At 43.7% G+C, this 45,816-nt stretch carries 37 protein-coding genes and 1 pseudogene (1 of these 38 running past the window's edge); 23 read left to right on the forward strand and 15 right to left on the reverse strand.

All coding sequences use genetic code 11. The features are described 5' to 3' along the window. A protein-coding gene (locus tag CKO50_RS09580) for a DNA polymerase II (RefSeq protein WP_095728006.1) crosses the window boundary here: on the reverse strand, nucleotides 1–1,736 show its 5' portion. 601 nt of this gene lie to the left of the window's left edge; the window shows 1,736 of its 2,337 coding nt (coding positions 1–1,736); its start codon is at nucleotides 1,734–1,736; the stop codon falls past the left edge of the window. 167 nt (nucleotides 1,737–1,903) lie between these two features. Here CKO50_RS09580 and dinG point away from each other — a divergent pair, with 167 nt between their 5' ends. From dinG to CKO50_RS09615, 7 genes and pseudogenes are all read left to right on the forward strand, one after another. Next, on the forward strand, nucleotides 1,904–3,973 hold the full coding sequence (gene dinG, locus CKO50_RS09585; protein WP_095727970.1) for an ATP-dependent DNA helicase DinG: 2,070 nt from the start codon (nucleotides 1,904–1,906) through the stop codon (nucleotides 3,971–3,973). 2 nt (nucleotides 3,974–3,975) lie between these two features. Beyond that, on the forward strand, nucleotides 3,976–4,755 hold the full coding sequence (locus CKO50_RS09590) for a TSUP family transporter (RefSeq protein ID WP_095727971.1): 780 nt from the start codon (nucleotides 3,976–3,978) through the stop codon (nucleotides 4,753–4,755). Further along, nucleotides 4,752–5,353, forward strand: a pseudogene (locus tag CKO50_RS09595) (primosomal replication protein). The gene CKO50_RS09590 and the pseudogene CKO50_RS09595 overlap by 4 nt, the downstream one beginning before the upstream one ends. Next, nucleotides 5,353–6,258 (forward strand): histone deacetylase, encoded by a 906-nt coding sequence (locus tag CKO50_RS09600; RefSeq protein WP_095727972.1) that lies wholly within the window; start codon nucleotides 5,353–5,355, stop codon nucleotides 6,256–6,258. The pseudogene CKO50_RS09595 and the gene CKO50_RS09600 overlap by 1 nt, the downstream one beginning before the upstream one ends. A gap of 27 nt (nucleotides 6,259–6,285) precedes the next feature. Continuing rightward, on the forward strand, nucleotides 6,286–6,558 hold the full coding sequence (locus CKO50_RS09605; RefSeq protein WP_010606573.1) for a late competence development ComFB family protein: 273 nt from the start codon (nucleotides 6,286–6,288) through the stop codon (nucleotides 6,556–6,558). Next, nucleotides 6,555–6,716 (forward strand): DUF2496 domain-containing protein, encoded by a 162-nt coding sequence (locus CKO50_RS09610; protein ID WP_095727973.1) that lies wholly within the window; start codon nucleotides 6,555–6,557, stop codon nucleotides 6,714–6,716. The genes CKO50_RS09605 and CKO50_RS09610 overlap by 4 nt, the downstream gene beginning before the upstream one ends. 100 nt (nucleotides 6,717–6,816) lie before the next feature. Further along, nucleotides 6,817–7,611 carry an NPP1 family protein gene (locus CKO50_RS09615; RefSeq protein WP_095727974.1) on the forward strand — a complete coding sequence of 265 codons (795 nt, stop codon included), beginning with the start codon at nucleotides 6,817–6,819 and terminating at the stop codon, nucleotides 7,609–7,611. A gap of 62 nt (nucleotides 7,612–7,673) precedes the next feature. Here CKO50_RS09615 and CKO50_RS09620 read toward each other — a convergent pair whose 3' ends face one another. Then, nucleotides 7,674–8,138, reverse strand: a complete 465-nt coding sequence (locus tag CKO50_RS09620) for a hypothetical protein (protein WP_095727975.1) — start codon at nucleotides 8,136–8,138, stop codon at nucleotides 7,674–7,676. A 285-nt stretch (nucleotides 8,139–8,423) separates the two neighbouring features. Here CKO50_RS09620 and CKO50_RS09625 point away from each other — a divergent pair, with 285 nt between their 5' ends. From CKO50_RS09625 to CKO50_RS09640, 4 genes are all read left to right on the forward strand, one after another. Continuing rightward, nucleotides 8,424–11,534, forward strand: coding sequence for an efflux RND transporter permease subunit (locus tag CKO50_RS09625; protein ID WP_095727976.1), 3,111 nt, complete (start codon nucleotides 8,424–8,426; stop codon nucleotides 11,532–11,534). A 14-nt stretch (nucleotides 11,535–11,548) separates the two neighbouring features. Continuing rightward, nucleotides 11,549–12,622, forward strand: coding sequence for an efflux RND transporter periplasmic adaptor subunit (locus CKO50_RS09630; RefSeq protein WP_095727977.1), 1,074 nt, complete (start codon nucleotides 11,549–11,551; stop codon nucleotides 12,620–12,622). A 134-nt stretch (nucleotides 12,623–12,756) separates the two neighbouring features. Further along, entirely contained in the window at nucleotides 12,757–13,512 is a 756-nt protein-coding gene (locus CKO50_RS09635) for a Nif3-like dinuclear metal center hexameric protein (protein WP_095727978.1), read from the forward strand. Nucleotides 13,513–13,543: 31 nt separating this feature from the next. Continuing rightward, nucleotides 13,544–14,347 (forward strand): methyltransferase domain-containing protein, encoded by an 804-nt coding sequence (locus CKO50_RS09640; protein ID WP_095727979.1) that lies wholly within the window; start codon nucleotides 13,544–13,546, stop codon nucleotides 14,345–14,347. A gap of 12 nt (nucleotides 14,348–14,359) precedes the next feature. Here CKO50_RS09640 and map read toward each other — a convergent pair whose 3' ends face one another. The 4 genes from map to CKO50_RS09660 form a co-directional block, all read right to left on the reverse strand. Beyond that, complete coding sequence (map, locus tag CKO50_RS09645) at nucleotides 14,360–15,130, reverse strand: type I methionyl aminopeptidase (RefSeq protein WP_095727980.1); 771 nt, start codon at nucleotides 15,128–15,130, stop codon at nucleotides 14,360–14,362. A 1-nt stretch (nucleotide 15,131) separates the two neighbouring features. Then, nucleotides 15,132–15,332 carry a ParD-like family protein gene (locus tag CKO50_RS09650; protein WP_095727981.1) on the reverse strand — a complete coding sequence of 67 codons (201 nt, stop codon included), beginning with the start codon at nucleotides 15,330–15,332 and terminating at the stop codon, nucleotides 15,132–15,134. 180 nt (nucleotides 15,333–15,512) lie between these two features. Further along, the gene (locus tag CKO50_RS09655; RefSeq protein ID WP_095727982.1) at nucleotides 15,513–17,786 is read right to left on the reverse strand and encodes a TonB-dependent siderophore receptor; all 2,274 of its coding nucleotides are present in this window, start codon (nucleotides 17,784–17,786) and stop codon (nucleotides 15,513–15,515) included. A 198-nt stretch (nucleotides 17,787–17,984) separates the two neighbouring features. Further along, the gene (locus tag CKO50_RS09660) at nucleotides 17,985–18,359 is read right to left on the reverse strand and encodes a rhodanese-like domain-containing protein (RefSeq protein WP_095727983.1); all 375 of its coding nucleotides are present in this window, start codon (nucleotides 18,357–18,359) and stop codon (nucleotides 17,985–17,987) included. A gap of 358 nt (nucleotides 18,360–18,717) precedes the next feature. On the opposite strand from CKO50_RS09660, the gene CKO50_RS09670 reads away from it, so the two are divergent. Further along, nucleotides 18,718–19,236, forward strand: a complete 519-nt coding sequence (locus CKO50_RS09670) for a hypothetical protein (protein ID WP_095727984.1) — start codon at nucleotides 18,718–18,720, stop codon at nucleotides 19,234–19,236. Between the two features lie 463 nt (nucleotides 19,237–19,699). After that, complete coding sequence (locus CKO50_RS09675; RefSeq protein ID WP_095727985.1) at nucleotides 19,700–21,328, forward strand: methyl-accepting chemotaxis protein; 1,629 nt, start codon at nucleotides 19,700–19,702, stop codon at nucleotides 21,326–21,328. A 120-nt stretch (nucleotides 21,329–21,448) separates the two neighbouring features. On the opposite strand, the gene CKO50_RS09680 is transcribed toward CKO50_RS09675, so the two are convergent. Further along, nucleotides 21,449–22,876, reverse strand: a complete 1,428-nt coding sequence (locus tag CKO50_RS09680) for a serine hydrolase domain-containing protein (protein ID WP_095727986.1) — start codon at nucleotides 22,874–22,876, stop codon at nucleotides 21,449–21,451. A gap of 138 nt (nucleotides 22,877–23,014) precedes the next feature. On the opposite strand from CKO50_RS09680, the gene CKO50_RS09685 reads away from it, so the two are divergent. Then, the gene (locus CKO50_RS09685; protein ID WP_095727987.1) at nucleotides 23,015–24,532 is read left to right on the forward strand and encodes a winged helix-turn-helix domain-containing protein; all 1,518 of its coding nucleotides are present in this window, start codon (nucleotides 23,015–23,017) and stop codon (nucleotides 24,530–24,532) included. 177 nt (nucleotides 24,533–24,709) lie between these two features. Here the strand turns inward: CKO50_RS09685 and CKO50_RS09690 are convergent, their stop codons facing one another. Next, nucleotides 24,710–25,252: a hypothetical protein gene (locus tag CKO50_RS09690; protein ID WP_095727988.1), complete on the reverse strand. Its 543-nt coding sequence runs from the start codon at nucleotides 25,250–25,252 to the stop codon at nucleotides 24,710–24,712. A gap of 215 nt (nucleotides 25,253–25,467) precedes the next feature. Between CKO50_RS09690 and CKO50_RS09700 the strand changes: the two genes are divergently transcribed. The 5 genes from CKO50_RS09700 (at nucleotide 25,468) to CKO50_RS09720 (ending at nucleotide 30,137) form a co-directional block, all read left to right on the forward strand. Then, on the forward strand, nucleotides 25,468–26,217 hold the full coding sequence (locus CKO50_RS09700) for an SDR family oxidoreductase (RefSeq protein WP_095727990.1): 750 nt from the start codon (nucleotides 25,468–25,470) through the stop codon (nucleotides 26,215–26,217). 101 nt (nucleotides 26,218–26,318) lie between these two features. Continuing rightward, on the forward strand, nucleotides 26,319–26,666 hold the full coding sequence (locus tag CKO50_RS09705; RefSeq protein WP_095727991.1) for a phasin family protein: 348 nt from the start codon (nucleotides 26,319–26,321) through the stop codon (nucleotides 26,664–26,666). A 62-nt stretch (nucleotides 26,667–26,728) separates the two neighbouring features. Continuing rightward, a complete protein-coding gene (gene phaC / locus CKO50_RS09710) occupies nucleotides 26,729–28,495 on the forward strand; it encodes a class I poly(R)-hydroxyalkanoic acid synthase (RefSeq protein WP_095727992.1) in 1,767 nt (588 codons plus the stop codon). Nucleotides 28,496–28,855: 360 nt separating this feature from the next. Next, nucleotides 28,856–29,536 carry a hypothetical protein gene (locus tag CKO50_RS09715; protein WP_095727993.1) on the forward strand — a complete coding sequence of 227 codons (681 nt, stop codon included), beginning with the start codon at nucleotides 28,856–28,858 and terminating at the stop codon, nucleotides 29,534–29,536. 112 nt (nucleotides 29,537–29,648) lie between these two features. Next, nucleotides 29,649–30,137 carry a hypothetical protein gene (locus tag CKO50_RS09720; protein WP_095727994.1) on the forward strand — a complete coding sequence of 163 codons (489 nt, stop codon included), beginning with the start codon at nucleotides 29,649–29,651 and terminating at the stop codon, nucleotides 30,135–30,137. 3 nt (nucleotides 30,138–30,140) lie between these two features. On the opposite strand, the gene CKO50_RS09725 is transcribed toward CKO50_RS09720, so the two are convergent. Beyond that, nucleotides 30,141–30,611 (reverse strand): DUF4920 domain-containing protein, encoded by a 471-nt coding sequence (locus tag CKO50_RS09725; protein WP_095727995.1) that lies wholly within the window; start codon nucleotides 30,609–30,611, stop codon nucleotides 30,141–30,143. A 137-nt stretch (nucleotides 30,612–30,748) separates the two neighbouring features. Between CKO50_RS09725 and CKO50_RS09730 the strand changes: the two genes are divergently transcribed. Next, nucleotides 30,749–32,977, forward strand: coding sequence for a TonB-dependent receptor (locus tag CKO50_RS09730; RefSeq protein ID WP_095727996.1), 2,229 nt, complete (start codon nucleotides 30,749–30,751; stop codon nucleotides 32,975–32,977). Between the two features lie 74 nt (nucleotides 32,978–33,051). On the opposite strand, the gene CKO50_RS09735 is transcribed toward CKO50_RS09730, so the two are convergent. The 4 genes from CKO50_RS09735 to CKO50_RS09750 all read right to left on the reverse strand — a co-directional run bounded on the left by CKO50_RS09735 (nucleotide 33,052) and on the right by CKO50_RS09750 (nucleotide 39,185). After that, entirely contained in the window at nucleotides 33,052–34,782 is a 1,731-nt protein-coding gene (locus CKO50_RS09735) for a hypothetical protein (protein WP_095727997.1), read from the reverse strand. A gap of 256 nt (nucleotides 34,783–35,038) precedes the next feature. Continuing rightward, nucleotides 35,039–37,003, reverse strand: coding sequence for a pre-peptidase C-terminal domain-containing protein (locus CKO50_RS09740; RefSeq protein ID WP_095727998.1), 1,965 nt, complete (start codon nucleotides 37,001–37,003; stop codon nucleotides 35,039–35,041). A gap of 11 nt (nucleotides 37,004–37,014) precedes the next feature. After that, on the reverse strand, nucleotides 37,015–37,686 hold the full coding sequence (locus tag CKO50_RS09745; protein ID WP_095727999.1) for a DUF1566 domain-containing protein: 672 nt from the start codon (nucleotides 37,684–37,686) through the stop codon (nucleotides 37,015–37,017). Further along, nucleotides 37,683–39,185, reverse strand: coding sequence for an ethylbenzene dehydrogenase-related protein (locus tag CKO50_RS09750; RefSeq protein WP_095728000.1), 1,503 nt, complete (start codon nucleotides 39,183–39,185; stop codon nucleotides 37,683–37,685). The genes CKO50_RS09745 and CKO50_RS09750 overlap by 4 nt, the downstream gene beginning before the upstream one ends. A 184-nt stretch (nucleotides 39,186–39,369) precedes the next feature. On the opposite strand from CKO50_RS09750, the gene CKO50_RS09755 reads away from it, so the two are divergent. Next, nucleotides 39,370–41,208 (forward strand): di-heme-cytochrome C peroxidase, encoded by a 1,839-nt coding sequence (locus tag CKO50_RS09755; RefSeq protein WP_095728001.1) that lies wholly within the window; start codon nucleotides 39,370–39,372, stop codon nucleotides 41,206–41,208. 66 nt (nucleotides 41,209–41,274) lie between these two features. On the opposite strand, the gene CKO50_RS09760 is transcribed toward CKO50_RS09755, so the two are convergent. Continuing rightward, nucleotides 41,275–42,384 (reverse strand): GNAT family N-acetyltransferase/peptidase C39 family protein, encoded by a 1,110-nt coding sequence (locus tag CKO50_RS09760; protein WP_095728002.1) that lies wholly within the window; start codon nucleotides 42,382–42,384, stop codon nucleotides 41,275–41,277. Further along, on the reverse strand, nucleotides 42,384–43,832 hold the full coding sequence (locus CKO50_RS09765; protein ID WP_095728003.1) for a RimK family protein: 1,449 nt from the start codon (nucleotides 43,830–43,832) through the stop codon (nucleotides 42,384–42,386). The genes CKO50_RS09760 and CKO50_RS09765 overlap by 1 nt, the downstream gene beginning before the upstream one ends. 334 nt (nucleotides 43,833–44,166) lie before the next feature. Here CKO50_RS09765 and CKO50_RS09770 point away from each other — a divergent pair, with 334 nt between their 5' ends. Next, nucleotides 44,167–44,994 carry a hypothetical protein gene (locus CKO50_RS09770; protein ID WP_095728004.1) on the forward strand — a complete coding sequence of 276 codons (828 nt, stop codon included), beginning with the start codon at nucleotides 44,167–44,169 and terminating at the stop codon, nucleotides 44,992–44,994. Between the two features lie 300 nt (nucleotides 44,995–45,294). Beyond that, nucleotides 45,295–45,633 carry a hypothetical protein gene (locus tag CKO50_RS09775; protein WP_095728005.1) on the forward strand — a complete coding sequence of 113 codons (339 nt, stop codon included), beginning with the start codon at nucleotides 45,295–45,297 and terminating at the stop codon, nucleotides 45,631–45,633. The last annotated feature ends 183 nt before the right edge of the window (nucleotides 45,634–45,816 follow it).

Genomic DNA, 45,816 nt, shown 5'->3' on the forward strand with positions numbered 1-45,816 from the left:
ATCAGCAGCGCGCGCCAACGCTCGTTAATTTCTACCATCAGCTGCTTGCCTATTGCTTGGCACGCTTCGCTACGCAAAGACTCGGGTAAACAGACGAAAGTTGAGTCGGTATCGCCGTAGATCACTTCATATCCAAGCTGTTCAATCCAGGTTCGCGTTTGCTGCATAATCTGATGACCGCGCATCGTTATTGAACTCGCAAGACGAGGATCGTAAAACCGACACCCCTTAGATCCAAGTACACCATACAAGCTATTCATGATGATTTTAATCGCCTGTGAGAGCATCATGTCTTTGTCTAATTTAGCTTGTTCACGTGCGCTGGAGAGCGCGGCGACTAAACCTGGTAAATGATGTTCTGTGCGGCTAAATTTACCTTTATTAAAGCCCTCTATGGCATGTTCAGGATGCTGTAACCCTTCTATTAACCCCATAGGGTCAATACAAAAAGTGCGGATAATTGAGGGGTAAAGGCTTTTGAAATCGAGTACCAAAATATTTTGGTAGAGGCCCGGCTTTGAGTCCATGACATAACCGCCGGGACTGTCAAAGTTAATGCCATGCTCAGATAAATTTGGTGCAATGTAACCGCTACGGTGCAGTAACGGTAAATACAAGTTGGTAAACGCGGCGACTGAGCCGCCCATTTTCTCGAGTTCCAAACCCGTCAACTGAGTTCGAGCGAGGGCAAATTCAAGTAAGTTAAGTTTACTAAAAATGTCGAGCACCAACTGGCAATCTTGTAAGTTATACGCTGCGAGCGCCGGTTTATCATGATGAAACTGCCTGATGATTTCCTCAAGCCTGTCATCCTGTGTGATAAGCTTGGTAGTACCCAAAATCTTCTCAGCCACAAAGCTCAGTTTAAATGTTTCAAAGTGATAGGTCGCATTTTTCATCATATCGATGCCATCTAGCATCACTCTCCCCGGAATAAACACTCGGGTATAGTTACCTTTGAAGGTCGACATCGCTCCGCCATCTCGCCCTATAGTAAGTGCGACGCCGTTAGCCTGCGCGCGTTCTACAAGTATTGCGGCATCGAACTCAATCACGTTCCACCCGATTAACACATCTGGGTCTAAACGATTCACTTGCTTGACCAGCTCTTCTAATAACGCAATTTCATCTTCAACCCAAACGACATTGACGGCAGCATGCTGCGCCTCACCTATCATGATCACCAGCTTTTTGGTATCGGTCACTAAACCCACCGAAAATAAGACCCCCTCGCCGTTACATTCTATATCGATAGAAAGCATTTCAAGGTGTGGCCTATAATCATCGCAAGTCTTAAATTGCGCCTGAGTAATTTCGATATAGCCCGGTTTTTGCGTGGCTTTACCTTTGACCCAAGCAGCTCCGCGAATAAAGCGCTCCATTAAATAGCGGTCGGAATGGCGAATATCCTCTTCATATAACGCGATTTTATTTTCAAGTAGCTGTTTTGCCTCATAGAAGTGATTCAAGGTGCGAAATTTCACAACACAAACAGGAGCTTGATCAAAGTGCTTTAATTGACTTGGCGAGATGCTAAACTGCAACTGAGCGCGACTTAGCAGCAGCTCTACTTCCGTTTTTTTATCTTGTTTAATGAAAAAGAGTGGCTGCTCATCCTCTACCCACACCTTGAGTAACTGATGTTGCGATTTGAGCCAATAACACAAGCGCAGTTGGCCATTTACCTGCATCTGCTGTCTCGATAAAACAAAGCCCTGATATATCGCTTGTGCCAACTCCAATACCACCCTAAAATAGACGAATCACTGTAATTATATCCACCTGTTTATTGAACATAAAGTCACAAACAGAATAAAACCTATCCATTAACGCAGTGATTAACTAAAAATCGAGACTCAAGTGGTAGGCTTGCTTCATATCAGAACTCTAGGCTAAATAGATTATGCTCTCAGACAAACTAAAAAAAACCATCCGCCAAGCACATCAAAATGTCGCCTCCGCTTTAGATGGCTTTCGTCCTCGTCCGAGTCAAAATTATCTGGTCGCCGAAATAGCAAAAACACTTTCAGGTGATTATCACCGCACGCAACGTATTTGCGTGATTGAAGCAGGAACAGGCACCGGAAAATCTTTAGCCTATCTACTCGGCGCGCTTCCTGTTGCACTCTCAAGTAAAAAGAAACTCGTCATTTCGACTGCAACCGTCGCTTTACAAGAACAGCTGATCAACAAAGAGTTGCCATTTTTAAAAGAACATTCAGGCATAGACTTTAAATTTGACCTCGTAAAAGGCCGTCAACGCTACATCTGTGTACAAAAACTGATGGCCGCCGTCAGCGATGATGAGATGCAAATGTCGATGATGCCGACAACCAGCAGTCCGCTTTCTCAAATGGAGCAAAGGTGCTTAAGGGAGTTAGCACTTGCTTACCAAGAAAAGCGCTGGCAAGGTGATAGAGATAGCTGGGAAGACACAATTCCAGATAAAGTGTGGAATGTTATCGCTTGTGATAAACACGCTTGCCAACGGCAATTAAAATCTCATCATTTATGTCCTTTTCATTTAGCTCGACAAAAGATCGCACAAATGGATGTGCTAGTGATTAATCACGCTTTGTTACTGGCCGACTTAGAATTGGGTGGCGGGACGATATTGCCAGAACCTGAAGAAACATTTTACGTAATTGATGAAGCGCACCATCTGCCCCATATTACCAGAGATTTTTCTTCCGCAGCGGCAACGATTAAAGGCACTATCGAGTGGCTAGAAAAGCTACTTAAGTTTAGCGGAAAGATGGCAAATACCGTGGTTTCGCAAAAAGCCATTGGGCAGAATTTCAAACTGAATGATGCAGCCAATGACGCGGCGAAATATCTCAGAGCGGTAAGAGATATACTCGATCAGAGCGACTTTACTTATAACGATGACGATACCTACCGCTTTAGTCATGGCGAAGTACCGGAAGCGCTCACCGTAAAAGCAAAAGATATTGCGGATGCCACGCAAGATGCACTGCGTTGTCTTACCAAGATGCATGATGCTCTGTCGGGCGATGTTTCAGACGGCGATGTGCAAGCATTTTTAGCCGACCCGTTACTGGTTGAAAGCGGTCAATATATCAACCGGCTTGAGCAACTCAACAAACTCTGGTTTAGCTACGCGCGAAAAGGCGACAGCGTGCCACATGCAAGGTGGATAAAACGCTTAGAATACAAACATCATCACGACCATTTACTTTGTGATTGTCCGATTGAAGTCGGCTATTATTTGAAGGATAACCTCTGGCGAGAGTGTGCAGGCGCGGTGCTTTGCTCCGCAACTCTCAGTGCTTTGGGCACATTCGATCATTTCGCCCACGAAAGTGGATTGGCAAAAGAGCCTGGTGTTAAATATATCAAGGCTGATTCTCCGTTTGATTATCCCAGTCAAGCAACATTGCATTTGCCAAAAACCCAAACAGATCCAACGGATAAAGCCTTTAGCGATTATTTAGCGGATGCCCTGCCAACCTACTTAGACACCAGTAAGGCTAACCTTGTCCTGTTTGCTTCTTATTGGCAAATGAATCATGTGGTAGAAAAATTAAGAGTTAAAAATCTCAATATTTTGGTGCAGGGAGAGCTTTCCCGTGATGCCTTACTCACTCGTCATAAAGCAAATATCGACTTAGGTCGCGGCAGTATCTTATTTGGTACACAAAGCCTATCCGAGGGGCTAGATTTACCCGGAAAATACCTAGAAAACCTCGTGGTGACTAAGATCCCTTTTGCCGTGCCAACATCTCCTATTGAGGAAGCCCAGGCGGAATTCGTACAAAGTAAAGGTGGGAATCCATTTTTATCTATCACGGTACCCGATGCTGCAAAGAAATTAGTACAAAGCTGTGGTAGACTGCTGCGTAAGGAATCAGACTCCGGCCGTATCACCATCTTAGATAGACGTTTAGTTACAAAACGTTATGGCAAAGCCATGCTTGATACTCTGCCACCATACAAAAGGCAAATTGATTAATAATGTTTGAACTCGCTTTAGATCCCACAACTTGGGGGTTACTTTGCTTAGTCGCACTGGCTGCTGGATTTATTGATGCAATTGCAGGTGGTGGTGGGCTGCTAACCGTACCAGCTTTGCTTACTGCTGGCCTTCCTCCGCATTTAACCTTAGGTACCAACAAGCTTGCCGCGAGTTTTGGCTCCTTAACCGCGAGCTTTACCTACTACAAAAAGCAGTTATTCAAACCTAGCTTTTGGATTGGCTCTATTATTGCCACTGCGATAGGGGCCGTATTGGGCACATTACTTGTCGACTTTTTAAGTATCGAGTTTTTAAATAAACTTATTCCCGTTATTATCATCGCTGTCGCAATTTATAGCTTAATCGGTAGGCTAAGCCCAACAGACTCCCATACTTTGCCAGAAGCGAATCGAGCACTCAAAATCAAGCAATGGACGCAAGGTTTATCGTTGGGATTTTTTGATGGTATGGCAGGGCCTGGTACTGGCACGTTTTGGACTGCGTCGAACAGTATGCTCTATAAAATGAGCTTACTTTTAAACTGTGGTCTTGCTCGTTCCATGAACTTTGTTTCCAACTTTATCTCGCTTATCACCTTTGTAGCCTTGGGTCATGTAAACTTTATGCTGGGTGTCACCATGGGTGCCTTTTTAATGCTTGGTGCTTGGCTTGGTGCGCATTCTGCAATTAAGTTTGGCAACAAACTGATCAAACCACTCTTTAACACTGTGGTTATTGTACTTGCTGGCAAGCTCATTTTTGAGGCTTATTTCTCGTGAGCACAGGGCTTATCAAGCTTGAGCAACAAGTCAGCCGCTTAAAGCAACAAGCAGCGCAATTTGACTCCGCGAAATGGTTTGATAAGAATCGTTATATGCAGGCACAGCCCAGCCTATTTGATGCCCGTGTATTTCGAACTAAAAGCTTAAAGCTCAGCGACTATGTTGAAGAAATAGCAGAAGCAATGTCCCACCTGCCGCCAAGTGAACAGCGCCACGCCTTTACATTTGCCATCGAGCGGATAGGCTCGCAAATGGAAGNGCCGTGTTGAAGGTGTTAAAATCAACCCCGGTCTGGGCGAAAGAAAACAAATTGAATACACCAAAAAAAGCCAAAGTGTATAAAAAGGCAGTGCAGAAGATTATGCAGTCGTCCCATGAGTTATATCAGGAACTGTCGCAAAATCATGAATTTGAGCGTCGGTTGCAAGAAATGATTGACCTCAGAAGACTACAGATGGATAAGGCAGCTCCCTCACAGGCTACCAAACTCAATGCCGAAATATTAGCCCTTCACGCTCGCCTTGGCCGCTGTAGAAAAGCCATTTCCGCCACCGAGCAAAAAATTCAAGAAGTTGAGAAAAGTCAGAGCCGTTAATGCTTTACTACCACCCTATTTATAGCAAGTTGAGCCTGCCTGAAAAGCATCGCTTCCCTATCAGCAAGTATAAAAAATTATACCAACGAATAAACACCAGTAAATTTGCTAGATTCATCAAAGAGCCTGAGCAAAAAATCACAGCTGATGCGCTGCAACTTTGTCACGACAGTAATTACGTTGATGGCTTTCTAAACGGCACGTTGAGCGAAAAAGCAATTAAGAAAATGGGCTTTCCTTGGAGTGAACAACTAGTTGAACGCACTTTGATTTCTCTAGGTGGCGGTTTAGCGGCGGCAAAGTATGCGCTCGAATATGGATTTGGAGCAAACTTAAGCGGCGGCTATCATCACGCACATCGCGATTTTGGCAGCGGCTTTTGCATATTTAATGATTGGGCGGTGGTCGCGGCAACGCTCATCGCCCATCAACGAGTTGAGCGAGTGCTGATCTTCGACTGTGACGTGCATCAAGGCGATGGCACTGCAACGATCGTTGCAGATAGAGACGATATCATTACCTGCTCCATCCACTGTGAAAGTAACTTTCCTCGCGTTAAACCGCAATCCGATTTGGACTTTGCCTTGCCTGTGAATACACAGGACGCGCAATATGTGGCAACTGTCCGCGAAGCCTTACAACTAGCGGTTCGATTATACCAGCCAGACATCATCCTCTATAACGCCGGCGCAGATGTCTATCAAGGCGATGAACTAGGACACTTTAGTGTTTCAAAGCAAGGTGTTAGGGCTCGAGATTCGATTGTATTTGAGTATGCTCATCACCTCAATATTCCGTTAGCTTTTGCTCTAGGTGGGGGCTATCAGCGCGACGTTGACCACCTTGTCGATATACATCAACAAACCTTTTTGGCTTTGTTCGATAACCCCGCTATTATGATATAAACTTAAAAGGAATGTGCAGGAGGCTGTATGAAGTTACATGATGATATTCATAATTATTATGAAAAGCTGGTAGTCGAACATATCGTCCGTCGTAAGTTAGATAAAATTTATGATGAAGACGTAATGGCTGACTTTTGTTGTACTGTATTGAACCAACTACCATCGCGTTATATTCGCTACGATGTCGACATGGAGTTTTACCTGCCTCAGCCCGAGCGTGTAAAAATGGAACAGGCGGTAGAGCGTGCGATTGATTTTGCCATATCGCAAATCGCTAAAAAGGAACAATTTCAAGTATGAGTACCCCTCTAGAACAAGCGCCAACTCATGTAAAACTCGCCGTCGACCTTATTATGTTGTTAGAAGAGCATGATCTTCCTGCAGAAGAAGTCATGGCTGCACTTGACATTGTCAGATCTGATTTTCAAAACAAACTAAATAACCAACAAAAAACTTAACATTAAATATACATTTAAGTCATGCTTCTTTTTTAACCTTAGATTCTAATCAATAGTGGTTGTGCAAAACGGCACAACTGCATTTATTAAGGAAAGCAGTATGACAACAACACAACTCCCTTTATTGTCTCTCGCAATTGTTGCAGCGTGTACACAATACGCTTACGCCAATGACTTTGCGGCATTAGACGAAGCCCTCCCAACACCCTACATTATCAACGGTACTGAACCTGTGTTTGATTTTGATGGTGATGGTTGCCTGCCGAGCGCTGGGATCAGTAGAACTGGCGCGCAAAATTCAGGGCTAAAAACATCGGGCCGCATCACAGGAGATTGCAGAGATGATCAATTTTTAAATACTTCTAATACTGTGCACCGCCACGCCTGTAAAACAACAACTAACGGCGAGTATTGTGGACACTTCTATGCACTTTACTTCAAAAAAGACCAAGTGTTTGACTACTTTGGTGGTGGTCACCGCCATGACTGGGAGTATGCAGCGGTATGGACTCGAGATGGGATAGTTACACATGGTAGCTATAGCGCACATGGCGAGTTATTCACTAAACCTGCTAATGAGCTACCATTCGAAAATGGCCACTTAAAAATTGTCTATCATAAAGACGGCATTTTGACCCATGCACTGCGCTTTGCCAAATCAAACGAAATCGCTGAAAACAACTATCACCGCTTTGTCACACCCGCTATCATCAGTTGGTACAAAATGGCTGGAGATGGAATTTCGAACACGGCATTACGAGAAAAGCTCAATCAATATGATTATGGCTCCGCCACCTTGCCCGTTAAAGACAGTCGTTTCCTCAATAACCTCAATCGCTTTAAACCAAGTGACTACCCAACTTACGCGCAAAGTGATATAGACAACGATCAGTAATTGCTGAGACAAACTCACCTCATTAATCGATGAGGTGAGTCGATATGCTATACCAATTGGTATTAGCCTGCGTCTTGCTTCTGCCTAAGCAACCTTGCTCGCTCTAATTTATACTGTGCAAAGAAAATACTATCCATTTCACTTGTTTGCGGATCGATAAAATAGGCAATATCGCTTCGATATGGCTCAGGTGAGAAGTGTTTGCCATCTTCCCAATAGAGCACAGCGTGCTTTACTAATTCACCGAGATAGGTGTGATCCCACGCATAGTGACAAAAGCCATGGTGTTCCCCCAAATTAGGTGAGTATTTTTTTTCAATCTCCGCCATTTGCCCAGTATTTTTGTAATCCGCAAATTGTTTAGCATCTTGCTCCGCCGATTGAGGATCAGTGAAATAGGCAATATCACGCCTAGGTGGTAAGGCTTGAGGTAATCCAAATTTATCCGATATACCACTGCACTTTACGACAATCCACTGCACAAAATGCGCCCCGATAATATGGTCCCATCTCAACGCAACGTACATATAACCTCCTTTTGAACATCATTTATCAATTATTGCAAAGAACTGATCATGCCCAGCTAAGTTTAGCCACTTCTATTGATCTTACTAGTACAAGTTCATTTGCCTTTAATTCAGATCAAAAAGTTTTTCAAACTATAAAAAAGCGTTACAAGGTATTACAAAAATGCGCTTTATCGCTTATTTTCGCCGATTTAGCGCTAACTTTAGCAAACGTGAATTTCACCTTACTGGCACTTTTTTTACATCCCACTACAATGCAGAAAAAGCAAGATTGGAATTTACCAAATGAACGTGACACGCAGTTCGCTAAAAAATCCAGCGAGTGTAATTGTCATCTTGGTGTTGATTATTTTATTTGGGCTGTTAAGTATATTTAAACTGCCCATTCAGTTGACGCCAGATATTGAGCAACCACAGATCACGATTTTCTCGGGATGGCGCCAAGCCGCTCCAGAAGAAATAGAATCCGTGATTATCGAGCCGCTAGAAAATGCGGTAAAAAACACACCCGGCGCACTTGAGGTTAATACCAACATCAATCGTGGTAATGGCTCTATTACGCTAACATTTGCGGTGGGTGCAAATATGCAACAAGCGATGCTTGATGTGCTAACAAACTTAAATCAGGCCCCACCGTTGCCACTTGATGCGCTAGACCCAGTCGTATTCGCTGGTGGTAACAATGGTGAAGCAGCAGCCACTTTGCTGGTCACACCTAAAGACTATCAATCAAATAGTCTCGACTTTGATATGGCACAGTTTCAAAAGCAAATCGACGAGTTTATTGAACCGAGACTTGCACGTATTCCCGGCGTGGCACGCGTTGATCTAGCGAGTGAGCGGCCAAAAGAGCTGCGTATTACTTTCGATCCGCACAAAGCCGCCGCGCTTGGTATTAGTTTAGATCAAATCAGTAATGTACTTGCGAGCTCTCGCGATACCTCTGGAGGTCTTGCCAACGTTGGACGTCGTCAATATACCGTGCGATTCACCGGCCAATATGACCTTTCCAGTATGGCCCAAATGCGTGTCGGCTATTCAGGAGACAGGCCGATCTACTTAGGTGATATCGCAAGTGTGGAACGCACCTTCTCAGACCGTTTGGGCATGAGTGGCCGCAATGGTAAACCAGCCTATTATATTCGGATCTCACGGGCCAACGAGGCAAATACCGTTGCCTTGCTTGATGAAATCAATCTTGCAATTGATGAATTAAACCAAGGGCCGCTGGCTGAGAATGGCTTGTCGATTGAACTCAGCTTTGATGCCTCCGTCCACATTCGTAATGCACTTTCTTTAGTAAAAAGTAATTTAGGCCTTGGGGTACTCTTATCTTGTTTAATTCTGTGGCTATTTTTTAGAGGCTTAAAAGCAACCTTGGTGATTGCGGCCACGATCCCCGTCTCCTTGATGGTCGCCTTTCTCGCACTTAATATCTTTAACCGTAGCCTTAATGTAATCTCGTTGGCGGGATTGGCATTTGCAGTAGGCCTTGTACTAGACGCAGCAATCATAGTCCAAGAGAATATCTCACGCTTAAGAGCTGAAGGGTTCGGCAACAAAAAAGCTGCTTTAAAGGGGGCTGCACAAGTGACCGGTGCTTTATTTGCGTCGACAACCACCAGCGTCGCCATCTTTTTACCAATTCTCTTTATGGCGGGTATTGAGGGGCAGTTATTCTCCGATTTAGCACTGACACTCTCGATTGCCGTTATTGCGTCAATGTTGTGTGCGATTACCCTTATTCCACTGGCAAATCATTTGTGGCCTGACTCTGAACTAAAGCCAGATCCTTATCATCAATACTGGCAAAAACTCACCAATTTCATCATGAAGTTGACCAATAACAGAGTAAAGCAACTTACTTGGATTGGCGTATTATTGGGTGGCTCGGTGTTTGCAACCATGACCATGCTGCCAAAAACTGACTTTATGCCAAGAGCCCCTACCGACGGCTTTTTCTTTAACCTAATGACACCACCTGGTGGCAACGTGCAGTTTATGGAAGAAGAATTGCTGCTGCGCGTGAAAAAGCGCTTAATGCCCTATTACCAAGGCGAAAAAGAACCAGGTATTAAAGACTTTAATTTCTATGCTTTTGGTTCTAATGCTGGTGGCTTTATCTATTCAGCCGACCCTCAACGTGTTGAAGAATTGATGAAAGTGGCCAGAGAAGAAATCTTCGTTGACCTTCCCGATACTCAAGTGTTTTTCTTTCGCGGTTCCATGATCCAAGTCGCCAATGGCGGCGATGGTCGCGATATTAATATTGACCTTACAGGTCCCAATATGGACGACTTAATCTCAGCTGCTCAAGTGGCTTTGCAGGCAGTACAAACCGCTCTACCAGAGGCAACTGCCAGACCTCAGCCGCGATTGGATATGGCAGAGCCAGAGCTTAGATTAACGCCTAACGATCGCAGGATCACCCAAGCGGGATTAACGCGTCGAGATGTATCTCAAGCGGTACAAGCTTATACCGGTGGATTATTCGTCAATGAGTATTTTGATGGTAACGAGCGTATGAACGTTATTCTTCGTGGTATCCCTTGGCAAAGCCCTGAGGAACTAAAAGCCTTGCCCATCGTAACACCTCAGTCTGGAATTCAAACTCTCGGCGAGTTGGCAAATATCGAACGTACAGTTGGCCCGACGCAACTGCGACGTGTTAACGGTCGTCGCACGGTCAGCATTGTTGTCACGCCTCCGGCAGAGATGAGCCTGCAGCAAGTGCAAACCATCTTGAGTGAACAGGTAATGCCAAAAGTGCGCGCAAGCCTACCGACCAATGCTGGTGCTATTTTGGCGGGAAATGCGCAAAAGATGAATTCCGCAATGGAAGAAATGGCGTTGAATTTTGTCCTCGCATTGTCCATTTTGTTTTTGTTAATGACCGCGCTGTTTAAGTCCGCCAAAGACAGCGCCTTGGTACTGTTAGTGATGCCTCTGGCTATCGCAGGCGGCGTGCTGGCTCTGTATATCTTAAACCTCTTTACCTTTCAGTCCTTGGATTTACTGACCATGATAGGCTTTATTATCTTGCTTGGGCTGGTCGTTAACAATGCCATTTTGCTGGTGGATCAGACTCGCGTTGCGATGGCATCAGGCATGAGCCGTGAAGAATCGGTCAGACAAGCGGTGTTACTAAGAGCAAGACCTGTTTACTTGAGTACCTTAACCAGTCTGTTTGGCATGCTGCCACTCATGCTCATGCCAGGCGTAGGCTCAGAAATCTACCGCGGCCTTGCGACCGTCATCGTCGGTGGCATGGCTATCAGTGCATTATTTACCTTAGTGTTGATGCCAAGTTTATTGCAACTTGGGCGGCAAACTCCGCCATCAGAAACAAACAAATCAACGGCCAAAGCCCCGCTCAGCCTAGTTGCCAATCAGTAAGTAGTGAGAACAGAATGAAAAACCTAATAAAACAGACACTTCAGGCCCTAGCACTATGTGCTGGGATCGTTGCGCCACACGCCGTCGCCGTGGTGCCAGTCACCGTCGCTGAAGTAACAAAAGCCCCTCTCACGAGCGAAATTGAAGTTAGTGGCACACTTTATGGGAAAGACGACGTGACACTGACCGCTGGGGTTAGTGGCCGTTTGTTGTACGTAGCCGAACCCGGTACCAGCGTCGCAAAAGACGAAACCTTAGTACGGATGGACACACTCCCGCTGGAACTCGATAAGGCCCGCCAAGCCGAATTATTAAATCGAGCCAAGATCAATTTACGCTTATATCAACAAGAATTGACTCGATTAAAAAAGCTCGCAAAAACCAGCAGTGCGGCAGAGAGCCAAGTCGATGAAATGCAAAATAAACATGACCTAGCGCTGTCAGATATCGCCTTGGCAGAAGTCGAACTTAAGGTTATTGACGATAAGTTGTCCCGCGCAACGGTCCGTGCACCATTTGATGGCGTTATCAGTGAACGTTTTAAGCGCGCAGGTCGGGAAATAAACCGCGCCGATGAACTGCTCACCATATTAGATATCCACCATCTTGAAGTTCGCTTATATGTGCCCGTAAGGTACTTAAAGTTTTTGCAAAAAGGCATAGCGCTGCCAATCCGTTCTGGTGACTTATCGCAGCCAGATAATACGTCTGCGAAAATCACAGCGGTGATCCCCTCAACCGATCCGCGCTCACAAACCGTTGAAGTGCGTGCAACGCTCGCAGCAGATCAAACCCATACATGGGCAATTGGTCAATTAGTTGATGTGGCAGTGCCGCTCACTAGCAAACAAGCCGTATTGCTGGTTGACCGGGACGCCTTGATATTACGCAAGCAAGGCACCCATATCGTCAAAATAGATAAGCAAAATAAAGCCGAACAAATTCCTGTCACCGTCGGCAATGGCAAAGGCCAATGGGTGGAAATTACTCCCCGCACCAGCGATATCTTACATGCCGGTGATAGAGTCGCCGTTCGCGGCGCAGAGCGCCTGCAAACAGGACAAGACGTCGAGGTGACAAACCCTTAATAGCAACCAGTTACTAGCCCAATGAGCTCACTCATGGACGAGCGGCTCATTTTTCTTTTCCACCACTATATTCTCCCTTTTTGATCTATCGTAAAACCAGTTAAACTAGCGCTATCTAAGAGTTAGGGGGTGTTATGAAACGAACCAAATTAGTGAATCAATTAACGGAATTACTGAAGCCATTTCAAATTAGCGATTACTGTCCAAATGGTCTGCAAGTGGAAGGAACAGACGAAATCCAAAAAATCGTCTCGGGTGTTACCGCCAGCCAAGCTTTAATTGATGCCGCTATTGAACGCGGTGCAGATGCCATTTTGGTTCACCACGGCTATTTTTGGAAAGGGGAAGATCAATGTGTCACTGGCATGAAAAAGCGCCGCCTACAAGCCCTGCTTGCCAATGACATCAACTTAATCGCATACCACCTCCCACTGGATGTTCATCCTGAACTCGGGAATAACGCACAGCTCGGTAAGCTACTTGGGCTTGAATATGAAAGGCCGCTTGAACCTTGGAATAAAAATAGCGTAGCGGTAAAAGGCAAATTGACGACGCCAATGACTGCTGTTGATTTTGCCGCTTTAGTTGAAGAGAAACTCGGTAGAAAGCCGCTCTTAAATGTTGCAGGCGATCACCCAATCAGCACCATCGCTTGGTGTACAGGTGGTGGGCAAAGCTTTATTGATCTCGCGGCAAGCCAAGGCATTGATGCCTACTTAACGGGTGAAGCTTCAGAACAAACTATTCATTCATCAAACGAACAACAAATCCACTTTATCGCGGCAGGACATCATGCCACAGAGCGATACGGCGCGAAGGCACTTGGTGAATATTTGGCTGCGCAGTATGGCTTGGATGTTGAATTTATTGATATCGACAACCCGGTTTAATACCACTTTGCTTAATTAAGTGATCTCGCATATGGCTAGAAAAAAGCAGCAACAAAAACCGGCACCGACAGATAAAAACTTTGCTGAACTAACGCACAAGTTTAAAAACAATATCTATGGCACCAATAAAGGCAAAATCAGAGAAGTGGTGCTCAAGCGTGACTTGAGCGCACAAGTTGACTGGTTAACGCAATCAAGTGGCAAACGCATATTAGATGTTGGTGGCGGACAAGGTCAATTGGCGCTCTTTCTAGCATCACTTGGCCACCATGTCACTGTGATTGATATTTCAGAAGAGATGCTTGAACTTGCCAAGACGCGCGCGCATGAAGCCGGACTAAATGACCAGCTTCATTTTATCCACGCGCCCCTGCAAGCGCTCAATACGCTGAACTTAGGACAATTCGACTTAGTATTGTGCCATGCGGTGCTTGAATGGCTGGTTGAGCAACAAAGTGCGCTTATGCTGCTAAAGTCGCAGCTAAGCGAAACAGGCTTGCTTTCGCTAATGTATTTCAACCATGAGGCGCATCTGATGGCCAATATGGTGTACGGTAACTTCGACTATGTGCAAAAAGGCCTTAAGGTAAAGCAAAAAGTAGGTCTCAGTCCCAATAAACCAATTAGCCAAACTGATATGGCAACTTGGCTTGATAAGGCAAAACTCAGCGTTATGCAAAAAACCGGTGTTCGCTGTTTTCATGACTACTTAAGGGAGTTGAGTAAGGCGGATGAAGATTTTGATGCTTTGCTCGCCTTGGAACTTAAATACAATCGTCAAGAGCCCTATGCGTCTCTAGGTCGTTATACCCACTTGATGTTAAAAAAAGCGTAAGTACAGCACTGCTTACGCTTCTTCCGCTCTTAGGGTTAACACCTCAACACCGTCATCTGTTACCAGCACCGTATGCTCCCACTGCGCCGATAGCTTTTTATCTCGGGTTACCACAGTCCAGCCATCTTTTTTGGTTTTAATTTTTGCGCTTCCCTGATTGATCATCGGCTCAATGGTAAAGGTCATCCCCGGCTTTAACGTCATCCCGGTATTTGCTTTGCCATAGTGCAATACATTTGGCGCTTCATGCATTTCTCTGCCGATCCCATGACCACAATACTCACGTACTACACTGTAACCAGCTTTTTCAGCCACTTGCTGTACAGCTGCACCAATATCCCCAAGTTTCGCCCCAGGTTTAACCATTTTTATCCCTGCCCACATCGCTTGGTAAGTCGTTGTCACTAACTTTTTGGCTGGGAGTAATGCGTCTGGCATCACGTACATTTTGCTGGAGTCGCTGATAAAGCCATTTTTCTCAAGCGTAATATCGATATTTACAATATCCGAAGACTTTAAGATTTGTGATTTACTCGGCACACCATGGCACACGACCTCGTTCACAGAGCTATTAAGGACGAACTGATAACCATATTGACCAAGGCTGGCAGGACGCGCTTTAAGCTCATCAACAATAAAGTTGTGCACTTTGTCATTAATCTCTAGCGTCGAAATTCCGGGCTCAATCCAACTCTCAATATAGTCAAACACCTGCGTAAGCAATCGCCCACTTTCCCGCATCAATTGGATTTCATCTGCAGTTTTGAAGGTAACCTCTTGCATCTCAATTTCCTTTTGTCTGTTGTGACTTCACTCGCGTCATTTCTGCCGTAATGATCTCTGTAAACGTAAGTGTTGGATTGCGCTCGGCAAGTCGCCCAATTTTAATCCAGAACTCAGCCTGTGAATTGATTGAGCGCGACATCACAGTGCTCGCTTCACGGATCTCATCGTGTAATTCATCTGAAATTTTTACGATACCCATTTATATAAACCATATACAAATCATATATGCTTTATATAATAACGAAGTTGCGGAACAATGCAAAATCTAATGCCAATTTGCTTATTATTTTGAAGCAAAAAATTTGAGGCAAAAAAATGCACCGCATCGGCGGTGCACTCCGTATTTTAAGCTTAAGTCACCCAAGCTTAGGTTGACTGATTAAAAGCTATAACGCATCCCTAATTGCCAATTGAACGGTTCGCCGTGCATTACATAACCGTCCCAAGATGAAATACTGTTGTAGTAACTTTCATCCAGTAGATTGTTGAAGTTAAGCGACACACTAAGTTGTTCACTCACTTCATATCTTGCCATTAAATTAAGTAACGCACCGGAAGATTGTGTGATCTTGTACGCCTCACTACCACCGCCCGGCAATGGCCTTTGTGGTATTGCATAAAAGCTACCTTGCCAATTAATTCCAAGCCCAGCAGTAAAGCCGTCAACAAACTCGCTAAAGTCATAAGTGGTATACAGGTTGATCAGCTCTTTGGGCTGATCCGTTAATAGCTCTTTGCCGTCTTTTGATTCAGTTTTGTGTTTTGACAGCCCTAAGCTGATATTCCAGTGCTCATTGATAGAACCCGTAAATTCAACTTCAAAGCCTTCTGTCGTATCGCCTTCACCGCGCTGAATATACGGCCTATTACCCTGCGGAGTTAGATAGCTGTCTGGGTAGTTTGGATCAACAATCGCAAGCCCATTTTCAACATTACGATACACCGCCGCCGTAAAGTTCAAGGTGTCATCAAGTAACTCACCTTTTACCCCTAGCTCATAGCTTTCGCCGGTGCTTGGGTCGAGCATTTTATCGTTGATATCAAAGTAGGCTTGCGGCTGAAATGCCTCTGTGTAGCTTGCGTAAACACTATATTGTTCATTAATATCAACCACGACCCCAGCATATGGCGTGACTTCTGTATCCACCTTTTCATGATAGCGGTTACGAAGAAACTTACCGTTATTAGGATCATAAAGGTCAATATCGTACTCCCAATTGGTGATCCTAGCACCAACAATAAGTTTAACATCATCATGCGGGTTAACACGCACGGCCACAAATCCACCATTAGAGTCTGTTACCGTCAAACTATCACGACCTAAATCTTTAAACGGATAACGCGGCACGTCACCAGTCCAATCGTGAAAATTTAATCCTTCTAATGAAATAGTGGTTTGGTCAGCTTCATTACCAAATGACGTACGCTCTCGCTTGAATTGGTTGTAGCTGAAAATAACATCGTGCGTACGACCAAATAGCTCTACCGGGCCTTGTAGTGACAAGTCTATTGTCTTTTGCTCATCTTCTGAGCTACTTATGACAGCACTATAACCGAATCCATTATCGCTGCTGCCATCTGGGTTGATAGGCCCATCAGGATAGACGAAAAAGAGCTGTCCACCTTGCATTTCAATGGTATTGTAAGTCGCGATTGCATGGAGTTGCCAATCGTTTTCAAACGCGTGATCAAGGCCAACAAAGTAGGTGTACTCTTCGATTGGCCAGCTACTCCATTTTGCCGTCATCCCAGTGTCACCACGGCGTCCCTGATAGCGACTACCATCAGCGTAAAAGTAAGGTTGAGAGTGGCTATTTATCGCCCCTTTTGAAGCAGTATCAGCATATTCCACACCGAGTCGCAATAAGGTGTAATCGGTCAGATCAGCTTCAACGGTAGAATATATGGACGTCTTCTCCTGGCTATACCGCTCAATGTAAGAATCTCTTTCATAATGTGCAGCAACAAAGCGGCCACGAATACTGCCCTCTTGGTTTAACCCACTCGCCACATCCACCTCTGCGCGGTAATTATCCCAACTACCAGCCGAAACCGCCACGCTGCCCTTAAACTCATCGCTTGTTGCACGTTTTCTTACTAAGTTTACGGTCGCGGTTGGATCACCAACGCCAGTTAATAAACCATTTGCACCACGTACAATCTCTACGCGCTCATAAGCAACTGCATCCCCGTTTACATTCGGTCTTCGGCCACCAGGAAACTGTTGAACACCGTCAATTTGGATTAAATTGACATCACCACCACGTACAGAAAAACGTGTCCTATCAAGACTCGCTCCGCGCTTTGCATAAAAACCAGTTGCATGTTCCAAGATCTCATCAATGTTAACCGTTTGCCAATCTTGCATCATTTGATTTGTAATAACGGTCACCGCTTGAGGCGTTTCACGCTGTGATAAAATCATTTTTAATGCTGCTTTGTTCGAAGACTCGGTGTAATTTTTTACACTCGTGCCAGTCACATAAATATGCTCAAGCTCTTGAGCCCTGCCATCACCCGCGGCATCAGCAGCTAGTGTATCATCGGCGACTTCAGCGGCATGTGCATTGCCGTGTAGTGAGAACAACACAAAAGTGGCGCAAAGAGAGAGTTTTAAAGAATTGTTTAGTGTACGTGGAGATGAAGAGCGCATCGTTTTTCCCTAAATTAACTTCATTTTGAAAACGATAGTGATTATCATTTATATTAACCATTCTTTCAAGTCCCTTTTTTAGTTATATGAAGTTATTTTAAGTGCTATTCAAACGTGCCAGCGACCAAGTCCTATTTAACTTTGCCGTTTACCTTTTGTTTTTACTCTCTACTATTAACTCAAGAAAGTAGGGAGCCCCTACTTTTTCACCACAGGTAAAGACTCTGCCAGCCACTTATTCATATCACCTTCTAGGTGTTTTAAGGTGTAGCCTTTTGGCACCAGTGCCTCAATAAAGATGTCTGCCCTACGCCCTGAGCGACAGTACACAACGAGTGTCGTATCAGTCAGCTTAGCTAACTCTTGCTGATGCGTCTCAATCTCGTTAAAAGGAATGTTTATTGCCCCTTTGATATGTCCTGCTGCAAACTCTTCAGGGCTTCGTACGTCCACTATGGTATAAGCGTCTGTAGACATCTGATTTACCGTCAGCGCTTGCTGAGTGATTGTTTCCGATTGTGCATGACAAACACTGCTAACAAACCACATAAAGCCAATAATCAGTTTTCTCATTTTTTAGCCTCTTTTTTGTATAATCCATTAAATACCATTTGCCACTTGTCGGCCTCTTGCTTACTCTGCCAAACCTAATGTACCATCAGGATTCGCAGTTCATATTATCTTATCCGTCACCTTAATACCTGCTGCATTTATTCTACCCCTTGTAATACCATTTTCCCCTCATGAAACTTCGTCTTCACTTTTAGCTAAGCTATTGTAGCTAAAAACAAATACTAATAACCAACCATACCTTCATTTCACAGATTCTTTATATTCGCACCTTGTTAGCTTAGCGGGAATTAATTAAACAACTAAAGAAATTAGAAAATACTCCGATACAGTGAAAAGTAGAGATAACAAGGATAACGTTATGGAGATTCAAATAAAACCACATCACTTTGCCGGCGCACTAAACGCAAACAACAAAACATCAACCGCCACAAGCCACTCGACTGAAGAAAAGGAAGAAAAACCAGAAAATGAACCCATATTGACTGAGTTTATGGACAAAAAGGCAAAAAAATACAAAGACAACAACCCAAATTTTAAACAGCAATATGAAGCGCTAGAAGAATCAGAAGCCCTATTAAAGGATCAGGTAGAGCATTTACAGCAGCTTATTTCCCAATTGATGAAAGCGCCTTTGCAACGAACAATGAAAATATCCGATGAGAGTAATACCGATACTCCTTCACAACACGACAATACACTCAGATACGAACATACTGGTGCCAAACAATATCGCGATAAAGAGACTGAAAAACAAATCGAGGTCTTAACCCGTCAACTTGATGAGCTTAAAGCACAATATGCAAATGTAAAACAACAGATGCTCCAGATGGTGCGAGACGAAATGACTAGGCAACGCGATAAAAGATACGAAACCTAATATCTGTTGCTCATCACTATTTAACTTTTGTTCATTTGAGTATGGCTTTAGTCGCAGCTGACGATTTTTTTTACTGAATTGTTCTGCTCTTTGAGTACTATGCCAATTTTCACAATTAAAATTAACGCTGAATTTTTATTCACTTAAATTCAGCAACCATTTCATCCACTAAAAAATAAGTGATAACAAAATCATACAGTTAAACAAAAAAAATACAATCAGCTCAGTGTGACATACCCGAACTTAAGTGCATTTTAACAAAATAAAACCATTAAAAAAGAATAAAAAACCACGTTGATTTTTCACTCAAAAATACCAAAAGCTAAAACAAAAAATTTAATCAACAAATAATACAAACTGCAAACATTGGCAAAAAACATTTAATTATTAATATCTCCTGCTTTTCAAATACAATACCGCCCCTTTAAATATCAATCATCCATGAATTCATTGAGCTTCAATAATGCAGTTAAAAAAACTATCTATTTCTAACCAAATAACGTTAAGTTTCACCTTACTCTTTGTCATTTTCATTTGCGTAGGTCTGATGAGCTACCAAGGAATGAAAGAAGTAAACGCTAATCTGAACTACATAGTCAGAACCAGCATTCCATCGATGGAAACTATCAAAGACATTAAAATTGACTTAGCAACAATACGTAAAGATGAGTTTAGTACTGCGTTAAACCCTGAAGACTCAGAGGTACATAACTGGCTCGCTATTTTAAGAGATCTGAAGAGGTCATTGAATGACAAGATAGCATTTTATCAATCATTGCCAGTCAGCAAAGAAGAAAAGGCACTGTTCAATGCGTTTATTACCGCTTGGCAGCGATACGTCAATGCGACTTATCATTACGAAAGCCTTATCCTAAGTGGCAACGCAAAAGAAGCAAATCGTATTATTTTGGATAGCTATCCAGTGTTTGCCAACGCCATGTCTGAGCTTAGTGAACTAGAAGCATTAAATGATAGCAGTGTTGAAAATTCTGAGCGCTCGGCTATATCAGCAGTTAATAGCACCTTATTTACTTTAGCGATTTCTGGATTACTCGTTGCAGTAACCATAGTCATTATCTGCATACTTTTGAGTAAAGCGATTAAGACACCGCTTGCTTTATCCGTGGATCTTGCGAGTAAGATAGCCCGTGGCGAGCTAAATCACGCGATTGCCGTTGAAGATACGGGTAAAAACGAGCTCGGTTTATTGACCCAATCTTTAGAAAAAATGCGTTCACAGTTACACGCCTTAATCACCATGATCAATGACTCTGCCATTCAATTGACTGCAGCGGTAGAAGAAGTTAATGCCATTTCTTACCAAAATGCCCAAGGTATGAATGTACAACAAAATGAACTGCAATCCGTCGCATCTGCGATGACACAAATGCAAGCAGCGATTAGTGAAGTAGCTAAAAGTACAGAAATGGGCGCTGAGTCAGCAAATCAGGCGAGTGAAAAAGCCAGAGAAGGCAGCGACGCACTTAAATCAAATATTAATCATATTTCAGACGTTGCACAAACAGTCACATCTGCAGGTGAACTTGCCAACAACCTCGAGAAAAACTCACACAATATTAATGTGGTGGTTGACGTAATCAGAGAAATTGCGGAGCAAACGAATCTATTAGCATTAAATGCTGCTATTGAAGCTGCTCGTGCTGGTGCGCAAGGACGTGGTTTTGCTGTTGTTGCGGATGAAGTTCGCTCACTGGCCCAGCGCACTCAAGATTCAACCACGCAAATTGTCGAAATTGTCAATGACCTACAAACCAAGTCGAAGGAAACCGGCGTGGCAACCAAGAGCTGTGAGCAAGGTATTGCACTTTGCGTTGAGCAATCAGAAGTCGCTGGCAATATGATCCATCAAATTGAATCTCAAATTGATAGCATCGCAGCCATGAGTACACAGATCGCGTCAGCTTGTCATCAGCAATCTGTGGTTTCAGAGGAGCTGAACAAAAATATCGAGACTATCAATTACTCGGCTGTTGAAATGACCGAAGGCGCCAACCAAACCGCGACGGCGTGTAATGAAATGAGTAAACTTGCCCACGACTTAAAGTCGCAAGTCGACAAGTTTACGCTCTAAGGTAACCCTACGAAATTAATAGCGCTTAAGCTAAGGTCACCGCTAGGCGCTATATAATTGAAGCACTCTATCATCAGAAAGCTATGCTCGGACAGACATAGCAAAAGTTGATTGCAGCGCTCACTTTAGGACGGATTCTACAAATCTCTTAGCCGCCTCATGGTTACTATCTAATTGCAATAGCTGCAGGTAAGTAACACGTGCATTGGTTTTATCTCCTTTAATGAGATACGCCTCAGCGAGACTGTCATAGGTATTCGCGCTTTTTGGGTGTGCCGCAACATTCAATTTGAAAAATTCAATTGCGGCGTCGTAATAACCGACTTCCAATAATTGATACCCAAAGCGGTTTAGTTGGCGCTCACTTAACCCCTTCCCCGCACGAGCTTGGTGCTGATAACTTTTAATCGCAACTTCAACACCGTCAGATAAAATCGTTGCAAAAAGCAGCCGATATGGACTTAACTTGGGCGATGCTGTAGCTTTACCTGCAAGGATTTCAAGTATGCCATCAACCATCTGTGTCAATGGTGCCCCGCCTGTATTATCCAGTAAAATAATAACCGTTTTGTCCTCCAATACTCTTGCAATCTTAGCCCCAAACCCTGGGATTCCACCGGCATGGTGAACCAGCGTTTTAATTTGACCGTCATCTCCTTTGTTGGTGATTTCCCAGCCAAATCCGTAATTTCTGTGTTTGGAAGGGGTAAATAACAATCTCTTGATTTCAGGCGTTAATAGTTTATCTGTGTATAATGCACGCTCCCACTTATACATATCTTGCACCGTTGAATACATTGCGCCCGCGGAAAAAGGCACTGTCATGTCAATAAAGTCGGCATGTTTGAACCCCTTTAACGTGGTATCGTAACCATTCGCTAGGCCTTTAATTACCTGCTTATGATCGGCAAATCCCGTTTCTTTCATATCTAACGGTGCTAATATTTGCTTTTCAAGTAGTTGCCAGTAGCTGTTTCCACTCACAAGCTCAAGGATACGTCCAAGTATAGTGTAACCGGCATTGCTGTAACGAAACGCAGAGCCCGGCTCAAACAACAAGTCTCCTGAGCAGAAATGGTCGATAAACTCATCGCGGTTATAAGGGTTGTGACTTTGCACCTGACGAAATTCAGGGTGTTTAAACACATCAGGTAGGCCTGACGTGTGATTAAGTAACTGCCTTATGGTAATTTGGTTTCCCGTATCCTTTCGGTATGTGGGTAAATAGCTGGAAATGTTGGCATCAAGCTCAATCTTTCCTTTCTCAACCTGTTGTAATACCAAAAGTGCCGTAAACTGCTTGGTCACTGATGCTAGCTTAAATTTAGTGTTGGGTTGATTTGCTATTTGCCACTCTACATTGGCAAATCCATAACCTTGCTGCAGTAACACCTCAGATCCTCGAGCAACCAAAGCGGCACCATCAAACTCTTTAATTTGGTGATACTGCGCGATATAGTCATCTAGTTGTTTTTGCAGTTGAGTCGTCGCCTGAGCGGGCATAGAAAACAGGCATAAAAATAACAGTAAATGGGGTAATGCTTTCATGTAAATCCTTGTTTATTGTTATGACGAGTCTTACTCTACGTATCTAATGTTGGCTTGCCAGTGTGCTTTGGTGACATTGCGTGACAGAATAAATAAAAGCTTTTAAATCAAAAAAATAGAAAATACAGGATTTATGACTTGCAGTATCAGTTGAATCAAAAATGGGACTTTGATGTATCTTCTCGCACCATCAGTCATCGCGATGTATCTCATGTACTGACACCGCTTGCGCATAGATTGTTGCTGAACCTGATTGAGCATGCACCTCACCTTGTGAGCCACCAGCAATTAGAACAACAAGTTTGGCTTGGTCGAGTCGTGACTCATGATGCGATTAAAAAACAAATAGCACGGCTACGAAAGCTCCTTGAAGATGATGCCAATAAACCAGAATATATCGTGTCTGAACGCAGCTTCGGATACCGCTTTAGTGCAACCGTTAATAAGATAAATCATAAACCGCAAGCGCCAGCAGTAAAGCGATTTACGACTCTAGCCAGCGGAAGTATCGGCCTAGCTTTGGCGTGTATTATCGGTATATATCACTCCCCTTTTACGTCACCATTTTCTTCAACAAGCTATGACGCAACATTGAGCATCGCCCAGCAGCACTTTACCCGACAAACTTTAGAAGATAATTTACGGGCGATAGCGCTGTATCAGCAAAGCATCACAACATCACAAGATGTAGATGAGAGTTATAAGGGCTTGAGTCGAGCATTATTGAACGACTATAACTTATTTAATCAGGTTGCAGACGCGCTGACGAGAAGCCGGATCAATACAGAAAAAGCGCTGGACTTAACACCTGATAGTCCATCGGCAAATCTGCTTTTGGCTCAAGTCCATACTCTTCAAGGGCATTACCATCAAGCACAACAACTTCTAAATGGCACCATAGCAAATACACCTAATTGGCCTTTGTTAAAGTCACATCTGGCCGAAACCTACCTCTTGCAAGGCAATACCATTGATGCATACCCACTAGCACGCCAAGCTTATGAGGCTTCTCCCAGCGAGCCCAAGGTGGTTGCTAGCTACCTCCACTGCCTGCGCAAAATGCATATGGCCAACTGGTTTAACAAGGTACTTATCAACGCCAGCCCTGAAGTAAAGGGATCTCCTTGGATACAACTAGAACACGTCCAGTTTTTGCAGCAACAAACGCAGCATAAAAAAGCCATCCAACACCTTAACCTATTAGCCAAAGCCGCGCCAAATACTCAGACGTTAAACTGGTTCGCAGCCCTTTCTTATCTAAGTAACAATCATCATGATAAAGCGGCCAATGTTTTAGCGCTGACTGTTGAAAAGCACGGTAGATATGCATTATTCAGTCAATTATACTTGTCACTCCTCACTGCTAAGCATCAATCAATAAGTAAATATACCAATGATATTGCCAACCAGATAAAGACCGGCAACCAAGACCCTGAATTGGTCTTTAGCCTCGGCCTCATCAGCCTTTACCATCAGCAAAATGACAAGGCTCAGAACTATTTCAAACAGGCTATTGACCAGGGATTTAGTGACGAGTTTAGGTTTAAAGCATTGCCCTTCAACATCACGGCAGCTCAAGCTCACTTTTTAGATAACATTGTTGAGCAGCTTGCTCTGACTAACTTAAAGAAAAGAATAAAGCGCACACCGAAGTAATCACTGTGCGCTGTATGCCAATAAGTTAATTGGCAGGTCTTAGCGTTTCGATTACCTGAGCATCAACCCAAAAAATATCAGCATCTCTTGAAGGTGTGGTACGGTTAAAAAACAGATATTTACCATCGGGCGTTACACTCGCTGACGCCTCTTGTGCACTTGAATTGTTATTGATTTCTACAGTTTTCCTTTACGTTTAAGCTCTTCTAACCGCTCTCGCTCCGCCAAAATCATCTTTAGCATCTTGATACGCATTTCTGCCTCTTGACCCTTAAACTCTGACAGCTGCTTCTCAAGCTCTTTTACTTCATCGATCGTCGTATTATCGCGGTACTTTTTGCTTCCTACATGTTCTACAATGGTTTTTTCTTCATCGGGAGCGGTATCCTGTTGATGGTTTATTTTCATAAAACGCTGCCCTCGATCTTGCATCAGTTTATTAATTCGCGCCTGAAGTGTTTGAATTTGCGCTTGAATGAGATCCATTGCTTTTTCTAAATCTTCGTAACCTTTTTTGAATACCGCATTGTCTTCTTTATACTCGGCAGCTTCTTTATCGAGCTCCTTGGAAAGCATAATAGGTACATCTTGTTGCTCTTCCGTGTCGCTTTTCAATTGCACATTTTCTTGATGAGCTTCAGCTTGAGTCGAATCTTTTGACTTTGGCACAGTTGTTTTTATAGGTGGTGTTACATAGCTGGGGTGTATTCTCATATCCATCTTTTCGCTCCTTGGGATAGATACTGTTTGCTATATATCTGAAAAACTGGAAAAAACTTAATTAAATTTATGCTGTGTGTTCCTAATTTCGTTTCCGCTGTCTTCAAACTGACATCAACTCGCGACCAATTTGTCATAAATACCAGCAAAAATACTCGATAAGCTAACTCGGCTAGGAAGTATGTTGGTATAGCCTCTTTTTTCGCGGGAGCGTTATGGAAAACAAACAAATTGCGGTGGTAACCGGTGCCTTTGGTGGGATTGGTTCTGCTATTACGAAAACACTCATTGAAAAAGATTTTTTTGTTGTCGCGATAGCAAGCGAAAGGCGTAATGAAGCCGACTTTGACCTCTGGCTTAACACGCTACAAATAAACCCAGCGGCAGTAAAACCTTTATTCTTGGATGTGACTAATGCTGAGCAATGCCACACCGCAATGACTCAAGTCCTACAAGAGTTTGATAATATCGATCTACTCGTAAACAACGCCGGGATCACACGCGACTCAGCGTTTAAAAAAATGACCCACGCGCAATGGAGCGAGGTGATCAACACCAATTTAAATTCTCTCTTTAATATGACCAACCCAGTCTTTGCGGCAATGTGCGCAAATAAGCAAGGCCGTATCGTTAATATCTCCAGCGTTAATGGCCTAAAAGGTCAATTTGGGCAGGCTAATTATTCCGCCGCAAAAGCAGGCATGATTGGTTTTACCAAAGCGCTGGCCTATGAAGGTGCAAGAAGCGGTGTCACCGTCAATGCAGTAGCACCAGGCTACACAGAAACGCCTATGGTAAGCGCCATGCGTGAAGACGTATTAAATAGCATAAAAGCACAAGTACCGATGCAACGTTTAGCCACGCCTGACGAAGTTGCAGCTGCGGTTGCTTACTTAGCATCAAAAGAAGCCGGTTACATTACTGGCGAAACCCTGTCGCTCAATGGCGGCCTATATATGCAATAACCTAAATACCACCGAGGGAGCGAGCTGTACCTGATGTTAGGTGGTGCTAACTGATCACTATCATCCATTGTGTTAATTTAATCGATAACAAGGAAAAGACCATGTACAGCGATTTATTCAAAACATTCAACGAACAAACTGAGCAATTCTTTGCACCAGCGGTACAGTTTAACCAAATCGTAGCAAAAAACATCGAAGCACTATCTAAAATTCAGCTGCACTCGGCTGAGCAGATCACTAAAACATCCATTGAGCAGCTAAAGCAAGCGACTGAAATCAAAGATGCAAAATCTATGATGGATTTTAACGCAAGTCAGGTGAACGCGTTAAACGCTCTAAGCCAACAGATGATCCAAGATGGTCAAAAGCTTTCTCAATTAGGTCAAGAATTTAAAGACAGTTTAGAATCTCTTGGCAAAGAAACCCTAAAAACCGCGAAAGCGCAATAACCTGCAATTTTGGGCGACTTAAGTCGCCTTACCCGTTCAAACAACACAAAGGATCTACCTGTATGGGCACTCAAGCAAATATTGAGCAAGGGTTAACTGCGTGGTGGCAATATAACCAAGAATTATGGCAGCTCGCAGCGACAAATTTTGGTAAAGAGAATCCATTACAAAATGCATTAAATGAGCAAAACCAAGCCGACTTACAAAGCTGGCTCAGTGCACTCAATCAGCAACCGGAAACCTTTATTAAACAGCAAAATGCGTGGTGGCAAACGCAGTTTGCAATTTTTCAAAACAGTTTTATGCCACAAACTACCGATGATAAAGAAGACATTATTAGCCCAGAGCGTGGAGACAAACGCTTTGTAGATCCTGATTGGCAAGAAAATCCTTGGTTTAACTACCTTAAACAAAGCTATCTTTGGTTTGGACAATCACTACAAAACACCATTGAAAATACTCCAGGCCTCGACCCAAAACTTAAAGAGCGATTAGCGTTTTTTGCAAGACAGTCCGTTAATTCAGTATCACCGAGCAACTTTGTTTCAACCAACCCTGAATTACTTAAGCTGACGTTAGAAAGTAACGGGCAGAATCTATTCGATGGCCTGACGCGCTTAAAAAAAGATTTAGCCAAAAGTACTGAAATGCTCCGAGTCAGCATGACCAATGAAAATGCGTATACACTTGGAGAAGACCTAGCTTGTACACCGGGTAGAGTGGTATTCCAAAACCACTTGTTTGAATTGATCCAATATCATCCGACTACGGAGCAAGTACACAGGACTCCCCTGCTTATCGTGCCGCCATTTGTTAATAAATACTATATTTTGGACTTGAGAGCAGATAACTCGATGGTTAAATGGGCACTTGAACAAGGGTATACCGTGTTAATGATGTCATGGAAAAACCCAGATCCAAGCATGGCAAATATTGCGTTTGACGACTACGTCGTAGACGGTGTGTTATGTGCTTTAGAGCAAACTGAAAAGCAAACAGGCGAAACGCAAATCCATACTGTGGGTTATTGTATCGGCGGTACTCTACTCACTACCTGTATGGCCTATATTGCTGCTAAGCGCATCAAACAAAGAGTAAAAAGTGCAACCTTGCTGACCACAATTTTAGATTTCTCACAGCCAGGAGAGCTTGGCGCTTTTATCAATGAGCCCACCATTAGTGCGCTAGAACAGTACAATAATCAAAATGGCATGATGTCGGGAAACCTGCTCGGTACTTCTTTTAGTATGCTGAGAGAAAATAGCTTGTATTGGAACTACTTCGTCAATAATTACCTCAAAGGCAAAGCGCCCGCCGACTTGGATTTACTCTACTGGAATAGTGATAGCACGAACCTAACAGCGGCCTGTCACAACTTTATTTTACGGGACTTATATCTCAATAATCAGCTTATTGAAGATAAGTCTGTCAGTATTCGTGGCACTAAAATTGACCTCAGTAAAGTAAAACAACCTGTCTACTTTCTCTCTACCCGTGACGATCATATTGCGCTGTGGCAAGGCACTTTTGAGGGCACCAAAAGACTCAGCAGCCCGCTCACTTTTGTGCTTGGGGAGTCAGGTCATATTGCCGGAGTGGTCAACCCGCCAAGTGCAAACAAATATGGTTATTGGTTTGATGGACAAGACCACGAAAACCCCGCTGAGTGGCTTGCCTCAGCAAAGCATGAAAGCGGGTCATGGTGGTCGCATTGGGCACAGTGGTTACATCAAATAAACCCAGAGCAAGTTCCAGCCCGTGCCGCGCAAAGTGATGAACAACCGGGGATTTACGATGCTCCCGGAGAATACGTCAAACAGAGTATTTAACCTGAGCTGCGGATAATTAATGCCTTTCTAGCAGCCAGTTTTAGCGCTAACTGCGTTGAATTCACTTCCAATAGCCAGCTATTGGTGCGTAAATTCGCCTTGCCTACAGGATGTAGGTACCTTAGCGAGAGCAGGACGCGGAAGCGGTGTTTTCCCTAAAACTCTCTGGCTAGACAAGGAAAAAACCAAGTTATTCTTTAGAAGCAATGAGTTGGAACATTCCTAATCCAAACCTCAGGTTATTTAAGAAACTTACAATCAAATCAATTAGAGGCAAGCTATCTTGCTTCTAATATTTCCCGTTATTGACACACGCTACACATTCGGTCAGTCTAGGACGCAAAAATATAGGGAAATAACATGATTGGATTTCTTCTACTTGTTGCGGTATTTGTGGTCTTTGTTGGTGTATTACAATATCAAAAAGTAAAAATGACGGCGCGTAGACGTAGTTTTATTCAAGATTACGATCTCACGCATTTAAGACCCAAACTCAGTCAACATTATCCTGAACTTACCAATGAGCAACTGACACAGGTTGAATTGGGCCTTAAGCAGTTTTTCCAAGCGAACTTATTGCTCGAAGATCAATCCTTAGCTATGCCCTCCCAGGTTGTCGATGCGCTGTGGCATGAATTTATTTTACACACACAAGAGTATCATTCCTTTTGCTATAAGGCCTTTGACCGTTTCTTACATCATTGTCCATCTGAGGCAATGAAAGGGAAAAACAAAGCTCAACTCAGTCTGCGTAAAACATGGAGAGCCTGCTGTAGCATCGAGCGCATATCCCCGCGCAAGCCAGCTGCTTTACCGATATTATTCGCGCTGGATGCCTTACTTAATATTCCAAATGGCTATTACTACTCGGCAACTGATTTTCGAGAGCCCATTGCCAAAGGCGACTCCAGCAGCACAACCTATGCGGGGCACATCGGGTGTACGTCAATGGACAGTGGCGACAGCAGTACCTCCTCGTCGAGTTCTTCAAACTCAAGTTGTAATAGTGGCTCAAGTTGTGGCAGCGGCTGTAGCAGTTAGTCTTAATAATTGAGAAGTAACCTTTTACATTCGTTAACGTTAAGGCCTTATATTGGCGCTAAAGATTAGCTACTATTTGTACCGGTTTAACTAGTTTTCTTTTGGTGATCCGGTGCCTATTTTCAACAAACATTACAGCCTGCTATTTTCAGCCTTATTGATGTCGGGATGCCACCAGCTGGGCGAGGGCCAATCTTTGTGGAGAATTGCTTCAGAAGGCATCATTTTTGATGGGCAGCTGCAAACGCACCTATCAGCTCCCTCAATTCAATGTGAACAGTGTGAAGTCAAACGTCAGACCGATATGCGCCCTTCCGGTCCTGCGGATTACACATTGGTGTCGGAAAACCACAAACTCAAAGCCATCTGGGGTAAAAGTAGCAATGCCGCTTTATATATTCCAAATAACGCAGGTAGAACCTTAATAAACTTAGCTCCGGATACGGAAACAGGTGTCTGGATCATGGACTTAGATAGTACACCAAAGCCACTTAAAGTCGGCAAAGTAAATTATGTGACGCTTGGCGCTGACACTTATCAAGTGGTGATCAGTCCAAATTCACAGCGTACAAACTTCGAGTACGCCGTACTTGTGAAATAACGTTTATTGCATTTCTAAAATCGTTACCGCATCCGGTTTGAGCCTAACTAGACTCATTCCCTCAGTGACTTTGCTTGCATCAAACGCTTCACCGTTTTCGTGCGCTCTATGGGCCAAATAACGCTTAGTTTTCTCAATATCTAGCTCGAACTGTTCAAGTACACCAGTCGCATAAGCGCGCTTGCCAATGGCTGACATTGGAAAAACCATATCGCCATCCCGTACCTTTACGTTTATTTCCTCACCATTATCTACCTTCAGTGTCATCCAACAGCCACGCTTTTTGCACACTTTTACCACTTCACCTGACAGCGTGATTTCACTTCCCGTAAACGGCTCCGAGTTTTTCAATACATCTGCGGCCGCAACAAGCTTGTTCATGTTCGCACCGCCGCCAAACTCGATTGTTTTAGCGTCAGCCGTTGATACTAGAAGTGTGATACCTAAACCACAGAGTAAATTGTGTATCTTCATATTTTTCCTTAAAAGTCAGATTAGTAACATCTTTATCTATATAACTATAAGTAATTATTTATTGCAATTAGATCTTATAACAACTAATATCCACCCGCAATTGCAAATGGTAACTATTTTCATTAAGGATTAATAATATGAAACTCTCTACTCTCTCTTTATCCATTCTTGCAACGTTCTGCGGCTGGAATACATATGCTGAAGCGCCTTCGTCGACCAATTCCGATATTGAAAAAATTGAGGTGTTGGGACATAAATTAGCGACATTGAACCATGATGTTGCCGCGTCAGTTTCAGCGCTAACGGAAGAGCAAATAGCACGGCAACAAGCATCCGATTTAAACCAATTACTCAAGACTCTCCCCAATGTTGAATTATTTGGTAGCGTGACGCCGCTCTCTGGGCAACCTGCTATTCGGGGATTGTACGGCGAACGAATACACATCTCTGTAGACAATGTGAAGCGTAAGATTGATTCAGACGGCAGCCAAAATATCGCACAAATTAACTCTTTGGGAATAAACCCAGATCAATTGAAGCAAGTGCAAGTATTACGAGGTGCTGATTCTTTAACCGTTGGCTCTGGAGCCATCGGGGGAAGTATACGTCTCGTTACCAAGAACGCTGCCGATTATCTAAATGATCAGCATGGCTTTGGCGGCAAAGCTTCGGTCACCCATTTATCTGTATCGGATGCCAATGATATTAACGTTAGTCTATTTCACCTGAATGATCACAGTGATACAGTCTTGTCTCTTGGCCAAGTGGAATTTAACGATATTGATGTTGTGGCAGACACCGAAGCCGCAGAAGACGATAATATCCAGCAGATCAATAAAATAAAGAATCAGTCAAAACGTCAAAACCTCGCGCTTAAAAATACTTGGTACATTAATGAATACCATACTTTGAGCAGTAAAATTGATTACAGTAAAACCGAGTCAATCGATCAGCCGTATGCCCAACGCATCGATTTAGCATTGGCCTACCCCACACTTGCTGAAGATTACAAAAATGACTATTTAGAAGGAATGCTCAACTATACATATCAAGGGGCTAGCGAGTTGGTCGACCTAGATGTGCAAGCATTTTTTGCGCGCAAGACCTATGATGAAATCACCAAAGGTTATATTGAACGCGGCAGCAACAAAATTAACTATGACGGTGAGAAAAATGGAGAGAGTACGCGTAAAGGTCTGAGAGTCGCTAACTTGGCTACTTTCAACGGTAAGATAAAGCACAAGCTAGCCATTGAAGCGCAGTACGAGTTCGAAAGTTTCGATCAACAACAATGGGACGAAAACCCTGCTGATAAATCAACTTACTATGGCGATAGCGATGCCTCGAATTGGTCTATTTCTATTATCGATCAAAGTCAGTTGTTAAATGAGAGATTACTCCTTACAGGTGGTGTAAGATTCGATAAATACACCCGCTCAAGTAATCATTTTGTCGCCTATTCCGATAATGATGATTCTGAACTCTCTAGCGAGTTGGGAGTAACCTTTAAAGTCGCTGATTATCTTAATTTTTACGCTAAAGCCGCAGAGGCATTTCGAGCCCCTTCGCTCCAAGAGTTGTATAAAAAAGACGAATGGAGATGCCATATTGGTGGAAAAATTTGCTTTAGCGAACCGCAACCAGATTTAAAAGCCGAAGACTCTCAAAGCTACGAAGTTGGTTTTGGTTTGAGTTGGCAGGACTTATCCTTCGCCGATAATTTCAGCGTAAAAGCCATGTACTTTGATAGTGAGGTAGATAATTACATCGACAATGTGCCTTTTATGTACTACATCGATGAAAGCGGCAATAAGCAACTCGGCTCACCTGGTCCTAAGCCTAGCAATGGTGTCCCTGTCGCCACACACCGTGATTATAGTGCGAAAAACATCGGCAAGTTATTCAGTCATGGTATTGAAGTTGAAGCACAGTATTCATTTAAAAAATTAGACATCTACCTTGGGTACGCCTCTATGAATATGGATGTCGTCGGTGTACCTAATTTCTTTTTAGGCACCATTGACCATACACGCCAACCATATTCTGAAGCACCAGCAGATAAGCTTACCTGGAATACCAATTATCAATTGAATAATAATTTAAATCTGGGTTTTCAATTATTACACTACAGAGCTCAACAGCGCCTTAGCGAAGATCTCATCACACGCGGATACGGTACCGGTACCTATACTATCTACAACCTCAACGTAAAATATCAAGGCGAGGGAGTATTATCAGGCTTTTCTGCCCGACTTGGTGTAGACAACCTAACAGATAAGCGTTATTTGCGCGCGCCAGCAAGTGAAGCGAACGACCCCGCAGAGCTTGGAAGAAACATTAAAGCGACAGTGAGCTACCAATTTTAACAAAGCAAATGTGGTTTAGAACAAAAATGCCGACTTAAAGTCGGCATTTTTAACATCATTTTAGTTTTTGCTCGTTATAGTTTTTTCAGCTTCATATCAGTGCCAAATACAAGGCCATGATCTGCCACATCCATACTAAATTCAAACACCATATTTTGCTGTAAAAGTGCATCAATACCTTCAGGCATTGGTTGACCAGTCGCTTTTGCAGCTTCTAATATTGGTGCTAAAAACGCTTGCATATCCATGCTGAAATGCGTCATGCCATTAGTTTCTAACGCTTGGTTTGCCAGTTTCTCAGCAATAATTGTCGCCTTTTCACCCGTAAACAACACTAAGTGATCGCCTTTAACCGCCAACTTGATATCCATACCCAATGGCTGTGGAGATGGAATGTACTGGTTAATTGAAACCGGAGTACCATCTTCTGGGATTTGAATTTGACCCAGCATAGGTGCAAGGCCTTTTACCGTATTAACAAGTACTAAAGGATCTTCGGCAGACAATGTGACTAGAGCATCAAACGTTTTAGGTTCTGGCATGCCTTGGTCGTTTGTCTCCATAACAAGATCAAAAACGGATGCACTCACGCCTTTAACCGAGTTCGCCATGCCTGTCATCATCGCAATAGCCATTGGACTGTTTTGTTTCGCTTGCTGCTGTAGTGCAACGAGTTCAGAACACTTGAATTCAGCTTTAGTAAAGCGGCCCCAAAGGGTGTTTACAAGCGGTGCAACTTTTGCAACATCAACACCATAGCCAAACCCTAGCACTTTCTCTTCGCCGTTGGTGACGTGCGCAGGAATAAAACCACGGATAGACCCAAGCGCTTTCATCAGTTCAGCATCTTTACCCACCACCACAGTATCAACTTCAAAGTCGATTGCGGAATTTGTAAATTTGATATTCTTGGTACCCAATACCGTCGCAGGCCACAGATTGGCGATTTCGCTGTAGTCCGCCTGACACTCTGGAGCACGTACCGCTGCTAATTTCTCAGTACCACCACCTAGCTGCAATAGATTATTTAACATACGAGTCAAATCAGACTGCTTGTTTGCAGTAATACCATCGACGATAGCCACATGGTTCAGAAACGCAATTGACGAACCATCAAAACCAAACTGCGTATTGTATTGCTCAAGTTTGCCAGATTGCGCCAGTGACTGGGCTGGTTTGGCAATACCCAAAGCAACTTTTAAATCCGCTTCGGTGTTAATTGGCGTGTTAAATGTTGTTGTTACCCATTGACCTTGCACGGATGTGATAAGCTCAATTTTAGCTTCTGGCGCGAACTCAAGCTGATAACGCGTTAATGCGACACCATCAAGCGTATCTTCTTGGTATGTGATTTCGGCATCTTTTGCAGCCATTTTTATCGTACGTTGAAAAGCCTCAGGATCCGCCAGTTCATAGCGCAATGTTGGCAGCAAACCAACTGTGTAGAATACACTTCTGACCGTATCACCCATGCCTAAGATAGCTTTCATTTGTTCAGGGGATGTCATCGCTAGATTGTATTGCTCTAGTAGCGTTGCTACAAAGTCCAAGTGCTTATCATTTTCTTTTCTAAGCAACCCAGTTATCTCTTCGATATTTTGAACCTGTCGAAGCGCTTCAGGCATAAAAGACAAATATTTTTGTTGCTCAAAAGGCGTTAATTGCCCCCAAAATACAGCGGTATCAGCCGGAACATATTCCAGTTGTTCCATCGCGATGCTTGAAGAAGATGATGATTGAGTGGTTACATAAGCACCAACGGCAATAGCCACAGCACCTAAGCCAACGAGAAGTTTTGTATTCATAATGTGATCCTTGTTATCACCACGGAACATAGCCAAACACGTGGTAAATTTATTCTTCCCTACGAACCGCAACGATTGCGCGCGTCAGAGGTCGTTGCATAAAGACAATTGCATGTCCAAAAATGCAGCGCTATTGTACCTCGATTATTGTCTCAATTCCATTAATTGTGAATGATCAAGCTACTCTCAATATTCGGTCAGTTTTAAAATGAGCTTGATCGTTACACCAATAACCACCAAGCTCTCATTTACAGGGTTATTGACTTTCTGCTTGTAGAGTCAACCCTGAAAAAGCGGCGTAACCATAGAGCCCAATATGCCAAGTTCCCGCATTTGGATTGGTGATTGTGCACGTTTCATTATTGCCATTTTCATAAGGCCGACATTCGTAGGTATTACTATTTGGTTGTTGACCAAAACGCAGATATAAATCAGCGTCTCCAGTACCACCCGATGCCTTTACTTGCAGGCTCTGTGTTCCCTGTGCCACGTCAAAAGTATAATACTGCCACTGACCTTTACTGGCGGATTGATCCAACCATTGCTGGCTATTACCTTGATCTGGAGGAGTGTCAGTATAAACCGTAGCTGTTAACGCAACGCCCGAATAACGCTCATAGCCATCAAGCATGACATAGTAACGACCTGTTTGTACTGGAGTAATTGTACAGACTTCATTATTACCTGATTTATAGGGTCGACAATCGTAGTTTTGTGTCGTCGGCTCCGCATTAAAGCGCACATACATATCTACATCCCCACTGCCGCCCGCTGTTTCAACTTTTAGCTGCGTTGCTCCTGCTGGCACATCAATGTAATAAAGTGCCTGAGAAGACTTAGCACCAGTGACATTCGCTTGTGTTTGACCACTGATAAGTTCAATTGCAGCTGGCGGCTCAATAATGGGAGTTTCTATCACAGATAGATTATTGCTTGCTTTGATCAGATTCAGTTCATCACCAATTTCGGCGGCATACCACCATGTCATATTCATAGGTAACGCAAGCGGATCGGCATCTCGCTGCGCCTTAGATAAGGCAGTTGCATTGCTTGAAAACTCAGCAGTTCGAACAGTAAGCTTATCATTTGTCACACTCAACACTTTAAACTGTTGAATACTCGCAAGGTCGATAGTCCAGCTTTTTGGATCATTGGCGCTTCTCGCTGGTGCACCCCAGCTTCCCTCACCCACATAAACGGTGCCGCCTTGGCTCGTTGCCGTAAAGCCATTGCTGGTAGGCGTTAGTGCGTAAGTCAGTTTATTGATATGAGTATCGGACTCTACCACTAAGTTCATCGCATTATTATAGAAGTCTTGTGCCCACCAGGTGTGTAATATGGCGTTGTCTGACTTACCTGAATAGTGAGGATACATCGGCTTGTGATACTGAGCGATACGCCACGTTGCGCTGTTGCCCTGAGACTGTAAGTCGCTTTTCAGCCAATTGTTCATCGCCGTGGCATAGCTCGACCAGCCACTATTTTTAAATTGGCTGTTTAAGGTATAAACCCTTAAAAGCCCCGCCACGTTAAAAGCACCATAGGTATCTTTTGCTGTACACGCACCATCTTGGTCATAATCTACGCCAAATACTTGGCATAGCGTTTTATAGTTATCGTCTTCGTGATTGCCATGTGTTGCTACAAATGGATAAATTCGCTTGTATGCAAGGCCATCAATCAAATCATCCGAAAAGGTTAATTGCCAATCTTTTAAGTATTCACGCATTTCAGAAACGGAGTTTGCATTGGTGTAATCGCCACCATGCATAATAAATAGCGGTCGAATTTTAGCGATCAACTCATTGCCTTTACGGCGTGTTGTCCAACCCGTGCGCGTATCACCACCAGCTACAGCAGTGATCCCTGATGCCGTTTGCGGCGCAGTTCTGAACCACAAACGCTGACCGCAACCTTGTGAATCACAAACACGATAATAAACCGCACTATCAGGGGTTAAGCCGGTTAATTTCACAAATGAACTTGAGAGGCCACCGTCAAAGGTATGCGTAGCGCTGACCGCAGCACTTTGCCAACTCTGCTCATCCGTTGTGCTGCCATATTTTACAATATGATTAGTGCCTGATGTAGGTGTAAACCCTACTGTTGCTGAAGTGCTTGGACTGGTGTCCCACACAAGACGGTGGTAGTCACTCGCAGCAAAACTGCTGCAAGATAGACCTGCTGCAACCACAAAAGTTGCCATTTGAGTATATTTCATTTCCTTGGTTCCTAGTTTAGAGTAACAGGCTCAGCACGACTTTGAGCCAATGAGAGTGGTGTTGATGGCGTAGCCACCAACATGACAAATGCGGCGTTTGCATAAGGGAGCGAAAGCGTCTCTGCAAATTGAAAATTCACAGCCGTTGCTCCTAACTTTTCACGCTTAAACGACTTGGGTAACGGCACGCCAGCCTCACCACTCCAATAGTCACCATTTTTAATGTGTGGGAAAAAATCACTTGCGATATGGGGTTGTCCGGGACTATTTGGCGTTTGAATTAAAGAACGTAGCTCATCAGGTGTAGGTAAGCGCCATTCGGCACTACCACATAATCTAGCTTGGTTGGTTCTACGGATCAGATCTTGGCTATCGCAGTGGGATGCTTCGAAATAACAATCACCTTGATCAGCATGACCAAATTGACCGTCATACCAAGAGTAGCTCCAATAGCCATCGTGGATAGACTCATCATCTCGTTTTACTTCCCAGAGCAGATTAAGCTTTTTGTCATAGACACAATGCCAAGGGCCCTGCCATATAGACAAAAACTGCATGTCATTGGTGACTTTAATAAAGCGTGCATGAATTGGAATTTCTCGCTCAGAGGGGCTGAATAACAAGTAGCTAATCGCCACAGCAGCAATCGCTAAACTAAATATTAAACGTGAGGCAACGGTCATAACATATACCTCAATTGAATCGCTCTGTGGTGACGAGTATGCGCGATTTGTGCGTGATCAAATGCCGAAACCCACATGCAAACACCAGAGCGCAGTTCAACATCAAGGGGAGAATGCGTTTGGTGTTTACGTACCAGCTCTAGCGTCCAATAGCCATCGTGCCACTCTCCCCTAGCTCTAACATCGGCTCTATCTCCCTCAAAACGATTTGAACGGTACAACACGGACGGGAGCTGTTCGCCAATTTTCGCCATATCTTGTTGTGGGTTATAGGTTTCGCTGGCAAACCAATCAAGGACTTTGCGCTCAGTGATATCCGGCGATGGAATTGGCATTCGCTTTGGCGTAACCTCAGTCGGAGAGTACCAGCGCCAGTTCATCACATAAGCACCGCTTTCTTTGCCATCAGGTTGATACCCTGCGGTGTAGCGTCTTTGCCCAAGTGCAACGCTTTGAGGCGGCCCAAAAAAATTATCATCGGCCAAGTACATGTCATTGGTTCTCAGCGCTTTCCAGTGCCATAAATCTCGCGTGCGGCCGTCCGTACTTGCGTGATAGCCCTTGCCATGCCAGTTACGGGGCTTGCCTGCAAGCGGCGCATCGCCGTATTGAACGGTGCCATCACCTCCTAGTTCACAGGTTGTCGATAGCATGATGGCAAACTTATCTTCGTAATAAGTGCGCTCGTCAAAGCGATAAAAGCCATTTTCTTGTACTTGCCAACCGTCCGAGGTTTTTTCCAGCGGCAGATGCTCTAGGCTTTCGGTCGGATCTTGCCAGCGGATCAGAAAGAAGGTTTCATCATGGTTGCTCAACGCTTTTATTTCGACCTCACTACTCCCATCCAAGAAGTTTGCACCACCAAATGTCGTTAATTTAATAGGCTTAGCACGCAACCATTGTGGCTCGTCTCCTTTACCGTCTATTTCAAGGTGGCTTTGCCTTGATAGCGGCGCAACTTCTAACCGTAAATGCTGATCTGCAACAATAAGCTGTATGCCAAGGCCGCAAAAATACACCAGAGCAATACTGCAACTGAGTAAAATAAGCGCATTTCGGGGCAATAACACGCTCAGTACTTGCTTGCCCTTAAACACCGTGTGCTTTATGCCATGTAACACCAAATACAAAAAAATGCCTGTCGCTGATAATCCATGAATCACTAGACTGAGGCTCTCTGGATTGAGCCAAAGTAACCATCCTGTGACTATACTCAGCACGACAACCAGATACCCAAAGTAATTAACGGCTTTATCAAACTTGCTTGGTGCGCCACGAAACGGTGCGCGAATGGTTGCCATAGTAAAAACAATCGCAATCAAGGTGAGTAAGCAACCAAATAACACGTGCATTGACAGCAACGCGCCTTGTGGAAGCAAAGGCGAAAGAAACGCCAGAAAATCATGATTGATAATGCCCAAGCGAGGGCCTGTCAGTAACCCAACCAAGATAACTATTACCGCCATAACATGAAAAATGGCAAAACTACTTCGACGCACAACCGCTCCCAAACAAATAAAGTAAATTTAGTGTAAACAAATAAATTTACATAAATATTTCATATTTGGAAAGATGAGACTTTCTCATCTTGTGAATTAGCGGCACGTGTAATGTCGTGTAACTTGATTGTTAATAAGTTTGTACTAAGGTAGTTAATACTTCCACCGTCACGGACAGTTCCATATGAACAACAGACTAGTAATAAAATATGTAAGTGCGGCAGTGGCTTGCACATTGTTTCTCGCAAGTTGTAGCTTACCAAGTAAAAAACCTTCAGTGCCAAAAGAAACGCTCGACCCAGTTGCAGAATCTGGTCAAGTGCCTGAGCGAGTTTGGCTCAATCAAGGATGGTCAGATAAACTTCGGCAAGACTTTTGGTTCACAGGCCAAGGGTCACAAATCATTCCCTATACTTGGTTTACTTGGTTAGAGCAACCTAACAGTAAAAAGCTCTTTCGCGATAGCGAACATATGGAAATGCTGCGCTATCTGCCCAGTAAAGCCGCCGCCAATAACCCCTCAGGCTTGCCCATCGGTTTTGCCGTGCATAACAATCAAACCACGGGACAAGCTTGGGTCGGAATGACCTGTGCCGCATGTCACACTAACCAAATTGATTATAATGGTACAAAAATTTTGGTAGAAGGTGCGCCCACCCTCGCCAACTTTGTACTCTTCTTTAGCCGCCTAAACGCCGCGTTAGAGGCGACCCTTAACGATAATCAAAAATTTAGCCGTTTCGCGATGCGCGTATTAAAAGAGGGGGCATCGCAAGAATTGATTGATGATTTACGAGACGATCTCAAGCATGTGGCGCTTGCAACCGCCGAGCGACAAACCGTTAATGACTTGCCCGAAGACTATCCAGACGATTTTACTAGCTATGCTCGACTTGATGCGTTTGGCAATATACAAAACGCCGGCACGGCATTTGCGCTTGACGACCTTAACAATAAAAATGCGCCCACCGCGCCCGTCTCCTATCCATTTTTATGGGGGACGCACCAGTCAAATGTTGTGCAGTGGAATGCTTCCGCCCCCAATATTCCTGTGGTCGGCCCATTAGTACGCAACATTGGTGAAGTTGTCGGTGTGTTTGGTTCGTTATCCATTGAAGAGGCACCGGTTTGGCAGCGCGTTTGGGGGAAACATGCTCGATATAGCTCAACGGTAGACATGCATGCGTTAGGGCAACTAGAAGCGTGGGTAAAAACGCTGCTTCCTCCCGCTTGGCCGGAACAATATTTTCCGGGAATTGACACCAACAAAGCGGCACAAGGAAAAATGTTATTCCAAGCAAACTGTGCTAGCTGCCATCAATTAATTGACCAAAAAAATCTACTTAAAGATTACGAAGCGGTCAAAGTGCCGGTAAAAGAGATAGGTACCGATCCGACTATGTCTAATAACGCCAGCTGTCATATGGCAAAAACACTGATCTTGGAAGGCACAAAAACCGACATTATCGCGGGAGACAAATTCCAAGCGGTGGATAGCGCTATCGATATCCCAGTAAATGGCGTGGTGGGTCTAGTGCTAAAAGATCCCATCAAAGCAATCGAAGCGGGCTTAATAGCAGAGCGCACCGGGCCAGATGGTAAGAAAACCACCGTGAAAAAATCCATTGAAGAGCGCCTCAAAGTCTATTTGGCAAATAGACAACAGTTAACCCCCAATACTAACGAAGATTGTGTGGATGGTTTTTACGATGCGGGTGTCTACAAAGCAAGGCCGTTAAATGGAATTTGGGCAACCGCGCCTTATTTACATAATGGCTCGGTGCCAAACCTATGGTCACTACTACAATCACCAGAGTCGCGCCCAGATACCTTCTGGGTTGGCAGTCGTGAATTCGATCCTATCAACGTTGGTTATATTACTCATCAAGGCATGAACGAGTTCAAAGTGAACAAAGCCAGCGGTGAGGTGATGCCGGGCAACGATAACAGTGGTCACGTTTACGGCACTACCTTGAGTGACAATGAAAAGTGGCAAATCGTTGAGTTTTTGAAAACGCTATAAACGCCATGTAGCGCTAAAAACAAAGGGCCGAATACAGGCCCTTTGACTTATAACCGAAAAGGTTATTTAAAATGACTCGTGCAACACCACCAGCGCACTTAACTTGCTTGCGCCAAACGTCATCATTTTTTCAAAATCCGACCTTGCGATGGGCACTTGCTGGCAGTCGATAGGGTTTTGGTCGTCCTCAACATCGGGGTCATTAAGATATAAACACAACTCATCCAAACCCGTAATAAGCACCCAATGCGGCGCTTTTTTACCGTTTAGCCGATAAGTGCTGATCAAAGCCAATACCGCACTGCCCTGTAACAACCATTGTTCAACCTGTTCAAGCTTTACATCGGCTTGGTGAATAGCAATATCACGATATTCACACTCTTGACGGAATTGCTCATGAACTAAGGTCATCACTTGTTTTTTTTGCGCGCTTCTCACGCCATCTAAAAATAGCGGGCTCGCCGTATTCACCATCACCTCTGCCGCAAAACCACGGCGCTCCGCAGCCAATGCCAATCCAAATGGGTGACAGCCGCCGTGGCCTGCGGTCATAAAGATGGTGGTCGCTTCACGCCATATCTCAAGCTCTAAGGCCTGATCGCCCATACAGCCTGGATCTATACTCGCCATTGCCATCATTAGCGACGCCGGTCCACAAGTGAAGTCTGTCGTTTGCTGATACCAAGGAGCCTGATGCAACACCGCCTTTTGCGACAGCTTACGCACACATTTTTGCATTCTTAGCGCGTCATCATGATCCGCGTAATAGTTTTGATACTCGCCAAATACACGATAACCCATGCGTTTATATAAGCCGATGGCCGCGTCATTGCGTTTAGCCACTTCTAAACGCATATATAACCAGCCCATTTCACCCGCTCTGGCCTCAAGCTCAGACATCAGTTGGCGTGCGATCCCTTTACCTTGATGATGAGGCGATACCGCCAATGAATAAAGCCTTGCCAGCCGCGTTCCTTGGTGCAACCAAAGCAATCCATAGCCCACAAGTTCCCCTGCCAACTTTGCAGTGAGCAGCAGGCTATGTTCAAAACTGATGTAATGCTTGAGTTGGCGACGGCTCAGTCTATCTGCACTGAAGCAGCTTTGCTCCAGTGCGTTCAGTGAGTTCAAATCTTGCAGTGTCGCCTTTTCAAGCACCAACGCGGCTTGCAACATTACTTTTTACCTCTCGCTTCAAGGCGTCTTGAAAATTCAGACATCACTTGCATGTACAGCTCGTCACCGAGATATTTGTCTTCAACCCCTTGGTCAATATTCGGGTTGTCGTTTACTTCAAGCACATAGGCTTTGCCATTGTGCTCTTTAATATCAATACCATACAAACCATTACCCACAACTACCGCCGCTTTTAACGCTGCACGTAGCACCGCCTTTGGCACTTCAAAGGTTGGTAGCGTGTCAAACCCACCCGAGAAATTACGTTTTGATTCATGGTTATAGATTTGCCAATGGTTACGTGCCATATGGTAACGGCATGCGTAAATTGCACGGCCATTTAATACCCCAATACGCCAATCGTAGTCCGTGTATAAGTAAGCTTGTGCCAACACAATCGCAGAGACGCTCATCAGCTCTTGTAAACGCTCGCCAAGCTCTTCTTTGGTTTTTACCTTAAATACGCCTTTTGAGAACGAACTCTCAGGCATTTTAAGCACCATAGGTAGCGATAACTCAGCAATGAGTTTATCGATTACTTGTTCATTACACTGACTCACAAATCGCGTTTCTAAACTTGGCACCTTTTTGTAATTAAAAGCATCATGTAAAAACACCTTATTACAACAGCGTAGGATCGAGCTTGGGTCATCAATTACCACTAAGTCTTTTTGCTCTGCTTCTTGCGCAAGGCGATAAGTATGGTGATCAATCGCTGTGGTTTCACGAATAAATAGCCCATCGTATTGGCCTAGGTTGTATAACTCAGCCGCTTCTAATGGGTGAACTTTAATACCAAGCTTTTCACCCGCTTTTACAAAGCGGCTGATCGCCCCTTTGTTACTTGGCGGCAACTTTTCATCGTGGTCCACCAACATCGCAATATCCCAGCGATACTTTTTGTGGCTCTTACGTTTGTTCCACTGAGTGGCATGCACATGACCTAATACTTGAGTACAAAACTCAAGCTGCGCCACCTGCAGAGTCGAAAAGTCGCGTCGCTGCACCTGCACACGCACGCCTTTGTCTTGCTGCTGTAATGTCACTTTCAGTAAAGGCGCAGGAAATTGCTGAAATAAATACGCCGCCAACTTACTAAATTCAGGCTGTTGGGTTTCGCCCATACAAATGATCAACTCAGCGTCATCGGTAATCGCGATCCCACGCTTATCAAACCAAGCTTGCGATAAAAACAACGCATTATCGCCATCACGTAAACCGTTAATAACTTTTAGACTCGGAAGCACTTGGTGATTACGCGCTTCAGCAAGTAAAGAGCAGTAATAACCTTGGCTTAAATAACGGTCACAGTCACATAAATTAATCACTCGAAGTTTTGATTCACCGAGCTTTGGGTACTCTTGCAAATACGTTTCAAACGTCACTACGTTATTTGCCAAAGGCAGTACATCTGCATTTTGATCAACAACGAATAGAGTAGATAGCATCTAAATAATCCTTAGGTGGCGATGCGTTAGCACATCAGTACATGATGGTTTAGGCACCCCACGATTTAACATAGGGTTAGTGGGCAAATTCAAGGGCCCACATTAAAGTGGAGTAGTTGTAATCTTAAATATAGCACTTAGCAATTGAGTAATTTTGATTCTCAAGATAAATCTTTCTTGCTGTCGACGGCTTGAATAAAAGACTTTATTTTCAATTAGTTAAATAAGTTAAAGGTTCGATAAATAAGATTAATGCTAACGATGAAGAAAAATTGCATTATCAGTAAAGTTTACAATACTTAATTGATCAAAAATAAAATAACAGGACTTCCTCATGCAAAGGAAAGCAAATCTTCTGGCCCGACTTCGTATCGCGTATGAAACGACTAAAAAAGAACTACTAATATTATTGTTGTTACTTGCAGTCGTTGTTGACATGCTGCCAACTGAATTATTTTTTAGAGTTGAAGTAGCCAACACCATCAAAACAGGGTTGATGTTACCTATTGCATTTATCTTGCTGGAGCTTTTGTTCAAAATATACGATGCTGTTTTGCACAATCGTAGAGAAGTAAAAATAATTAAATCCAATGACTTGTTAGGAGACATTGGTCGACTATGTGAATCTGAACGAGAAATAAATATCAAATATATCGGTGTCGCAGGAAGACATGGCTGGAGTACTGTAATTGCCAGATTTTTAGATCCAAGCTCAGAGATGTGTCTGTTGAGTAAAAAGCAAATAGTAATAGAGATAGCTTTATTAGCGCCGCAACAAGTCGGCTCAATTGATGGTGGTACGGAAAGATATTCTGTAGTCCAATCAGTATTAAAGGAAATAGAATTTACCAAGCAGAGGTTGCAAGCCGAGGGAATGAAACACGTCACGATCAAAACTTACCTTTATGAACATACTCCTAATTTTCTTGGTTTTTTGGTTAATGACAATTATTTATTCACTTCCTTAACCTATTGGGAATATGTTGGCACCGGAGAGAAGTACCTTAGAGGTGGCGGCACTGATTACATTGTTTATGATAAGAACGATGGATTCGGAGGAGCTTATTATCTCAAACGTTTTGAAAGCTGGTTTTGTCATTGCGTAGAAAGTACGCATCAAGAATCATATTGCTCTGAAGAAGCAAAGTATAAAAAGGACTAGCGGTTTAACATGATTAAAGAAGAACAGCCACTACTATTCGGCTTTCAACATAACGTTGCCGGTAAATTTAGGTTTAAAAAGAGAGCGAACAGATAATACCCATCCCATATTTTCACCGATACAGGGAAGGCACTTCAAAGTTGAAGCTGTCATCTTTTGAATACACAAACTTTAGGTGGGTGTCAGCACGAACTGTTTGGTTAAATAAAGCTTACTTAATAATTGTTATTTCTTACTTGTGCATAAGTGAGACACTCAAGAATTAATGCCAATTAACTACTTTAAATTCAAGGAGATAATATGTATCTATTGCTAGAAGGATTCTTTTACACTGTTATAATACTAATATTTGGATTGCTTCCGATATTCGGCCTGCAGCACCTGTACAGCCATTGGCCTTGGACATGGTTTAAAAATAATGTGTTCGGCCTGTTCTATGTTTTTAGCGCAGCGCTAGTATTCGGTTACCTAAGTGCAGTGCGAGTAGAGCTACTACAAATAACACCATCTAGTGCGCAAGACTCAGCATTAAAAGAAAATATAGATCTATTTCTAATTATGGTTGTTTTTACTGGTCCTGGTGTATTGCTGGGAGTCTCAATTAATTTATTTTCGAAATCTTTTGAGAATGATTCATAACAGGCGCATTTTGTTCGCCCATTTGGGACTGGGAGCTCAGTTCCGCTCTGGAATCGATGACGCTGGAATGATCGGGGATGGAATCGATGAGAAGATGGAATCGATGACGAGGAATCGATGACACCCACTACTATTTGTATCAACGCTGAATAAACTTAGGTAAAAAAGTATAAAAATACTTCA

Origin of the sequence: Pseudoalteromonas sp. HM-SA03, from assembly GCF_002289345.1 — a bacterium.
In the GTDB taxonomy this organism is placed as follows: Bacteria; Pseudomonadota; Gammaproteobacteria; order Enterobacterales; family Alteromonadaceae; genus Pseudoalteromonas.

What these genes read in the sequence shown, in the direction of transcription:
- CKO50_RS09590 (WP_095727971.1), top strand. Translation starts at nt 3,976, where the DNA reads ATGTTTGAACTCGCTTTAGATCCCACAACTTGGGGGTTACTTTGCTTA.
- CKO50_RS09705 (WP_095727991.1), top strand. Translation starts at nt 26,319, where the DNA reads ATGTACAGCGATTTATTCAAAACATTCAACGAACAAACTGAGCAATTC.
- CKO50_RS09615 (WP_095727974.1), top strand. Translation starts at nt 6,817, where the DNA reads ATGACAACAACACAACTCCCTTTATTGTCTCTCGCAATTGTTGCAGCG.
- CKO50_RS09765 (WP_095728003.1), bottom strand. Translation starts at nt 43,832, where the DNA reads ATGCTATCTACTCTATTCGTTGTTGATCAAAATGCAGATGTACTGCCT.
- dinG (WP_095727970.1), top strand. Translation starts at nt 1,904, where the DNA reads ATGCTCTCAGACAAACTAAAAAAAACCATCCGCCAAGCACATCAAAAT.
- CKO50_RS09690 (WP_095727988.1), bottom strand. Translation starts at nt 25,252, where the DNA reads ATGGATATGAGAATACACCCCAGCTATGTAACACCACCTATAAAAACA.
- CKO50_RS09620 (WP_095727975.1), bottom strand. Translation starts at nt 8,138, where the DNA reads ATGTACGTTGCGTTGAGATGGGACCATATTATCGGGGCGCATTTTGTG.
- CKO50_RS09600 (WP_095727972.1), top strand. Translation starts at nt 5,353, where the DNA reads ATGCTTTACTACCACCCTATTTATAGCAAGTTGAGCCTGCCTGAAAAG.
- phaC (WP_095727992.1), top strand. Translation starts at nt 26,729, where the DNA reads ATGGGCACTCAAGCAAATATTGAGCAAGGGTTAACTGCGTGGTGGCAA.
- CKO50_RS09605 (WP_010606573.1), top strand. Translation starts at nt 6,286, where the DNA reads ATGAAGTTACATGATGATATTCATAATTATTATGAAAAGCTGGTAGTC.
- CKO50_RS09715 (WP_095727993.1), top strand. Translation starts at nt 28,856, where the DNA reads ATGATTGGATTTCTTCTACTTGTTGCGGTATTTGTGGTCTTTGTTGGT.
- CKO50_RS09755 (WP_095728001.1), top strand. Translation starts at nt 39,370, where the DNA reads ATGAACAACAGACTAGTAATAAAATATGTAAGTGCGGCAGTGGCTTGC.
- CKO50_RS09745 (WP_095727999.1), bottom strand. Translation starts at nt 37,686, where the DNA reads ATGACCGTTGCCTCACGTTTAATATTTAGTTTAGCGATTGCTGCTGTG.
- CKO50_RS09740 (WP_095727998.1), bottom strand. Translation starts at nt 37,003, where the DNA reads ATGAAATATACTCAAATGGCAACTTTTGTGGTTGCAGCAGGTCTATCT.
- CKO50_RS09700 (WP_095727990.1), top strand. Translation starts at nt 25,468, where the DNA reads ATGGAAAACAAACAAATTGCGGTGGTAACCGGTGCCTTTGGTGGGATT.
- CKO50_RS09770 (WP_095728004.1), top strand. Translation starts at nt 44,167, where the DNA reads ATGCAAAGGAAAGCAAATCTTCTGGCCCGACTTCGTATCGCGTATGAA.
- CKO50_RS09760 (WP_095728002.1), bottom strand. Translation starts at nt 42,384, where the DNA reads ATGTTGCAAGCCGCGTTGGTGCTTGAAAAGGCGACACTGCAAGATTTG.
- CKO50_RS09735 (WP_095727997.1), bottom strand. Translation starts at nt 34,782, where the DNA reads ATGAATACAAAACTTCTCGTTGGCTTAGGTGCTGTGGCTATTGCCGTT.
- CKO50_RS09650 (WP_095727981.1), bottom strand. Translation starts at nt 15,332, where the DNA reads ATGGGTATCGTAAAAATTTCAGATGAATTACACGATGAGATCCGTGAA.
- CKO50_RS09680 (WP_095727986.1), bottom strand. Translation starts at nt 22,876, where the DNA reads ATGAAAGCATTACCCCATTTACTGTTATTTTTATGCCTGTTTTCTATG.
- CKO50_RS09670 (WP_095727984.1), top strand. Translation starts at nt 18,718, where the DNA reads ATGGAGATTCAAATAAAACCACATCACTTTGCCGGCGCACTAAACGCA.
- CKO50_RS09675 (WP_095727985.1), top strand. Translation starts at nt 19,700, where the DNA reads ATGCAGTTAAAAAAACTATCTATTTCTAACCAAATAACGTTAAGTTTC.
- CKO50_RS09610 (WP_095727973.1), top strand. Translation starts at nt 6,555, where the DNA reads ATGAGTACCCCTCTAGAACAAGCGCCAACTCATGTAAAACTCGCCGTC.
- CKO50_RS09640 (WP_095727979.1), top strand. Translation starts at nt 13,544, where the DNA reads ATGGCTAGAAAAAAGCAGCAACAAAAACCGGCACCGACAGATAAAAAC.
- CKO50_RS09655 (WP_095727982.1), bottom strand. Translation starts at nt 17,786, where the DNA reads ATGCGCTCTTCATCTCCACGTACACTAAACAATTCTTTAAAACTCTCT.
- CKO50_RS09660 (WP_095727983.1), bottom strand. Translation starts at nt 18,359, where the DNA reads ATGAGAAAACTGATTATTGGCTTTATGTGGTTTGTTAGCAGTGTTTGT.
- CKO50_RS09775 (WP_095728005.1), top strand. Translation starts at nt 45,295, where the DNA reads ATGTATCTATTGCTAGAAGGATTCTTTTACACTGTTATAATACTAATA.
- map (WP_095727980.1), bottom strand. Translation starts at nt 15,130, where the DNA reads ATGCAAGAGGTTACCTTCAAAACTGCAGATGAAATCCAATTGATGCGG.
- CKO50_RS09630 (WP_095727977.1), top strand. Translation starts at nt 11,549, where the DNA reads ATGAAAAACCTAATAAAACAGACACTTCAGGCCCTAGCACTATGTGCT.
- CKO50_RS09725 (WP_095727995.1), bottom strand. Translation starts at nt 30,611, where the DNA reads ATGAAGATACACAATTTACTCTGTGGTTTAGGTATCACACTTCTAGTA.
- CKO50_RS09635 (WP_095727978.1), top strand. Translation starts at nt 12,757, where the DNA reads ATGAAACGAACCAAATTAGTGAATCAATTAACGGAATTACTGAAGCCA.
- CKO50_RS09625 (WP_095727976.1), top strand. Translation starts at nt 8,424, where the DNA reads ATGAACGTGACACGCAGTTCGCTAAAAAATCCAGCGAGTGTAATTGTC.
- CKO50_RS09730 (WP_095727996.1), top strand. Translation starts at nt 30,749, where the DNA reads ATGAAACTCTCTACTCTCTCTTTATCCATTCTTGCAACGTTCTGCGGC.